The sequence below is a fragment of the Lysinibacillus sp. FSL K6-1151 genome (genome assembly GCF_038630755.1).
Classification (GTDB): Bacteria; Bacillota; Bacilli; order Bacillales_A; family Planococcaceae; genus Lysinibacillus; species Lysinibacillus fusiformis_D.
In genome coordinates, this window is the sequence record NZ_CP152040.1 from 57,672 (window position 1) to 115,000 (window position 57,329).

Below are 57,329 nucleotides of genomic sequence, written 5' to 3' on the forward strand. Positions count from 1 at the left end.
CCATTACTTGTTCCAGGAGAAAGAATAACCGTAGCAAAATTAAGTCAACTGGAAGAGCTATTAGCAGCAGGAGCGACATTCCAAGGAAATCATCGATTAGCAGAAAAAATGATTCAGGTCATTAGATAGTTGGAGGCAATAACAGCATGAAAAGCAATATATTTATTACATTCGAAGGCCCAGAGGGAGCAGGGAAAACAACAATCATTCAAATGATAGCTGAGCGACTAGCAGAAAAAAATATTGACGTTCTAGCAACAAGAGAACCAGGCGGCATCGAAATTGCAGAAAAGATAAGAACCATTATTTTAAATCCTGCACATACAGCTATGGACGAGCGAACAGAAGCATTGTTATATGCTGCAGCAAGAAGTCAGCATTATTTTGAAAAAGTACAACCAGCTTTAGATGCTGGTCAGTTGGTAATATGTGATCGTTTTATCGACTCATCTTTAGCTTATCAAGGTTATGCAAGAGGAATAGGTGTTGATGAGGTACTTTCTATTAACGAATTTGCTATCGGTAAGAAATTACCTGACGTAACTATATTATTTGATCTTCCACCAGAGGTTGGATTAGCACGTATTCATGCAACTGACAAGAGAGAAGTAAATCGTTTAGATGTTGAAAGTTTGCCGTTTCATCAGAAGGTACGTGAAGGATATTTACAACTAGTCGATCGGTACCCAGAACGTATACGTGTAGTGAATGCAGACCAACATATTGAGCATGTTGTTGAAGATGTATGGTTATTATTATTGGAAGCAATGCACTAAAAGCATGAAGTTGTCCACAACATTGTGATATAATGATACTATCCATTATTTTATCTAATTCAGCAGATACCTACTGAATTACGAGCAAGCTTGATAAAATATGGACGTAATTATGCCGAGGTGTAATTAATTTCACATGGATAATAGTCGAAGTATTAATGTTTATAAATGCTTAGGAATAGTATGAAAACCTATTTAGGTGAATTTTATAAAAGGGGTGAGTGCGAATGAAGTTAGTCGTAGCTGTAGTGCAAGATCAGGATAGCAGTCGCTTATCAAATGCTTTAACGAAAAATCAGTTTCGCGCAACTAAATTAGCGAGCACAGGAGGATTTTTACGTTCAGGAAATACGACATTTCTTATAGGAACTGAAGACTCTCTCATACCCAAACTTTTAGATATTATTCGGGATAATTGTCGAGCACGGGAGCAAATGGTTGCGCCAGTTTCTCCATTAGGAGGAAATGCCGATTCCTATATACCTTACCCTGTGGAGGTAGAGGTAGGAGGAGCTACTGTATTTGTTTTACCAATTGAACAATTCCATCATTTTTAATAAGTAGCCTCCATTCGTAAGAGGTCACTGATATTAGGCTTATCATATGAGCCTGATATTTATCCCAATGCAGGGAGAAATTGATAAAGATAGTGGGGCGAAACCAGCTTGAAGATTAATCAAGATATACGTGTCGGGTTAAATACAAATCGCAATGAGCCACTACAAAATAATAATCAAAATAACCGATTTGGAGATATGGTCGTTAAGCAAGGTAACAAGCTGCAAACAGAGCAACTAACACGTTTATTAGGAGATATTTCGAGTGCTGGTGATCGTGTTGCAAGATCACGTAATTTACGGGAACTTGCTAAGTTTAAAATGCTTGTAAAACGATTTCTACAAGAGACAGTAGAACATGGAATGGATTTAAAACAATCACATACATGGAATCGTTTTGGCGAAGGCAGACGATTAAAAATCATTGAAACTATTGATACACGTCTTGTCGAACTTGCCCAAGATCTCTTAGATGAGGAAAAAGAAGCGATAGACCTCCTTGATAAAATCGGTGAGATTAAAGGCTTACTAATTAATTTATATATGTAAAACCCGTGTCTCATTCTCATTTAGGCGCGGGCTTTTTTCAAATTTTGATTTGGCAGCTTGCCATTAAACTAGGAAGCACTGTAATGTTTCTTTTCAAAAAGTGAGAATTGGAGACAGTTACGCTTTTTGTTGTAGATACAGGAAGGAATTAAAATGTATGGCCAAGAATGTTGAAGAGCTATTCACGCTACAGCCAGTCGTAATGAAGCAACTTCAAACGATTTTTGACAAAAATAGATTAGCACATGCATATATTTTTGATGGCGAAAAAGGGACAGGCAAGGCAGATATTATGACCTTTTTTGTCAAATTAATGCTATGTGAGCAACCAAGTGGAAATGTTCCATGTGAAACATGTCGAAATTGCAGACGTGTGGATTCGGGAAATCACCCAAATATTCATCAAATTTATCCAGATGGTCAATTTATAAAAATTGATCAAATGCGAGAACTTATTGGCGAGATGAAAATGATGGGTGTAGAAGAAGGGCGTAAAATCTATGTGCTTCATCATGCAGACCGTCTGAATACAGCATCAGCCAATATGATACTTAAATTTTTAGAGGAGCCGGATGGAGAAGTAACTGCCATATTATTAACAGAGCAAATGCAGTCAATACTTCCAACAATCCGTTCTCGTTGCCAACATATCAAATTTCAAAAAATGCCACGTCATGTTTTGTTGAAGCACTTACAGGACAATAATATTTCGGATTCGATGGCTTCAACAGTAAGCATGATGACAAACGAGCTCGAAATGGCTATATTTTTGGCAAATGATGAGCAGTTTGCACTCGCTCGAAAAACAGTGTTAAAATTAGTGGAGGCCATTCGGCAAAATGTACACGAGGCAATGCTTATTGCACATGAAGAGTGGTTACCACATTTTAAAGAAAAAGGCGAGATGGAGCAAGCATTGGATTTACTACTATTTGCTTACCGTGATATAGTGTCAATAAAAGCTAATCCCGAGGCAGCTTGTACTTATCCAGACATGTTACCACTATTTAAAGAAGTTGCGTTACATTCCACTTATGAGCGACTATCAAGTCAAATGGAATCTATTTTACAAGCGCGCGCCTCTTTACAACGTAACATGAATAGGACGTTATTGATTGAGCAGTTAATGCTAAATCTGCAGGAGGGATATACATTTGTATAATGTAGTAGGAGTCCGCTTTAAAAAGGCGGGTAAAATATATTATTTTGATCCGGCATCATTTCTACTAGAAGATAGTCAATATGTTATTGTAGAGACAGCTCGCGGGGTAGAGTATGGAAAAGTAGTTGTCCCTCAAAAAGTAGTAGGTGATAATGATGTTGTATTACCACTAAAACAAGTACTTAGACCAGCAGATGATCGTGATCGTATACAAGTAGAGGAAAATGCAGCTGAGTCGAAACGTGCATTTGAACTCGCTAGTACTAAAATTATAGAGCATAATTTAGAAATGAAACTTGTAGATGTTGAATATACATTTGATCGTAATAAAATTATTTTTTATTTTACAGCTGAAGGACGTGTTGACTTCAGGGATCTTGTAAAAGATTTAGCTTCGGTTTTTAGAACACGTATCGAACTTCGCCAAATTGGTGTGCGTGATGAAGCAAAATTATTAGGTGGTATCGGCCCATGTGGAAGAATGCTTTGTTGCTCCACATTTTTAGGTGATTTTGAGCCAGTTTCTATTAAAATGGCTAAAGATCAAAACTTATCTTTAAATCCTTCAAAAATATCAGGTCTTTGCGGACGTTTAATGTGCTGCTTAAAGTATGAAAATGATGAATATGAAGAGGCAAAAGAGGGCATGCCAGATATAGGTGAGGTAGCGATGACACCAGATGGTCGCGGGAAAGTTGTAGGGTTAAATGTGCTGGAAAGACTTATTCAAGTATATTTACATGAGCAGGAACGCACAGTTGAGTATACACTAGAAGAACTGCTAGCATGCGAAAAAAATCTTATTTAAGATAGAGAATTTAACGAGGTGGCTTGGGTGAAGGACCGTAATTTCTTGGATACCGTTATGGAGTTCGAACAACAGCTCGAAGCAATGCAGGAGCAATTTGGTGCATTGAAACAATTTGTAGCGTTAATGATGGAAGAGCATAAGGCGCTTGAAACAGAAAATCATCATCTTCGTACACGTCTGGAAGAACTACTTTCTAATACAAACTCCGTACAAGCTGCTGAAGTAAAGAAAGAGAGTCCTCTAGATATAGGTGAAGGTTATGATAACCTAGCTCGCTTATACCAGGAAGGCTTCCACGTTTGTCATGTTCATTTTGGAAGTTCACGTAAAGGTGAAGATTGTCTGTTTTGTCTATCATTTTTAAATAAACAAAATGTGTAATAGAAGGCTGATTCCCACTACGGTGGTATCAGTCTTTTGTTTTGTAGCGTAGGAGGAATAAGCATGGAAAAATGGTTAAAGGATGATGAGCGATTAGACTATTTATTGGCGGAGAATTTGCGTATTATTCAAAGTCCCTCCGTCTTTTCGTTTTCGTTAGACGCAGTGTTGCTTTCAAAGTTTGTCAATATTCCCTATCATAAGGGAAAAATTGTTGATTTATGCTCAGGAAATGGCGTAATTCCTCTCTTTTTAAGTGCACGTACAAAAGGGGAAATTACGGGAGTTGAGATTCAGCCCCGTTTATTTGATATGGCAGAGAGAAGCATCCATTACAATCAACTGGAAAACCAAATTCAAATGATTCTTGGTGATGTAAAAGAAATACCAAAACACTTAGGCATAGAACAGTATGATGTTGTTACCTGCAATCCTCCCTATTTTTTAGCACATGAAGCAAGTGATAAAAATCTCAGTGAACATCATGCCATTGCACGACATGAATTATATTTAACATTAGAAGAAGCCATCCAATCTGCAAGTAAATTATTAAAGCAAGGTGGCAAGGCGGCATTTGTCCATCGTCCAGGTCGATTATTAGATATTGTTACAGCTATGCGAGCAAATCGCTTAGAGCCCAAACGGATGCAACTCATTTATCCGAAAGAAGGCAAAGAAGCCAATACATTATTAATAGAGGGAATAAAAGATGGAAAACCAGATTTAAAAATCTTGCCACCCTTGTATGTCTATGATGGCAATAACGAATATACAGCAGAAGTGAGAGACATTCTTTATGGAAAAGAGCAGTAATCACTACTTTTATGTGCTAGAGTGTGCGGATCAAACCCTTTATGCAGGGTATACAAATAATATAGAAAAGCGTGTTGCTGTACATAACGCTGGTAAAGGGGCAAAATATACAAGAGCTAGAGGCCCAGTGAAATGTATTTATAAAGAAATGTTTGAGACAAAGCAAGAAGCAATGCGTGCTGAATATGCTTTTAAGCAATTAACAAGAATGCAGAAAATAAACTATATAAGGAGGGGTGAATCGTGAAATCACAAAAAAGTACAATACACGATCTGACAGGTTGTTTATATCTGGTAGGAACGCCTATTGGAAATCTAGAGGATATGAGTGTACGTGCACTTCGCATTTTAAAAGAAGCCGATATTATTGCGGCAGAAGATACTAGAAATACAAAGAAGCTATGTAATTACTTTGATATCGAAACACCATTAATCAGTTACCATGAACATAATTTAGCAGTAGGTGGCGAAAAATTATTATCTATGCTTCACGAAGGGAAAACAATTGCATTAGTAAGTGATGCAGGTTTACCTTGTATTTCTGATCCAGGTGCGGACATAGTTGAAAAAGCAATTGCTCAAAACTTTCCAGTTGTACCAGTGCCAGGTCCCAATGCTGCGATTTCAGCATTAATTGCCTCTGGATTAACACCACAGCCATTTTTCTTTTATGGGTTTTTGAATCGTGGAAAAAAAGATCGACGCCAGCAGTTAGAGCAATTAAAAAGACGTCAAGAAACTATCTTATTATATGAGGCACCTCATCGCTTAAAAGATACATTAAAGGATATGGAAGCAATACTCGGAAACCGTCGCGTTGTCCTCGCGCGTGAGCTGACAAAGAAATTTGAAGAATTTTTACGCGGCACATTGGCTGAAGCTGTAGAATGGTCGCAAACCCAGGAGATTCGTGGAGAGTTTTGTATTGTTCTTGAAGGCAATAGCTCTGCCGAAGAGGAAGATGAACATGCAAAAGCCTATTGGGAGACAATGTCCATTATTGAACATGTTGATTTCATCATGGATCAATCGAATATAACATCAAAAGAAGCCATTAAGGAAGTAGCCAAGTTGAGACAAGTAGCTAAAAGAGATGTTTATAATGAATATCATAGTCAATAATAGTAAAGAGTTACCTTACTAAGGTAGCTCTTTATTTGATTTTAAATTGATAATAACTGTAAATAATAGTACCCTTAAATAGAAAGGTCTGACATGGACATTATAAGGGGTTTAGAAATTGGGTATAGTAAATTATATAAATAGAAACACCTAAATCATTGTATTTGATTTAGGTGAGCAATCAATTATTTTTTTAAGTTAGATTGGATTTCTTTTACTAACATTTCAGCGCCTTCTGGACTTAAAATTAATTTGCCTCCAACTAGACGGAAGTTATCATCGGAAACTTCACCAGTAACAGCACATGTCATATTAGGCATATATTTTTTTAAGATGATTTTATCGTCATCCACATAGATTTCTAAAGCGTCCTTTTCAGCAATACCTAGCGTACGGCGTAACTCGATAGGAATTACTACACGACCTAACTCATCGACTTTACGAACAATCCCTGTTGATTTCATAATAGATTTCCTCCTAATTATTAAAAGTTATATTGGTATTTCGTCAAATTTCGACATAATTTCCTTGTCTGATAGTTATCATACCAAGTAATGCCATAAACGTCAATTAATTAATACACTAATATTATGCTTTCTAAAAAATTTTTTTGAGAAGAATGCAGTTATTTTATTCATTTTAAAAGGTTTTTAATAAATATTTTCAACAATAGTAAAAAAGATTCTTATTTAAGTCATTTAATGGATTCAATATATTATTCGACAATTTTCGCATATGATAAACTTTCATTGAAACGAATTTGGTACTTCGTTAGAATAGAAAGTATATTGTAAAACAATGGAGGCAGTTCTTGTGAGTGAAAAACAAAAAACATTCTATATAACAACACCCATTTACTATCCAAGTGGGAAATTTCATATTGGTACGGCATATACAACCGTTGCATCTGATACTATTGCACGTTATAAACGTTTACGTGGTTATGATGTTCGTTTTTTAACAGGAATGGACGAACATGGGCAAAAAATACAAGAAAAAGCAGCCGAAGCGGGGAAACACCCTCAAGATTATGTAAATGAAATTGCAGATGCTGCGAAAAAGCTTTGGTCTTTAATGGATATTTCTTATGATGATTTTATACAGACGACGCAAGAGCGACATACGAAAGCTGTCGAAAAGATTTTCCAAAAGTTTTTAGATAATGGTGATATTTATAAAGGCGAATATGAAGGCTGGTATTGTACACCATGTGAGTCATTCTTTACAGAAACTCAATTAGTTGATGGGAACTGTCCAGACTGTGGTCGACCAGTACACAAAGTAAAAGAAGAATCGTACTTCTTTAATATGAAGAAATACGCAGATCGTTTATTAACTTATTATGAAGAAAACCTAGAATTCATTGAGCCAGAATCACGAAAAAATGAAATGATTAATAACTTCATTAAACCAGGGCTAGAAGATTTATCAGTATCAAGAACGTCCTTCGATTGGGGGATTAAAGTACCTGGGGATCCAAAGCATGTCATTTATGTATGGGTGGATGCATTAACGAATTATATTACAGCTCTAGGGTACCTGTCTGACGATGAAACACTATTCAACAAGTACTGGCCAGCAGACGTACATGTAGTAGGGAAAGATATTGTGCGCTTCCATACAATTTATTGGCCAATTTTCTTAATGGCGTTAGATTTACCATTACCGAAAAAAGTATTTGCACATGGTTTTATTATGATGAAAGACGGTAAAATGTCTAAATCAAAAGGCAATGTCATTTATCCAGAAATGTTAATCGAACGTTATGGCCTAGATGCGACACGTTACTTCCTTTTACGTGAATTACCATTCGGCTCTGATGGTGTATTTTCGCCAGAATCATTTATTGAACGTACAAACTTTGATTTGGCGAACGATTTAGGAAATTTACTAAATCGAACTATTTCAATGATTAATAAATATTTTGATGGTATTATTCCTACAGAAAATCTTCAATCAACAGAATTTGATGCAGCATTAAAAGAGCAAGCTGAGTCGGTGCGTATTAAATATGAAGAAAGTATGGAAAAAATGCAATTTAGTGTTGTTCTTGCTGACTTATGGACACTGGTGTCGCGTACTAATAAATATATAGATGAGACACAGCCTTGGGTGTTAGCAAAAGAAGAGTCAGATAAGCCAAAATTAGGAGCCGTTATGCGAAATTTGGCAGAGAGCTTACACCAAATTGCTGTCATGTTACAACCATTTATGACAACAACACCGAAACGTATGATCGATCAGTTAGGTTTAGATGACAAATTCTTAGCATGGGATACAATTGAAACATTCGGCAATACTATTCCAACAAACATTAAAGTGGTAGAAAAAGGGATACCAATTTTCCCACGCTTGGAAAATGAAGTTGAAATTGCTTATATTCGTGAGGAAATGCGTGGCTCTGTGAAAACACCACAAGAAGAAGAGACTAAAAAGACTCCAGAGACTGACGAAAACCCAGAAATTCCTGAAATTACCATTGATGATTTTATGAAAATTGATTTGCGTGTGGCGACTGTTACGGCATGTGAAACTGTTCCAAAAGCAGATAAATTATTAAAGCTTCAAGTGGATCTTGGATATGAGCAACGCCAAGTAGTTTCAGGTATTGCAAAATTCTATACACCTGATGAATTAATCGGTCAAAAAGTGATTGTCGTAGCAAACTTGAAGCCAGTTAAACTACGTGGTGAATTATCACAAGGAATGATTCTAGCTGGTGAAAAAGATGGAATTTTAAAATTAGCATCAGTTGATCCAAAACTAGAAAATGGTGCAAAAGTAAAGTAACAATCTAAGAAAGGCCTGCTGAATACATATTATTCAGCAGGCTTTTCAAATCTGTTAGAGAAATTAGGTTATTGTTATTTTGAAATAATTTATATGGTGTGAAAAATGTGATTTTATGGGTATATAGAATCATTGCAAGTATTGTCGATTAAGTGGAATGTCACAATACCGAATGGTTTGTAACAAAATTGTAATGCTTACGAAAAATATGAAATAATAAATTTTAATAAAATCGATGTTAGGAGAATGAAGATGTTTATTGATACACATGTACATTTGAATGCAGATCAGTATGAGGAAGACCTTCAAGAGGTAATTGATAGAGCCCTTGAAGCTAGAGTAGAGAAAATGGTTGTTATTGGTTTTGACCGTAAAACCATTAATAGAACAATGCAATTAATAGAGCAATATGATTTTGTTTATGGTGTCATTGGCTGGCATCCAGTAGACGCTATTGATTGTACGCAACAAGATTTAGATTGGATTGAGGAATTAGCTGCACATCCAAAAATAGTTGGCATTGGTGAAACAGGTTTGGACTATTATTGGGATAAGTCACCAAAAGAAGTTCAACAAGCACTTTTCCGCAAGCAAATTCAATTAGCGCAAAAGTTAGGTTTGCCAATCATTATTCATAACAGGGATGCAACAGGGGATGTTGTACAAATTTTGCGTGAAGAAAACGCAGCATCCGTAGGGGGTGTTATGCACTGCTTTAGTGGGAGTGTAGAAACAGCACGTGAATGTATAGCTATGAATTTTATGATTAGTCTTGGTGGACCAGTGACATTCAAAAATGCACGTCTGCCAAAGGAAGTGGCTACGGAAATACCTCTAGAGCACTTGATGATTGAAACAGATGCACCATATTTGGCGCCACATCCACATCGAGGTAAGCGTAATGAACCAAGCTTTGTGCCCTTAGTTGCGGAGGAAATTGCGCGATTGAAGGGGTTAACAATTGAGGAAATTGCACAAGCAACTACCGCCAATGCGAAAATTTTTTTTGGGATTGACAATTAACTAGCTTAGATGCCTCCAATACAGGGTTTGTGGTTGGCAAAAACATAGAAGTCAATTTTCAGAGAAATACTTTCGGGTTGACAGTGCCAAAACTAGTCCGTATAATCCAACCTTGTATTAAGGAGGCGTTTTTTCATGTCAAATAATTCCATGAAAAACTTGTTCTTAGGATCATTGAGGAGTAAGCAAGCAGTGATAAGAATTATTTCACTTGTCCTGTTTGTATCTGTAATCTCTTTCGTACTTTATCAAGGTACGAAAAAAGCCGTAACGCTTGAAGCAAACGGAGAAACAATCGAAGTTTCAACACATGCCAAAACTGTAGAACAATTATTACAAGATCGAAATATAGATGTAGCAGCGCATGATAAAATATCACCCTCTCTGAACACCAAAATTGTTAATGGATTAGCAATTCAATGGGAACAGGCAAAAGAAGTAACTATTTCAGTTGATGGAAATCAGTCAAAAGTTTGGACAACTGAAACACTAGTGAAAGACATTTTGAAGGAAGCAAATATTGAAGTATCTGAACACGACTCTTTAGCACAAGGTCTAGATACTGAACTAGGAGCAGAGAACAAAATCGATATTCAAAAAGCGTTTCAAGTAGCGCTTGTCGATGGCGTAAACAAAAGACAAGTATGGTCCACTTCGACTACGGTCGCTAACTTTTTAAAACAACAAGGAATTCAGTTAAATGAATTCGATCGTGTCGAAAATAACCTGGAGGACGTTATTACTCCACAGAGTAAAATCGCAGTAGTTCGCGTAGAAAAGGTTATCGATGTAGTGGAAGACTCTTTAGATTTCGCAGTTGAAAAGAAGCAGGATGCTTCATTGCAAAAGGGGAAACAAAAGGTAGTGGCAACGGGCGAGAAGGGCTCAATTTCTCGTACGTATGAAGTTGTCAAAGAAAATGGCAAGGTTGTAGCTAAAAACCTACAAGCAGAGGCAGTTTTAAAAGAGCCAAAAAAACAAGTCGTTGCAGTTGGCACAAAAACAGTCGTTGCAAGTGCAGCAACTGTGTCACGTGGTTCAGCAGAGCCAGCTAGTGGTAAAGAATTCTATGTAACGGCAACAGCTTATACACCATATTGCAACGGTTGTACTGGTACATCAGCAACTGGTATAAACTTGCGTTCAAATTCTGGTATGAAGGTAATCGCAGTTGACCCTTCTGTTATTAAATTAGGCTCAAAAGTATGGGTTGAAGGCTATGGTACAGCTATCGCTGGAGATACTGGTGGCTCAATTAAGGGTAATAAGATCGATATACTTGTACAAACAGATGCTCAGGCACGTAACTGGGGACGTAAGAAAGTGCGTATTAAAGTATTAAATTAAAAAAATTGTAAAATTAATCAAAATGTTATTTCACTAATGGAGCTTTCCTGTTTTGACTGGCAGGGAGGCTTTTTTTTGTTTTAACAACTGTTTAAACAGTAAGTACAACAAACGCCCCTTGAAAGAAAGCGTTGGAATGCTAATTATTAGCAATGTTTGACGGTACGTTCGCTAGAAGGCTCGTTCAAACCCTGTATTTCTGTACAAACGGTATCTTGCAGTTGTAAAATGGTCAGAAGATAAGGTAGATAGAAAAGAGGAGTCTTTTTGCAAATAAAAGAAATCATTGTCGTTGAAGGAAAAGATGATACGACAGCTATTAAGCGTGCCGTACAAGCAGATACTATAGAAACAAATGGATCTGCTATCTCTGAAGAAACATTGAAGCGAATCCAACATGCTCAAGAAAAGCGTGGTGTTATTGTATTTACGGATCCTGACTACCCAGGACGTCGAATACGTGCCATTATTGAAGAGCGTGTTCAAGGAGTGAAACATGCCTTTTTACCAAAAGCCAAAACAATTGCGAAGAATGGTAAAGGCTTGGGGATTGAGCATGCAGCTGACGATGATATACGGGAAGCATTACGACATGTCTATACCCCTAAACAAGATGTGCCAAATGAAGATGATATTACACTGGAAGATTTAATGACAGCGCGTTTGATTGGCTATCCACAATCAAAACAGCGACGTGATCGACTGGGAGAAATTTTAAATATTGGTGCTACAAACGGTAAACAGCTTCATAAAAGGTTAAAAATGTTTCAGATTACAGAACAGCAATTTGGTGCGGCGGTCGCACAGTTAGATCAGGAGGAAAATGATGCATAAGGATATTGCAACACCAATTCGTACACAGGAAATTTTAAAAAAGTATGGATTTTCATTTAAAAAAAGCTTAGGACAAAACTTTTTAATTGATCCTAATATTTTACGAAATATTGTAAGTCACGCAAATTTAACGGAAAATAGTGGCGCAATTGAAGTTGGTCCTGGTATTGGTGCCCTAACAGAGCATTTGGCGAGAAGTGCCAAAAAGGTTGTTTCCTTTGAAATTGATCAACGTTTATTACCTGTGCTAGAAGACACACTTAGTCCATATAATAATGTGTCTATTATCCACTCTGACATTCTTAAAGCAGATGTTGCAAAGATTATTGCGGAGGAAATGCCAGGTATTGAAGATATTATGGTCGTTGCCAATCTACCGTATTATGTTACTACCCCAATCTTAATGAAATTGCTAAATGACCGATTACCAATCCGAGGTTTTGTTGTCATGATGCAAAAAGAGGTGGCTGATCGTATAACGGCTAAGCCTGGAACGAAGGAATATGGTTCATTATCTATTGCGATTCAGTATTATGTTAAGGCTGATATTGCTATGACTGTACCAAAAACAGTGTTTATGCCACAACCAAATGTCGATTCAGCGGTTATTCGGCTCATCAAGCATGACGAGCCACCAGTAAAAGTAATAGATGAGGATTTTTTATTTGTTGTGACTCGAGCATCTTTTGTTCAAAGAAGAAAAACAATCTACAATAATCTGCAAGCTGGTTTACCAAATGGGAAGGCACAAAAGGAACAAATTTTACAGGCATTAGAGGCAGCTACAATTGAGCCAACTCGTCGAGGAGAAACACTTACTATTCAAGAGTTTGGAAAATTAGCCGATGCACTATATCCTGTGTTTGCAAAGTAAGAATTTTTGTTAACATTTTTTCATGGATGTAAAAAAATATATGCTTTTTATAAAAAATAAGTTGACAAGATTTATAATGGGCTGATAAAATATTATATTTTGTTGACATTTTTGGGCGATTCGCTTATACTAGTTAGTAGTGAGGTGTAAGCGAAAATGCCAAAAACTTTAGCGGACATTAAAAAGTCGTTGGATTGTCATTTGGGTAAACGTTTGCAATTAAAAGCAAATGGTGGTCGCAAGAAAACGGTTGAGTGTGCAGGGATATTACGTGAGACATATCGCGCTATCTTTGTAGTAGAGCTCGATCAAGAAGACAATACGTGCAAGCGCGTATCGTATAGCTACACAGATATTTTAACTGAAGCAGTAGAGATTACATTTTTAGACGAAGCAAAAGCTGCTGTCGCAAAATAGTTTCTAGTACTTATTTCTATATTTTAGAAACACTCATGTATGTTAAAAACTACATGAGTGTTTTGCGTTTTCACGGGCATACTAAATTCGTCAGTTGTTAAAGGAGGAGTTTATATGCCTAGAAAAGGTATCATGTCACCTCGATTAAAAGAAGAGATCGCAAAAGAGCTTGGATTTTATGATGTTGTGCAAAAGGAAGGCTGGGGCGGCATAAAAGCTCGAGATGCTGGTAATATGGTCAAACGTGCCATAGAAATGGCTGAACGGGCAAGTAATGAGCAAGAGCATAAGTAGGCTATTTTTATTAAAGTAGTCATCTTATAAAGTTTCATTCAGCAAGGATAAAAATCCTTACTGACACAACAAATACAACTGACGAGAGAGAGCCGTTACTCCGAACAGGGTAAACGGTTCTTTTTTTCCATTTTCGCATTCTCATTATGGTAAAATAAAATGAATAATCTTGCGCGAAAAAAAGAACTGTTTATACGTGTAGCTATAAGGGAGGAAGAAAGATGCTTTATGTAAAGGCGCCTGCAAAAATCAATTTAACATTAGATGTACTTTATAAAAGGCCAGATAATTTTCACGAAGTAGAGATGGTTATGACAACTGTCGATTTAGCTGATCGTATCAGTCTTGAATCTCGAGAAGACGGTGTTATTCAAATTATTTCAACAGATAATTTTGTACCAAATGATCATCGTAATTTTGCGTATCAGGCAGCGCGTCTCATTAAAGATACATACGGCATTAGGCAAGGTGTATCCATTACTATTGAAAAGGAAATACCCATTGCGGCTGGACTTGCAGGTGGCAGTAGTGATGCAGCAGCTACATTAAAGGGACTAAATGAGCTTTGGGATTTAGGGTTATCGATAGATGAATTAGCGGAGCTGGGTGCTAAAATTGGCTCGGATGTTTCGTTTTGTGTCTATGGTGGCACAGCACTCGCTACAGGCCGTGGAGAAAAAATAGCTGAATTACCAGCCCCTCCAAACTGTTGGGTTGTATTAGCAAAGCCTAAAATTGGCGTGTCAACGGCTGAGGTATATGGGGGTCTTAAGGTTGAAGGGTTGAAACATCCAAATACCAAGCAAATGATACAAGCGATAGAAACAAAAGATTATGAGCTATTATGTTCTTCATTAGGAAATGTTTTGGAAACTGTAACATTTAACTTACATCCAGAAGTTGTGATGTTAAAAGAACAAATGAAACGCTTTGGTGCAGATGCTACGTTAATGAGTGGAAGCGGCCCGACTGTGTTTGGACTAGTTGATAGTGAAGCTCGTGTTAGTCGCATTTATAATGGTTTACGTGGTTTTTGTGAGGAAGTTTATGCAGTGCGAATTTTAGGTGAGCGGAATACGCTTGCTTAGAAACGCAAATTTGTGTTAATTTTACCTATAAATATTCGTGTTTAGGAGAGGGTCGCATGAAATGGAAGCGTAGTGAACGACTAGTTGATATGACGTACTACTTACTAGAACATCCACATCAGCTGATCCCGCTAACTTATTTTTCAGAACTATATCAATCTGCGAAGTCATCCATTAGTGAGGATTTAACGATTGTAAAGGAAACATTCGAAGAAAAAGGAATCGGGTTATTGATGACAGTGCCAGGTGCTGCTGGAGGAGTAAAGTATATTCCGAAGATGTCCGAGGCAGAAGTACGTTTAGTCATTCAGGATTTAAAGGCAGAGCTTGAACATTCAGATCGATTGTTACCAGGCGGTTACTTATTTATGACAGATTTGCTAGGAAACCCAGATTTAATAAATCGTGTAGGAAAGGTCTTTGCTTCTGCCTTTGCAGATCAACAAATTGATGTCATAATGACTGTAGCAACTAAGGGGATATCCATTGCCCATGCCATTGCAAGACATTTAAATGTACCAGTAGTAGTTGTGAGAAGAGACAGTAAAGTAACTGAGGGCTCTACAGTTAGCATTAACTATGTGTCTGGTTCTTCCAGAAGAATTCAGACAATGGTATTATCAAAAAGAAGCATGAAGAGTGGACAACGTGTGTTAATTACTGACGACTTTATGAAGGTCGGTGGTACTATGAACGGCATGAAAAATCTATTAGAGGAATTTGACTGTCAGCTAGCAGGCATCGCGGTGCTTGTGGAGGCTGAGCATGCGGACGAAACTTTAGTAGATGATTATTATTCACTTGTAAAGCTTCATGAAGTAAACGAAAAAGATCGTACAATTGCATTAAGTGAAGGTAACTATTTTTCTAAAAGGGGACATGACAAATGAAAGTAGTAGCAACAACAAATGCGCCAGCAGCAATCGGACCATATTCACAGGGGATTATTGTTAACGGTATGTTTTATAGCTCTGGTCAAATTCCATTAACAGCTACAGGTGAATTAGTGGAAGGCGATATTACTGCTCAAACAAATCAAGTGTTCGCTAATTTAAAAGCAGTTTTAGCGGAAGCTGGAACTTCTTTAGATCATGTTGTGAAAACAACGGTTTTTATGAAGGATATGAACGACTTTATCGCAATGAATGAGGTTTATGCAGGCCATTTTGGTGACCATAAACCAGCACGTTCAGCTGTAGAGGTAGCTCGTCTTCCGAAAGATGTGAAAGTAGAAATCGAAGTTATCGCAATCGTAAAATAAAATAATTCGTTAAGTTCCCTAAAAAGAAAGGCTCTTCTTTTTAGGGAATTTTTTTAAGCTGACAAACAATTGTCAAAAATTCCGTATATAAGAAAAAATATTATTCTAATAAGTATTCAAATTTTTTAGAAAATTTGATAGACTATTAAAAGGAAAATATTCGGTAATTGAGGATATGATATTTTCATGAAGGCATCTAAGAAGAGAGGTGGTGAGAAAATGGAAGTTACTGATGTGAGATTACGTCGAGTACAGACGGATGGTCGCATGCGTGCGATTGCTTCCATTACACTTGACAATGAGTTTGTTGTTCATGATATTCGTGTAATTGATGGAAATACTGGTTTATTCGTAGCTATGCCAAGTAAACGAACACCGGATGGGGAGTTTAGAGATATTGCGCATCCAATTAATTCTGACACTCGAAATAAAATTCAAGAGATCATTTTAAACGCCTATCATAACTCTAGCGAAATAGAGGAAACGGGCAAAGAGGAAGAATTAGAGGGTATTGGTGTGTAATAAAAAGGGAATAAATACCTATTAAAGGATTTGCTACAAATTAATGTGTAGAAAATGAGGAAGAACTCTTCTAGTAGGAAGGGTTCTTTTTATTTTGATAAAAAGAGAATATGAGTAATTTTAGGATATACTTCATGACAATCGAGCATAAGGTGCAATGGATTTTGTAATTCATCTTTTTGTCAACTCTACATGCCTTGAAAATAGATGAATTTTGCTATATAGTCATAAGAGAAAATGAGCGTATTGGAGGACTTACAGATGAGCAATATTTTTGCTGTCATTTTGGCTGCAGGTCAAGGTACACGTATGAAGTCCAAATTATATAAAGTGCTCCATCCAGTATGTGGGAAACCAATGGTGCAACATGTGGTGGATCATATTCAAACGTTAGATGTAAATCGCATTGTAACGGTTGTTGGACATGGTGCAGAGAAAGTGCAACAACAGCTTGGAGATAAAAGCGAGTATGTTCTGCAGGCCGAACAGCTAGGTACAGCTCATGCTGTTCAACAAGCTGAGGCTATTTTAGGTAACGAAGAAGGAACTACATTAGTTGTATGTGGGGATACACCACTAATTCGTCCTGAAACAATGCAGGCTTTATTCGAACATCACCAAGCAAAGAATGCTAAAGCAACTATTTTAACAGCGATTGCGGAAAATCCAACTGGCTATGGTCGTATTTTACGTGGCGATAACGGACAGGTTGAGCAAATTGTTGAGCAAAAGGACGCTTCAGCAGAACAGCAATTAGTAAAAGAAATAAACACGGGCACATACTGCTTTGATAACAAATTGTTATTTGAAACATTGAAGCTTGTGAAAAATGACAATGCACAAGGTGAATATTATTTACCGGATGTCATTGAAATTTTACAAAAGCAAGGTGATATTGTTGAAGCTTATGTCACTGATGATTTTGAAGAAACATTAGGTGTCAATGATCGTGTAGCTTTGTCACAAGCTGAGACATTAATGCGTACGAGAATCAATGAAAAACATATGCGTAATGGTGTCACAATTATACATCCTGAAACAACGCATATTAGCGCAGACGCAGTTATTGGGCGCGATACGGTTATTCAACCAGGCTCAATGATTGAAGGTGCCACTGTTATCGGTGAAGATTGCATAATTGGACCAAATACTCAAATTGTAGATAGTCGTATTGGTGACCGCACAACTGTACATTCTTCTGTTGTACGTGAAAGCGCTATTGCGGATGATACAGCTATTGGGCCATTTGCTCATATTCGACCACTTTCAGACATCGGTAGCCATGTGAAAATTGGTAACTTTGTAGAAGTGAAGAAAAGCAAGCTAGATAATGACACGAAAGTATCACATTTAAGCTATATTGGTGATGCAGAAATAGGCAGTAACGTCAATATTGGCTGTGGTTCCATTACAGTAAATTATGATGGAAAAAACAAGTTCAAAACAATTATTGAAGATGATGTATTTGTAGGATGTAATACTAACTTAGTAGCACCAGTGAAAGTTGGAAAAGGTTCATTTATTGCAGCAGGTTCTACAATTACTAAAGAAGTTCCTGAAGACGCACTAGCAATAGCTCGTGCACGACAAGAAAACAAACCGAATTATGTAAGCAAATTAAATTCAAAATAATTATCAACTAAACAGGAGGCCATCATGCCGTATCATTATGCAAACTCACAATTAAAAATATTTTCACTTAATTCCAATAATCCATTAGCTCAAGAAATTGCGCAGGAAATGGGCGTTGAATTAGGTAAATCTTCTGTTAAGCACTTCAGCGATGGAGAAGTTCAAATTAGCATTGAAGAAAGTATTCGTGGTTGTGATGTGTTTATCGTGCAGTCTACTTCTGCACCAGTAAACGAACATTTAATGGAGCTTTTAATTATGGTAGATGCAGTTAAACGTGCGTCTGCTCGTACAGTAAACGTTGTAATGCCTTATTATGGTTATGCACGCCAAGACCGTAAAGCAAAGGCGCGTGAGCCAATTACAGCTAAATTAGTGGCTAACCTACTTGAGACTGCTGGTGCAACACGTGTTATCGTATTAGATTTACACGCACCTCAAATCCAAGGTTTCTTCGATATCTTAATTGACCACTTAATGGCGGTACCATTACTATCTGATTACTTCAAATCTAAAGGTATTCCAGATGATGAAATCGTGATTGTTTCACCAGACCATGGTGGGGTAACACGTGCTCGTAAAATGGCTGAACGATTAAAAGCACCGATTGCAATTATTGACAAACGTCGTCCGAAACCAAATGTTGCGGAAGTTATGAACATTGTTGGTAATGTTGATGGTAAAGTGGCAATCTTGATTGATGATATTATTGATACAGCAGGTACAATTACAATTGGTGCCGATGCTTTACGTGCTGCTGGCGCTAAAGAAGTTTATGCTTGCTGCTCACACCCTGTATTATCTGGCCCAGCGATTGAACGTATTGAAAACTCTTCTATTAAAGAATTAGTTGTGACAAATACAATTCAGTTGCCAGCAGAGAAAAAATCGCCTAAAATTACGGAGCTTTCTGTAGCTAAATTAATGGCTGATGCTATTTCTCGTGTTTATGAAAACAAATCTGTAAGTACTCTATTTGATTAATAAATATGGCGAGTTAAAGACAAATCTACCTTTTTGGGTGGATTTGTCTTTTTTATATTCATTTTTGTGAAGGTGACGTAATAGATGAGTGCTTTTGGTGTGAATCATCTCACAAAGGGGTATAATAGATAATGTGTCTTAATAATATTTACTCTAAGTTAAAAAATAGAGCTAAATATTATCATAGCCTTCAACAAATACATTGTTGATAAGGCGTAAATAATTTTCTTGGAAGGGGAATAAAGAGGTATGAGTACAGTATTAAGTGTTACAAGGCGCGAAACTGGGCATCGTTCGACATTAACCCAACTTAGAAAAGGGGGAGCCATTCCTGCAGTTATTTACGGCTATAAGTTAGATTCAACCCCAATTTCTATTGCTGCAAAAGATTTTAAAAAATCCATTCAAAAAAATGGGCAAAATAGTGTGTTTTCACTAGAGTTAGAGGGGAAAAAAGTGAATGCTGTTGTGTCAGAGGTACAGCAATGTTCATTGAAAGATGAAGTAAATCATGTCGACTTTTTAGCTATTAATATGGCTGAAGAGTTAGAAGCTGATGTTCCGATTAAATTACTTGGTCAGTCAGTTGGAGTAAGTGAGGGCGGTATTTTAATGCAGCCTAACTTAGAATTGAAAGTGAAAGTAAAACCTGCGGCGTTACCTGAATCAATTGATGTTGATATTTCAGCATTGAAAATCGGGGAAACCCTAACGGTAGCAGATATTCGTGAAAAAATACCTGTTGAAATCATCAGTGAAGATGACTATATATTAGTAACCGTTGTGGCGCCTCCTTCTGTAGGGGAAGAGACTACAGAAAGTGTGGAAGAGCAAGTATAAAAGTAAATAATAGGTAAGGCTAATAAGGAGGCTACGGCTTTCTTATTAGCCTTTTTTTATGTCAGTAGGATTGTACAAAATGCTTTCTAGGTGTGCTATATGGTAAAATAATGACTATTAGATTGGAAAGAAGAGAGAGGTACTTATGAAAATTATCGTTGGATTAGGAAATCCAGGTAAACCTTATGAACATACAAGACATAATATTGGCTTTGATGTTATTGATGCATTAGCAGAAAAATGGGGGACACCTTTAACAAACTCGAAATTTAATGGGATGTATACAACTGTACATCGACCTGAGGGAAAGGTTCTACTTGTTAAACCTTTAACATATATGAATTTATCAGGGGAATGTGTCGGTCCCCTTATGGATTATTTTGATATTGATGTAGAAGATTTGATTGTTATTTATGATGACTTAGATTTAGAAACAGGTAAATTACGTCTGCGACAAAAAGGAAGTGCAGGTGGTCATAACGGCATTAAATCCTTAATTCAGCATCTTGGTACTCAGGAATTTAATCGTATCCGAGTAGGGATTAGCCGCCCACCAGCTGGTATGAAGGTAGCAGACTATGTATTAGCAAGATTTTCAAAGGACGATCAAGGTCTTATTGAAGAAGCCATTGAAAATTCTGTAAATGCTGTTGAAGCATCTCTTTCAAAGCCATTTCTTGATGTGATGAATCACTTTAACGCTAGCAAATAGATGGAATGCCACTAATAAATTTCCGTTAAAGTCTTTGGATAATTGGACTGGTTTAAGGTGAATGACTACAGACCTTTTACTATCATGACAGCTGATGTTTGTAGTGATTAGTCTTTACTACAAGCAAAAATCAATTCTCTAATTTTCAAGTTATTGCAATGCGGATGCCATTGGAAAGTGCATAATCCGTTTTATAAATGTCTATACTTTAAGTAGAAAGCTGCTTAAAGGAGGATGATTTGGAGATGTCAGTTCGCTACCGATGTCGGCATTGTGAAGTAGAAATAGGGACACTACCATTTGATGCAGATGATACAATTCGAAAATTGCATATTTTTGAATTGGGAGAAGCAGATGATTATGTTGAGAAAGATCAACATGGACAAACGACTGTGCACTGCATTTGTGAGCAATGTGAGGATTCGCTGAAACAATATCCAGATTATCACGCACTCAATAAATGGATTCAATAATTGGAAGGATGCTTTGACGCACTTCATGTGTGTTCAAGGCTTTTTCCATTTTATAAAATAGCTGATAAGAAAGATAAATAAAATAGTACTAGAATAATAGCATTGAAAATTTAGAATTTTATGCTGAAAGGAGCTTTTGACTGTGGAGGTTTTACGACAGCTTGTGTCGCAGGATAAACATATTACATCATTTTTACAGGAGATTCAGAGCGGTCAAACTGCATCACAGCTTATTACTGGTTTAACAGGAAGCGCACGCCCCGTAATGGTCGATGCGTTATTTGAGCATGTGAAGAAGCCAATCTACATTGTTTCTCCTAATCTACTGCAGGCACAAAAGATGGTTGATGAGCTTGCTGGAATATTAGGTGAAGAGCATGTTCATTATTATCCAGCGGATGAATTCATTGCAGCAGACCTTTCTGTTGCTTCACCAGAACTACGTGCGGAGCGAATTGCAACACTCGATTGCTTAGCTAGAGGTGAGAAGGCTGTCTACGTCATACCAGTGGCAGGTTTACGGAAAATAATGCAGCCTAAGGAACATTGGCTACAATATTTTTTACAAACAGCTGTAGGCGATGAGATTGAAATAGATACTTGGTTACAAACATTAGTTGAAATGGGCTATGTGCGTAATTCAATGGTAACGACACCTGGAGAATTTGCGTTGCGTGGAGGCATACTAGATATTTATCCACCTTATTTGGAAGCACCTATTCGAATTGAATTATTTGATACTGAGGTTGATTCCATACGAACATTTTCAGCAGATGATCAACGTTCGATTGATAAATTACAAAAGATTCGTATTCTTCCTGCTTCAGAGGTCATTCTAACTAAGTTAGAAAGGCAGGCATTAGCAGGCCGTTTAGAAGCGGCATTGGCTGCAAGCCTAAAGAAGGTTAAAAAGCAGGAGACAAAGGAACTTCTGTATCAATATATTCAATATGATATTGAATTGTTACAGCAAGGGAATTTACCCGACTACGTAAATAAATACGGCTCATTATTATACGATAAAACAGCTTATTTAGGAGATTATTTTGCACAAGATGGTATTGTGCTCTTTGACGAGCTTGGACGCATTCAGGAAGTGATGGATGCATGGGAACGTGAAGAGGATGAATGGTTTTTATCTTTAATTGAAGAAGGAAAAATGGTTCATGATGTCAAACCTGCCTTTACATTAAAAGAAATACAAGCAATGTTGTCACAACAGAAGCTATCATTTTCATTATTTTCAAGAACATTTGCTGGAATAACGTTTAATAAGACAACTAATTTCTCTTGTAAGCCAATGCAGCAATTTCACGGACAAATGTCATTGCTTCAAACTGAAGTCGAACGTTGGTTACTTGGTAAATTTACCGTACTGATTGTTGCAAGAGATAAAGAACGTGTTAAACGAGTTCAGCACATGCTTGGAGAATACGATATTCATACGGCTATTGGTGAACCAACAGAACCTGGTATTTATATAGTAGATGGTGGCTTGTCGAGTGGCTTTGAATTGCCACTGCAACGTCTAGCAATTGTGACAGAAGACGAGCTTTTTAAACAGCAGGCAAAGAAAAAAGCACGTACACAAAAAATGACTAATGCTGAACGTATTAAAAGCTATACGGAAATTAAACCAGGTGATTATGTTGTACATGTTCATCATGGGATTGGTAAATATATTGGTGTAGAAACATTAGAGGTCAATGGTACACATAAGGATTATTTGCATATTCGCTATCGTGCAGACGATAAACTATACGTACCTGTAGAACAAATAGACTTAATCCAAAAATATGTGGCGTCAGAGGATCGTGAACCGAAGCTACATAAATTAGGTGGCGCTGAATGGAAAAAGGCTAAAGCGAAGGTATCTTCTGCTGTACAGGATATTGCCGACGATTTAATTAAGCTATATGCGAAGCGTGAAGCTGAGAAGGGGCATGCTTTTACACCTGATAATGATGACCAGCGTAATTTCGAGTCATTGTTCCCTTATGAGGAAACAGAGGATCAGCTACGTTCTATTGTAGAAGTGAAACGAGATATGGAGCGAGAACGCCCTATGGACCGTTTAGTGTGCGGTGATGTAGGCTATGGTAAAACCGAGGTAGCCATTCGTGCAGCATTTAAAGCTATTCAAGATGGTAAACAGGTTGCATTCCTCGTTCCTACAACGATTTTAGCCCAGCAGCATTATGAAACCATCCGTGAGCGCTTTCAGGATTTTGCCATTAATGTTGGCCTGTTATCTCGTTTCCGAACGAAAAAGGAGCAGTCTGCCACATTAAAAGGCTTAAAAGAGGGGCGCGTTGATATAGTTATAGGAACACATCGAATTTTATCTAAAGATTTAATTTTCCAAGATCTTGGTTTGTTAATTGTTGACGAAGAACAACGCTTTGGTGTGACACATAAGGAAAAAATTAAACAGCTAAAGACAAATGTTGATGTTTTAACTTTAACGGCAACTCCAATCCCGAGGACACTTCACATGTCAATGGTAGGAGTCCGAGATTTATCTGTTATTGAAACGCCTCCTGCTAACCGATTCCCGGTTCAAACATATGTGATGGAGCACAGTGGTGCATTAGTGCGAGAAGCTATCGAGCGGGAAATGGCGCGTGGCGGACAAGTGTTTTATTTATATAACCGAGTAGAAGATATGGCTCGGAAGGTTGAGGAGATTCAAGTGCTTGTCCCTGAAGCACGTATAGGCTTTGCGCATGGAAAAATGACAGAGTCAGAGCTGGAATCTGTGATTTTAGCCTTTTTAGAGGGTGACTATGATGTGCTTGTTACAACAACCATTATTGAGACAGGCGTCGATATACCAAATGTGAATACATTAATTGTTCATGATGCTGATCGCATGGGCTTAGCGCAGCTCTATCAATTACGTGGACGTGTTGGTCGCTCTAACAGGGTAGCCTATGCGTACTTTATGTACCAGCGTGACAAAGTATTGACAGATGTAGCGGAACAACGATTGCAGGCAATTAAAGAATTTACTGAGCTAGGCTCCGGCTTTAAAATTGCTATGCGTGATTTATCTATTCGGGGAGCAGGTAACTTACTTGGTGCGCAGCAGCATGGCTTTATCGATTCAGTCGGCTTTGATTTATACTCACAAATGCTTCAGGATGCCATTGCTGAACGTCAAACAGGCGTGAAAAAAGAAGAAAAGCCAGATATAGAAATATTGCTAAGTGTTGATGCTTATATCCCCGATGCCTATATTCCAGATGGGTATCAAAAAATCCAAATGTATAAACGTATTAAGGCAATGGATCAGGTGGAGGAGTACGAAGAAATCATGGAGGAATTGGAGGATCGATTTGGCGATCTTCCAATAGAAACAGAGCGTTTACTACGAATAGCAAGAATGAAGGTTTGGGGCTTAGGTGCTGGAGTAGTATCTGTAAAGGAAAAGCAAAAAATTATTACTATCCTATTATCCGAACAGGGGACAGCCAATGTCGATGGCAGTAAGATTATTGAAGCGTCAATGAAGTTTGAGCGTGCTGTTGGCTTTGGTATGGATGGCATGCAGTTGAAATTAACAATCGATGAGCGTAAGAGCGGAAAATATCCACCCTTTGATATTTTGGAAGAGCTAATGCAAATTATCGATAAGGCAAAAAAATAGCAAAAGGCTAATCTTATCTTTTTATGGAAGAGATAAGATAGCCTTTTTATTTTTCCAGTTTTTTTTATGAATTGATTATAGAAATTTGTTCCTTGGGTAATCTAATAAGGAGTTGATTGATGTAAGTAATAAAGTTTTTTGAAAAAATTTGATGGTTGTGAAATCCTTTTTCTTCAGTTTTTGCATAGATTGTTTAAAAAAAAACCATACTATAGTTGAATAAAAATTTCATTGTAGCGAAAGCGAGGCATTAGAATGAAGGCAACAGGAATTGTTCGTCGTATTGATGATTTAGGGCGTGTGGTTATTCCGAAAGAAATTCGTAGGACGCTACGTATTCGTGAAGGCGACCCGCTTGAAATTTATACGGACCGTGAAGGTGAAGTCATATTAAAAAAATATTCGCCCATCAATGATTTGGGTGAATTTGCAAGAGAATATGTTGAAACACTTTATGAAACATTAGGAACACCAGCATTTGTCACTGACCGCGATGAGGTAATCGCAGTTGCAGGGATTGGTAAAAAGGAATATATTAACCGTCGCATTACATCCTTTGCGGAGAGCTTCATGGAAGAGCGCTCAACAAAAATAGAAAAAATGGAGACAACGATTGAAATTGTCCCTGGGCAATATGAGCAAGTGAAATCGTATTGTGCGACACCTATTATGGTGAACGGTGATCCGATAGGTTGCATTATTGCCTTATCTAAAGTACATTTTGTCGGTGAAGTAGAGGTAAAAGTAGTGGAAACAGCTGCAAACTTCTTAGCTAAACAAATGAATAGTTGATGCATGGAAAAGTTATTGCGATGACCTTTAAGGCTGAACAATAACTTTTTTTGCGTACATAAAGATTGGTCAATATAGGAACAGTATAGCTCCTTAGCGCGTCAAACTTTTGAGATATGCTATACTATTGGCATTGTTAAGAAGGAAAGAGGGCAATTTATGTCGCAACGTTTTGGCATGAAAAGCTACATGAAGGGTGCCGCCTTATTGACAATAGCGGCTCTTATTGTAAAGGTTCTTAGTGCAATTTATCGTGTACCTTTTCAAAATCTAGTTGGAGATGAAGGCTTTTATATCTATCAACAGGTATATCCAGTTATATCGATTTTCGTTGTTTGGACATCTAGTGGCTTTGCTATAGCCATTTCTAAAATGCTTGCAGATAATGATTGCATTGTTGATACAATAGAACGTAATCAAAGACGAAGCACTATTATGCGTGTGGTTTTCCGGTATTTGACGGTGTTATCGCTACTGTTTTTTGCTGTTTTATTTGGAGGAGCTGAAAAAATTGCCCAATTGATGGGAGATGCTCAATTAGCACCATTGATTCGCTCAGGCTCATTTGTAGTATTGGTTATGCCAGCATTGGCTATTTTAAAAGGTGGCTTCCAATCTAGAGGCATTATGGAGCCGATTGCTTATGCCCAAGTCCTCGAACAAGCGGTAAGAGTTACTGTTATTTTAGCAGGAACATTTATCATTATGACGACTACTAAATCCCTTTATGGTGCAGGTGAAATGGCTGTTATTGGTACTGTAATTGGTGAAATTACGGCCTTGTTATTACTTGCCTATATCTCATATAAACGTTTTGGGCTAAAGCTAACTAAACTACAACTACATCCTATTTCAAGTTTGCCCATTGTTAAAGAGGTGACATGGCTAAGCTTAAGTGTCAGTATGAGCGGTCTTCTACTACTTGGATATCAGCTTGTCGATTCGTTTACGATATATTCAGCATTAATTGATAATGGCATGAATCCTACAATGGCGAAGGAAACAAAAGGTATTTATGATCGTGGACAACCTTTAGTTCAACTAGGTGTTGTCATTGCATCCTCATTGTCGCTTGCTATTGTTCCGCTTGTTGCTCATTTATCTAAAAAACAAGAGGGGCGCAGTGCAGTTCCATTTATACAATTAACGTACAAAGCGTCCATACTATTCGGCTGGTCTGCAGCCTTGGGTTTAATGCTAGTTATGCCGTATTTAAATGAAATGCTTTTCAAAACGAATACTTTATCCGAAGTATTAATCGTCTATGTATTCCAAATTGTACCATTATCGATTATTCTTACATTTACAGCGATTTTACAAGGCTATGGAAAATTAAAAAAGCCAGCTCTATTTTTAATGCTAGGTTTTCTGCTAAAAATGATACTGAATGTACGATTAATCGGTTGGTTAGGTGTATTAGGAGCGGCTATCGTAAATGATATAGGATTATTATTAACAGCGATTTTACTAATTATTTATTTAAAAACATTGACTGGCATTCAGCTAGCATCTGTCGATTTTTATAAAAAAGTTGGGACAGCCTCTTTCAGTATGGCAGTCGTTGTACTTGTCTGGTTACAGTTTGTATCGGCAATCTTAAGCCATTCACTGTCTTCACGTATGGTAGCTATGGTGACGGGTTTAACAGCTGTATCCATAGGGGCATTTGTTATGCTGACTGTCATTGCGAAGAAACGAGTATTAATGGAGAAAGAGTGGTATTTATTGCCGTTTGGACGTAGAATGGCTGTTTACCAACTTTGGCTCAATTCAAAGAAGTAGGTGTGAATATTGAAAACTTTAACAATTATTGGCTTAGGTGCAGGGGATTTTAATCAGCTGCAAATGGGTGTTTATAGAAAATTAAAGGCTGCTAAAAAATTATATGTACGTACGATAGATCACCCAGTATTAGAGGAATTAGCAGCAGAGGGTGTTAAATTCGAAAGCTTTGATAAAGTATATGAAAAACATGATGCATTCCAGCCTGTCTATGCGGAAATAGCAAATGCACTTATTGAAGCTGCTGCTGTTGAGGATATTATGTATGCTGTGCCAGGCCATCCATTAGTTGCAGAACAGACAGTGCAACTGCTTATTGCAGCAGCGGATGAAGGCAAAATTAAGTTAGTTATTGAGGGTGGTCAGAGTTTCTTAGATCCTATTTTTGGTGCATTAAAAATTGATCCAATAGAAGGTTTTCAATTGCTTGATGGTACCAGTTTTTCAATGCATGACATCAACATGCGTCAACATATTTTGATCGCGCAAGTATACGATACATTTAGTGCCTCGGAAGTAAAGCTAACGTTGATGGAGAAATATGATGACGAGTACCCTGTGACGGTTGTGACGGCTGCAGGGTCTGCACAAGAACAGATTGTTACGGTACCTCTCTATGAACTCGATCAAAGTGTAGAAGTTAATAATTTAACAACAGTCTATGTACCACCTGTCAAATCGCAAGAAGAGGCATTAAAAGATTGGACAACATTCCGTCAGATTATTGCAACGCTAAGAGGTCCAAATGGCTGTCCTTGGGATCAAAAACAAACACATGAGTCGTTAAAAAAATACTTACTTGAAGAAGCACATGAATATTTGGCTGCTATAGATGCTGAGGACGATTTTGCAATGATCGAGGAACTTGGTGATGTGCTATTACAAGTATTTTTACATGCACAAATTGGAGAAGATGAAGGTTACTTTACGCTTGAAGATGTGTTAGCTTCCATTAGTGAAAAAATGATTCGCCGCCACCCACATGTTTTTGGTGATGTTGCAGTGGAAGATGCGGACGATGTTGTGGCCAATTGGGAGGCTATTAAGGCTGAAGAAAAGGGTACTAGCGATAAACCACTATTAGACGAGGAGTATAGAGCCTCTTCTGCATTACAAACAGCATATAATTACCAAAAAAGAGCTGCAAAAGTGGGCTTTGACTGGCCAGATGTGGATGGGGCATGGGATAAATTTGTTGAGGAGTGGCAGGAATTTCGCCAGGAAGTAACGAAAGGCTCTAATGCATCCCGTTTGGATGAATTTGGTGACGTGTTGTTTACACTAGTAAATTTAGCGCGTTTCTACAAACTGTCACCAGAAGAGGCTATGCTACATGCAAATGAAAAATTTGCACGACGTTTCGGTTATGTAGAGGAACAGGTAAAGATCAGTGGAAAGTCTTTTTCCGATTTTACATTAGAGCAATTAGATGCATTTTGGAATGAAGCAAAGCGACTAGAAAAGGAGTAAAAAGATGAGACTAGATAAATTTTTAAAAGTATCCCGTTTAATAAAACGCCGCACTTTAGCGAAAGAGGTGGCAGATCAAGGTCGTATCACAATCAATGATAAGGTAGCGAAAGCTAGTAGTACAGTAAAAGCAGGAGATGAGCTAGCTATTCGTTTTGGTCAAAAAATAGTGACTGCACGTGTAGAAGAATTACGTGATACGGTGAAAAAAGAAGATGCCGCAAAAATGTTTACCATTTTGAAGGAAGAAAGACTAGAAAAGGTTGAACCTGAATTTATTGATGATGAGGATTAAAGTTAAATTTATTTTTTAAACCTCCTAATGTTGTCCCACCTTTCTTTTGTGGATGAAAGTATTACACAACTTAAATAAAGTTGTCATGCTTTGAAGGTTGTCCGCATAAAGTGAACAGAAGCTAGGACGACTAAAGGAGGAAAAAAATGACGCTACATCAAGAAAGTAATCGTTACACAATTCCATCTGGAGAGCATATTTTAACGATTCGTAATCGTAAAAGAATGGACATGACTTCTGTAAAATCAATTGAACGCTTTGATCAGGAAGAGTTTTTCATTAAGACGTCCCAAGGGCACTTGTTAATTCGCGGAGAAGAACTGCATATCGTTCATTTAGATGTTGATAAAGGATTATTGACGCTTGAAGGAACTGTAAAAACCTTACAGTACGACGAGGAGGAAAGTGGCTTCTCGAAAGGTTTCCTTCATAAGTTATTTGGATGATTGTTAGTGAACAATTATATCAATTAATTGTCATGGTTTTGAGCGGTATAGCAGTTGGTTTCATTATTGATAGTGTAAGGCTCGTAGTTTTTTCAACTCCAAAAAGGTCAAGCCTTCGAAAGTGGATGATGATTGTTGAATTAATAACATGGATTCTACTTGGGGGAGCGACATACTATTTATTATTTTGGCTAAAAGACGGCGCTTGGCGGGCTTATGACCCGCTAGCGCAAATAGCCGGAATTTTTTTGTATCAATCGTTATTTCAAAATTTTTTACGTTTCATTGCTAGAATTGTGGTGAATATAACTTGGAGACCCTTCTGGTTCATTGTACGCTTCATAGTCGCTGTTATTCGACAAATTTTGCAGCTATTCATAAATATAGTAATGTTTGTTATAAGACCTTTTGTCAAAATTTATTCCTATTTGTCCTACACTTTTTTTAAAAAATTACGATATTTGAAGTATAATAGAAAGCAACAATAATTTTCGGAGGTGCGGGCATGACTAGACGTCATTCATCAGATGATGAACAACAAAATTTCACGAAGCTTGATAATGACTATGTCCGTAACACGGATAGAGCTATAAATCGCAAACAGCAGGCTCGTAAACGTAAATTGCGTCGTATTGTCTTTTTTGCGATTGTACCAGTCATTATTATCGCTCTTCTCTTAAATGTGCTATCACATCAAAATGAAACTTTAGCAGCAAAAGAGAAATTAAAGAAAGAAGCGAATCAGCATCTCACTGAATTGAAAGAAGAACAAGATACATTAAATCTTAAAATCAAACAATTACAGGATGATGAATATATCGCAAAGCTATTAAGAAAAGAGTATTACTTATCTGATGAAGGTGAGATTATTTTTATCATTCCAGATAAGGAAGATAAAAAAGACGACTGAAAAGCTGTGTATTGTTGACACTCTTTTATTGTTATATATAATGAAAAGAGAAGCTTAATGCAATAAAAGGTTTGATTAAATTGATTACATGGCTCAAATGAGTCGCTTAATTTTTAAGGAGGAGCATTTTTTTTATGTCAATTGAAGTAGGCAGCAAGGTACAAGGTAAAGTAACAGGAATCACAAATTTTGGAGCATTCGTTGAGCTGCCAGATGGCAAAACAGGCTTAGTTCACATTAGTGAAGTTGCTGACAATTATGTAAAAGATATCAATGAGCATCTAAAAGTTGGAGATGAAGTTGAAGTAAAAGTGATGAATGTTGAAGCGGACGGGAAGATCGGTCTTTCAATCCGTAAAGCAAAGCCTCAAGCTGAGAGACCAGAACGTCCAGCACGTCCACGTCGTGATAATCGTTCTAATGATCGTAACGAACGCCACCAGCCAAAAGAAAATTTTGAGCAAAAAATGGCACGCTTCTTAAAAGATAGTGATGAACGTCTAGCAACACTTAAACGTGCTACAGAATCAAAACGCGGAGGTCGCGGAGCTAGAAGAGGGTAGTTTGCTGACTGTTTTAATCGTAGAAAAAGTGTATGAAATAGAGTTGGGATTAGCTTTTTAATAAAGCTAATCCCTTTTTTTCATTTACCTACAAAGTAGAAGAAGGTCTCTTTTTCTTTTTTGTGGGGTTTATTGTTTTTTCATCGGCAGAAGCTATGGATGTTTTCTCCACTGGATGAGTAACCATTTTGACAAGTAAGAAAACACCATATACACTCACGGCAAGTCCACAAAGTAATAGGATTATTTGAACAAAAAAAGGTAAATTAATAAGAATTGAAATAAGAATAATCATCGAGCCACTTCCGCAAATTAACGCGGCTTTTGTTAATGCACTCAAGGGAATTTAACCTCCTAAAAAACACTCTTTTCTTTAGTATGCCATATTTTTATACGCAGTCACATAGCTATAAATGAACAGACGGATAGATGGGAATAGTGACAAAATAGATTACAATAAAAATAGGCGCCTCAGAATTTAGTTCTGAGGCGCCTATTTGAGATGACCCGTACGGGATTCGAACCCGTGTTACCGCCGTGAAAGGGCGGTGTCTTAACCACTTGACCAACGGGCCTACTATGGTGGCGGCCGAGGGGATCGAACCCCCGACCTTACGGGTATGAACCGTACGCTCTAGCCAGCTGAGCTAGGCCGCCAATTACTATATGGAGCGGAAGACGAGGTTCGAACTCGCGACCCCCACCTTGGCAAGGTGGTGTTCTACCACTGAACTACTTCCGCACAGTCGTTTAAGCAACAAGTTAAATAATACAAGCCAAACGTGCTAGTGTCAAGTAGGTTTTTTAAAAAAATATATTTCGTAAAAACTAGCATAGAAGAGTATTTTAGCGGATTTTTTGTTCTTACGTAGAAATGTATCGTGGTAACAGTTGAATAAAGTGATTGATAGCTCATAGAATGCCCTCGCACTAAGCTTTAAGATGAATAGCAAGTCATTACAATTTTGTTTTTATAAGTGGATTTTTCAACGTTTTTCATGAATGTTAGGCTGTTGCGAAAGAAATTGTTGCCAATTCTCGTATTTATGAATAGCTATTAGTCGAAATATTTATATTTTTTTCTGTCAACGTCAGACAATCTTTCCGCACATAATTTTTTATAATAACCAAAAGTGCGGAAAGGGGATAATTAAATGACAAGTATTGAATGGTATAATACAACGAATGTAGATGACCAAAAGATCGGTATGAAAAAGAAGCAGATCCTAATAGGTTCTCTCTTTTTTTTAACCGCCTTTTTCTTAGCTCAATCTGTTGTATTTGAAGCAGCTGTACCGTTCTCAGTTCCTTTTTGGGCCATTATTCGAACAAAGTATAGGGAGTATGCCAAATTCGTTTTATTCGGTAGTTTAGCAGGTTGTTTTTTCCTTGGTTTTGGACAAGTCTTCATTCTAGCGTTACAAATTGTTATGTATGAATGTATCATGCGTTTCCGTTACTGGCAGTTGCCCCAAAGTATTGCGGTGTCTTTAGCTGTATTACTGGTACAAATAATGTGGCAAGGGGTGATGTATCAAGGCTTACCACCAGTGCTTGTACAATTTTATGTAGGCTGTGAGGCAGCTCTAGCTCTTATTATGACGCTGTTTATGCAAGTGCTATTTGTTAACTCGTATGAATGGTTTACGAGTCATTGGACATATGAGAAGCTAGGCTCTGGATTAGTCGTGTTTGCTGCCATGCTTACTGGGATGCAAGCAGTTGTGATTAGCTATTTCTCACTCCCCATTTTTTTATTGCAGCTTTTTATCTGTTTTGGTGCATTGGTTGGCAGTGTCCCATTAGCAACAGTAATCGGAGCAGTGCTGGGAACTCTTATCGGTATTGCTAAGCTTTCATTTACCGGGATGCTTTCAGTTGCGACCTTAACGGGGCTGTGTGCAGGAATGGGAGCTAAAGGTGGTAGATTTGGTGTTGCGATCGGTAGTATTTTGCCAAGTGTCTTTTTTTTATTTTATGACGCCACACTGCCTTTAGATAGCGTGTATTTTACCTCCATTGCCATCGGGAGCATTCTTTTTCTAACGATCCCAAAGAAATATTCAGATAGGGTGAGGGACAAGCTTTTCCCACAACGTGAGGAGATTTTACTGGCACGACAGAATTGGTTAACCGAACATGTAACGTATAAATTAGAGCATTTTCAGCATTTTGTACAATTCATGAAGGAGCTTGTATTTGATCGCTTTATGACGGCTCCAGTTGAAGCTGCGAAGGAAGTATCTCCAATGAACACTTGTTTAAGCTGTTTCCGCTATGAACATTGCTGGGGTGCTAAAAATAACGGTATGGACAAGCTTGTGACAGACTGGTTTCATATGAAAGGAGTAGGCAAGGAATCAGCTATTCATCGTGTAGAAGAACAAATACGGTATAAATGCGTAAAATCGACGAAGATTTTCGAGGAATTAGATACAGAGCTTTATAGGGAACGCATTAATGGGCAGTACTTTCATGGTAAAAAAATGATTGCCCTGCAACTTCGTGATATGAGTAACCATTTAAACCAGTTAATCGCTGAGATGAAGGAGGATGCAATTTCATTTGTTAGTGTAGAAAAGGATATTGCTGAACGCTTAAAGGATGCCAATATTGAATGTTTTCAACTAGATGTGCTTAGCAATAAGCCAGGTGCAAGAAAGATTGTTTGTGCTTTAGCACCAGCACGTGTCAACTGGGAGGAAGATACAACATTAGCTGAACGCATGATTCTGCCAATTCTTTATGAGATTTTCGATGAACCTTTTGAAATAGAAAAAGTAATAGCCTGTGAAATACCGTTTCGTCATGTTCAAATATGCTTTAGATCAGCTATTAGCTTTGAAGTAGAGTATGATATATATAGCATGTCGAAAGATGCAACACTATATTCTGGAGACTCTCATGCCCTCTTCCAATTGCATCCAGGACTATTTGCCATTTTGCTGTCTGATGGTATGGGGCAAAATAAAGAAGCACAACATGAAAGTAGAAAATTGATCCACTTGATGCGAGAGTGTCTTAATTACAATATGAATCCGGAAACGGCGATGCATACATTGCATTATGTTATGTCATTAAAGCAACAGGATGATATGTATGCAACACTTGATTTTGCACTTGTTGATTTACAGCATGGTGATTTGTGGTCGTGGAAGGCTGGAGGTATGTCGACCTATATTTTACGTGGAAAAGAGGTGCTGAAAGTTGAAAGTAATGCAGCACCTGTAGGATTTTTATCTATTTCAACAGTAGAAGCTGAAAAAAGAAAACTGAAGGCAGGAGACGTTATTTTAATGCACTCAGATGGCCTGTTTTCAAGTGTAGATGATTGGGATGAGCAAGAGGAAACATTTTTAGCTTTTGCACAGCAGGTTGCCAGTACAAATAAAACCATTCAAGAAAAGCTAACAACGATCATGCAATCATTCCAAGGGTATTTCGAAATAGAAGATGACTGTACAGTATTAATGTTAGAGGTGACGCATGTTGTACCGACATGGGCTGTCTTTAGACCAGCTCAGTATTCTATGAGTAATTCATCTTAAAATAACAACGAAAAGGGGAGGAGAAGCGTTTGTCATTTGAATTAAAGGTCAAAACATTTATTGAAGAAGAGCAATTATTACAGCAAGGCGATCATCTTCTCATCGCCGTTTCGGGTGGGGTAGACTCTATGGCGTTACTCCATTACTTTATCCAAACACAGGCGCAGTGGAACATTCAGGTGGAAGCAGTACATGTCGATCATATGTTGAGAGGGCAAAACTCTGCTGCAGATAGAGCATTTGTCCAAAAGTATTGTGACGACAATGGTGTTTACTTACATGCTACAGATATTCCAATACCTGCAATTATGGCACAGGAAAATGGTAATACACAGTTAATTTGTCGTAGGGAGAGGTATCGATATTTCAAAGAAATCTTGAGAAAAACAAATGCCAATAAGCTTGTAACTGCACATCATGCGGATGACCAACTGGAGTCAGTATTAATGGCCCTTACAAAAAATGCAACAATGAACAGTATGCAAGGCATACGTCCTCAACGATGTTTTGAAGGCAAATCATTAATTCGTCCGTTTTTAACGGTTACAAAGTCTGAAATAAGGGAATATTTACTTAGAAAAGGTTTGGATTATCGAGAAGATGCTAGCAATTCCAAAGACACCTATGTACGCAATCGCTTTAGACATCATGTGGTGCCTTTACTGGAGGCAGAAAATCCGAGAGTGACTGAGCAGGTGGCCCATTTCACAAAGCAATTGCAAGAAGACGATACCTTTTTAATGACATTAGCCCAAGATGTATTTTCTCAAACCATCATAAGAAGTAACGAAAATACATATAGCATGGAAATTGAGGCTTTTCAATTGGTACCACTTGCTTTACAAAGGAGGCTCATTTTAATACTATTAAACTATCTTTACAAAGATTCAAATACGATACAAAGTTATGCTTTATTGACTTCAATTTTAAAGCTTTGTGATACAACAGCAGGGTATGCTGAAATTCACTTGCCTGAAGATTTTCTAGCAGTTCGCCTTTACGGGAAATTAACGATTCAGAAGAATAAGCCATTAGAAGGCCAAACATCTCCTGAGAAACAAATGATTACGGCTGCTGATGGATGGACAACACTGACAAATGGTGAACGCTTATGCGTAGTCAATTTGCATGATTTATCGTCTGAATTGCTGACGGATACTGCACAGCTTTTTTATTTTAACGCTAGCAAACTCCAACTACCGCTCTATATTCGAGCACGCAAGGACGGAGACAGAATGCTGTTAAAAGGAATGGATCAGCCAAAACGCTTATCTCGCCTTTTTATAGATGAAAAGATTCCTTTAAATGAGCGAAATAGCTGGCCGTTACTGATTTCTCAATCTGATGAGGTGGTAGCGGTAATTGGTGTGCGTATGGGAATATTTTTTTCAACCACTCCGCAACCAAACGATGATACAGTGCTCATCGTAGACTAAGGTCTTTGTAAAATATTTCACCATAATTGGTTGAAAATTTTTTGATACATCACGAGGAGGAATCGATATGTTACAAAACGACATCGAAAAAATTATGATTACAGAAGAACAACTGCAAGAAAGAATTGCACATTTAGGTGCACAATTAACAGAGGAATACAAAGATGCATTCCCATTAGCTGTTGGTGTGCTTAAAGGAGCAATGCCATTTATGACAGACCTAATGAAACGCTTCGATTCTTTCATCGAATTGGATTTTATGGATGTTTCTAGTTATGGTAATGCTACTGTGTCATCGGGTGAAGTGAAAATTTTAAAAGATTTAAACACAAGCGTTGAGGGACGTGACGTATTAATTATCGAGGATATTATCGATAGTGGTTTAACGTTAAGCTATTTAGTAGATTTATTTAAATACCGCAAAGCAAAGTCCATCAAAATTGTTACATTATTAGATAAACCATCAGGCCGTAAAGTGGACTTATCTGCTGACTATGTTGGTTTTGAAGTGCCGGATGGCTTTGTTGTAGGGTATGGCTTAGATTACGCAGAAAAATATCGTAATTTACCTTATATTGGTATACTGAAGCCTGAAGTTTATTCTTTCTAAGTTACAAAAACCAGCTATAAATGCAAAGGCCTCCAGCGCAAGTCATGTATTTTTCGTTATGTTTAACATAATTCAAAATCTTGACACAATGTTCAGCTATATCGAGTCCAAGGAACAGGTACAATTACGCTGGGACATATAAAGATGGCCTAAAACTGTTTTGATAACGGCAAAAGTGAACGAAACATTTTTTAAGTAGGGCTTTTCGTTGTATGATGAAATCATGATATGTTAAGATTTTACTTATAATTTTTCTGTTTGTAATGAGGAGGCTGGAGATGAATCGAATATTTCGATATACCATATTTTATTTACTGATTTTCCTAGTGATTATCGGTATTTTTGGTACTTTCAATAGTGGAAATTCACCAACGAAAGAGTTATCTTATCATGAGTTTCAACAAGCTCTAGATAAGAAAGAAATAACAAGTGCTACAATTCAACCTGATAAATCAGTTTACATCGTTGAAGGTACACTGAAAGGTTATGAGAAGGGTCAAAGCTTTACAGTGAATATCCCTCGTGAAAACCAATCTTTAATGGACCGTATCGATGAGGCTGCTAAGGATAAAGATAGTAATATTAGTTTTTTAGCAGCACCAGAAACAAGTGGATGGATTCAATTCTTTACAGGAATTATTCCTTTCATCATCATCATTTTCTTATTCTTCTTCCTAATGAGCCAATCTCAGGGTGGCGGTAATAAAGTGATGAGCTTTGGTAAAAGTAAAGCTAAACTTTATGATGACCAAAAGAAAAAAGTTCGTTTTACAGATGTAGCAGGTGCTGATGAAGAGAAAGCAGAGCTTGTAGAGGTTGTAGATTTTTTAAAAGACCATCGCAAGTTCACTGAAATCGGTGCACGCATTCCAAAAGGTATCTTACTTGTCGGTCCTCCAGGTACAGGTAAAACATTACTTGCACGTGCAGTGGCAGGCGAAGCAGGCGTTCCTTTCTTCTCAATTTCAGGTTCTGACTTCGTAGAAATGTTTGTCGGCGTCGGTGCATCACGTGTTCGAGATTTATTTGAAAACGCGAAGAAAAACGCACCATGTATCATCTTTATCGATGAGATTGATGCGGTTGGTCGTCAACGTGGCGCTGGTCTTGGCGGTGGTCATGACGAACGTGAACAAACACTGAACCAATTATTGGTTGAAATGGATGGTTTCGGAGCAAATGAAGGTATTATTATCATTGCTGCAACAAACCGCCCAGATATTTTAGATAAAGCGTTATTACGTCCAGGTCGATTTGACCGCCAAATTACTGTAGGTCATCCTGATGTAAAAGGGCGCGAAGCAATTCTTAAAGTACATGCACGTAATAAACCTTTAGCAGATACAGTTGATTTAGCTGCAGTTGCTCAACGTACTCCAGGTTTCTCCGGTGCAGATTTAGAAAACTTACTAAACGAAGCAGCACTTGTAGCAGCTCGTAAAAGTAAACGTACGATTAGTATGGCGGATATCGATGAAGCCTCTGACCGAGTAATTGCGGGTCCAGCTAAAGCAAGTCGAGTATACTCAGCCAAAGAGAAAAAACTGGTATCCTTCCATGAGGCTGGTCACGTAGTAGTAGGTCTTGAGCTTGATGAAGCGGATACAGTGCACAAAGTAACAATTGTTCCTCGTGGTCAAGCGGGTGGATATGCGATTATGTTACCGAAGGAAGAACGTTTCTTTACAACAAAGCAAGAGCTCTTAGATCGTATTGCAGGCCTTCTTGGTGGTCGTGTAGCTGAAGAAATTGTTCTTGGTGAAGTTTCTACTGGGGCACATAACGATTTCCAAAAAGTTACAAGCATTGCTCGTGCTATGGTTACCGAATACGGAATGAGTGAAAACCTTGGTGCTATGCAATTTGGTTCAAGTCAGGGTGGCAATGTATTCCTTGGTCGCGACTTTAATTCAGATCAAAATTATTCTGACTCAGTAGCCTATGAAATTGATAAAGAAATGCAAAAAATTATTGATACACAATATGAGCGTACAAAACGCATCCTAACGGAGAAACGTGATTTGCTTGATTTAATTGCCAATACTTTAATGGAGAAAGAAACATTAAATGCACAGGAAATCGAACATTTACGTGATCATGGTATTTTACCAGAGCCAGAGGTCGTAGAAAGTATTGAGGAGAGCACTCCGAAAATTGAAGCGAAGCCAACATTAGATACTATTGGTGAACCAACTGTTGAAAAAGAGCTACTTAGCAAAGAGCCTAACCCAACAACTTTAAATCTGGCAAAAGAAAGTAAAGAACCAAATGATGCTCCTAAAGGTATCGATGAGAAACGTGATTAAAGTAGAAAAGACTGTTTACTAAAATTAGGTAAACAGTCTTTTTCTTTGCCTTTTCTTGCTAATAAGCATTAGGATATATTTATGTAAGACAGTTACATATAACTCTGCTCTTAGGGTGGAGAGAAGATGTAAAGTTAGTGAAAACAGATTGGAGTGTTTAACGTGGGAAATGTAACATTGAATAATGGACTTAAGATGCCTTTGGTTGGTTATGGTGTTTTTCGAGTACCTGAAGGAGATGACCTAGCAGAAGCCGTAAAAACAGCTATTGCTAAAGGTTATCGTAGCATTGATACAGCACAAGTATATCGCAATGAAGAAAGTGTTGGTCGTGGAATACAAGCCGCAATTGAAGAAGGTTTAGTAACTCGTGAAGAACTATTTATCACATCCAAAGTTTGGAACGATGGTCTTTCCTATGAAAAAACACTTGCCGCATATGATAGCAGTTTAGAGAAAATGGGATTAGACTATTTAGATTTGTATTTAGTGCACTGGCCAGGAATTGATCAAAATTATATTGAGGTTTACAAAGCACTAGAAAAAATTTATCAAGATGGTCGAGTACGCTCAATTGGTGTTAGTAATTTCCATGTGCATCATTTAGAAAGCCTTTTGAAGGAAACGACTGTTATTCCTGTTATTAATCAAATTGAATTTCACCCACATTTAACACAAGAGGAAGTACGTGCCTATTGTGAGGATAAGGGTATACAGGTGGAGGCGTGGTCTCCATTGATGAATGGCTCTCTACTTGAAGAAGCGTTGATTCAAGAATTAGCCTCTAAATACAGCAAGACACCTGCACAGATTGTGTTACGCTATGATGTACAGCATCATGTTGTCACAATTCCAAAGACGATGACACCGGCACGTATGTCTGAAAACCTTGATGTTTTTGACTTTGCGTTATCTGAGCAAGAAATGACACAGTTGGATGCATTGAATGATGGTCTACGTTGTGGTCCAGATCCAGAAAAATTTAATTTTAAATGATTTTCAAAGGGGCTGCCTAGTTTAGGGAGCTCCTTTTTAAAGAAGCTTTCATCGTTATAGATGAACATCCACTGAAAAAATAAAGTAAGCATTCCGCTCACGCCTTTAGAGGAAGGAGATGAATGCTGAATCAAGGTAAAAAGTATGGTATCATTTTCTAAAGTATTTTATCTTCATTTCAATTAGATTGTAGCTGTCATGTTAGGTTTATGAAAGGTGCAATGATGATAGGGGAGGTGTCAGCCTTGATTTTAGTTTTAGATGCAGGGAATTCTAATATTGTATTAGGTGTCTATGATGACAACGAACAATTAGCTTTCCATTGGCGTATGGTGACGGACCTTCATAAAACAGAGGATGAATATGCTATGCAAGTTCTTTCATTTTTTAATCATGCAGGCATTTCATTTGAACAAATTACAGGTATTATTATATCCTCAGTTGTGCCACCAATTATGTTTTCATTAGACGCGATGTGTCAGAAATATTTTCGAAGAAAGCCTTTGGTAGTTGGCCCGGGTGTGAAAACGGGTTTAAATATTAAATACGAAAATCCGCGTGAGGTTGGGTCAGATCGCATTGTGAATGCCATAGCAGCTCTAGATTTATATAAAGCCCCTTGTATCATAGTTGATTTTGGTACAGCGACAACCTATTGTTATTTGAATGAGAAGGGCGATTACATGGGTGGTGCTATCGCGCCGGGTATAACGATTTCTACAGAGGCTCTTTATACACAGGCTGCAAGATTGCCGCGTATTGAAATAGTACGGCCTTCACATATTGTCGGGAAAACGACCGTTTCTGCCATGCAGGCAGGTATTTTTTATGGCTTTGTAGGACAAGTAGAGGGCATTGTTAACCGGATGAAAGCACAAAGTAAAGAGGAGCCATTAGTTATTGCTACAGGTGGGCTAGCAAATTTAATCGCAGGGGAGACACAAATCATTGATGTTGTGGATCCGTTTTTAACTTTGAAGGGTTTATATAAGCTATATAAACGTAACCAATAGGAAATGAGGGACATTCCATTTATGAATGATTATTTAGTAAGAGGGTTAGGATTTAATGGGCAAGTTCGTGTGTTTGCAGCTCGTACAACTGCTACAGTAGGTGAAGCGCAACGTCGTCATGATACTTGGCCAGTTGTGTCAGCAGCTTTAGGTCGTTCAATGACAGCAGCTGTCATGATGGGAGCTATGTTAAAAGGTGAAGAGAAAATCACGATTAAAATTGAGGGTGACGGTCCAATTGGCCCTATGGTAATTGATAGTAATGCACATGGGGAAGTACGCGGATTTGTTACAAACCCCCATGTTCACTTTGATTTAAATGAGCAAGGGAAGTTAGATGTTCGAGCAGGCGTTGGTACAGAAGGATTTCTTACAATTGTTAAAGATCTTGGATTGAGAGATATGTTCTCTGGACAAACACCAATTGTTTCGGGTGAAATCGCTGAAGACTTTACTTATTATTTCGCAACATCTGAGCAAGTACCATCATCAGTTGGATTAGGTGTATTAGTCAATCCAGACAACACTATTCTTGCAGCAGGCGGATTTATTCTTCAATTAATGCCGGGCTGTGAGGAAGAAACAATCAATGAAATTGAACAACATCTTGCTACAATAGAGCCTGTTTCAAAAATGATTGAAAAAGGCTTTACACCAGAGCAAATTTTAGAAGCTGTTTTAGGAAATGGACATCTACAAATTTTAGATTCCATGCCAGTTGAATTTAAATGTCAATGTACAAAAGAGCGGTTTGGTGCAGCAATTTTAGGTTTAGGAGCAGCGGAAATTAGAGAAATGATTGAAGAGGATGGCGGAGCGGAAGCAGAGTGTCACTTCTGCCTAGAGACATACAGTTTTTCTAAGGATGAGCTAGAAGGGTTTATTGATGAGCTCAACGCGTAATCGACGACCTTCAACCACTGTAACACCAAACCAAACGCCTTTACTGCAACGTCGTTTAAAGACAAAGCCTGCTTTAGCTGTCATAGCGATTCTGTTATTAGGAAATATTTTATGGTTCATCAGCTGGTTAATCCCAAACAAAGGTCAGGAAATTGGTAGCGACGAACAAGTCGCTGCCATTGATGGGGATGTGATCACGCGCCAAGAGTGGATGATTGCCATGGAAGAACGATATGGTAAAGAAACACTACAAAATTTAGTAAATGAATCGGTAATGGAAAAGGCAGCAAAAACATATAAAATTAAAGTTACCGATAAAGAAATAGATCTTGAACTTGCGTTAATGCGTTCTGCTCAAGATAAGTTTGATACAGCCATGCAAAATCTATCAGTAGAGCAACTACGCCAAAAAATTCGTTCACAGCTTATATTGGATAAAGTACTCACGAAGGACGTAGTGATAGAGGAAGAAAGTGTTGAAAAGTATTATGAGGAAAATCAGGGGTTATATAATACAAAAACAAGCTATCGTACGAATTTTATTGAAGTCGATTCAAAAAAAGCTGCTGATGAGGCACTAGGTGAATTGAAAAATGGTTCTGATTTTACAGTGCTGGCACGAGAAATATCTGTTGATAGTGCTTCAGCCAGTCTAGGAGGAGATATTGGTTTCCTCACAGAGAATCAGGAGAATGTGGACCCTACCATTATTAATACTGTGAAATCTCTTAAGGCAAATGAGGTAAGTAAAGCCTTTAAGTTAGATAATGGTCATTATGGAATTGTTCAAGTGCAAGAGGTATTAGAAGGACAATCCTTTACATATGACGATGTGAAAGAACATATTGAGCGTGAATTGGCTTTAGAGCAATTGACGCAATCTGTTACACCGGAAGCATTTTGGTCTGAATTTAATGCTACTTGGTATTATGGAGAGTCTAAAAAAGAAAAATAATACATGAAAAGAGTCTGCAGGTTTTGCGGGGTAAAATGAGTCTGATCAAACTTGCAGGCATTCGTAGTGACATACCCAATGGATGCAGATTCTTTTTTTGTAGACAGATGATAAGGCTTTTCCGTTTTAAGTAATGATAAATATTCTGAAAATATAAGTTTTATTTATTGACAATCGAATGGAAAAATTGATAAAATACAAAATAAGTAAAACCTATAAAAATAGTAGGGATTGGGAGTGGATTAGTAAATGAGTAGATTAGCGAATTCAGTGGCTGAATTAGTTGGTAAAACACCAATTGTAAAATTAAATCATGCAACAAATGAAAATGAAGGCACTGTGTATGTAAAATTAGAATATTTTAATCCAGGAAGCTCAGTAAAAGACCGTCTAGCTCTAGCAATGATTGAAGCTGCAGAAAAAGACGGGACATTAAAGCCGGGTGGTACAATCATTGAGCCGACTTCTGGTAATACAGGTATCGGTCTTGCGATGATTGCTGCTGCTAAAGGATACAAAGCGATTTTAGTTATGCCAGAAACAATGAGTTTAGAGCGTCGTAACTTATTACGAGCTTATGGTGCAGAGCTTGTGTTAACACCTGGTCCAGCAGGCATGAAGGGTGCAATTGCTAAAGCAGAAGAACTATCTGCTGAGCATGGCTACTTCCTCCCACAACAATTTACAAATCCAGCGAACGCTGTTATTCACCGTCTGACAACAGGTCCTGAAATTGTAGAAGCATTTGATGGCCTAACACTTGATGCATTTGTAGCTGGCGTTGGTACAGGTGGTACCATTACAGGTGCAGGTGCTGTATTAAAAGAAAAGTATCCAAACATTGAAATCATTGCTGTTGAACCAAAAGATTCACCGGTTCTTTCTGGTGGTCAACCAGGGCCACATAAAATTCAAGGTATTGGAGCTGGATTTGTACCAGAAGTACTAGATACAGATGTTTATTCTGCTGTATTCCCTGTTGAAAATGAGGTTGCTTTTGAAGTAGCACGTAAAGTAGCACGTGAAGAAGGTATCCTATGTGGTATTTCATCTGGTGCGGCCATCTATGCTGCGATTGAAGCGGCAAAACGTTTAGGTAAAGGTTCGAATGTTCTTGCCATTGTACCTTCTAACGGAGAGCGTTACCTTTCAACACCTTTATACCAATTTGAAGACTAAATAAAGATTTTTATGTAAGGGCTCCTTTTTAAAAGGAGTCCTTTTTAGTGCATAAAAACGGACACTATTAAAATTATAAAAATATTCGCTTCTATGTAATATTCAAGTTAAGATGGAATCACACCACATGTTTAAAGGGGAAAATAACTTGAAAACAATACTTACAAAAACATTAACAATGGATGCAGATTCATTTTTTTATAGCTATAAGAAGCAAACAGAGACACAGCAAGCGCATGTGTTTTTAGAGAGTGGACGCGGAGGGCATTTTACGATAGCTGCTTGGAATCCGTTAGCTACTGCACAATCAGTAGAGGAGGGGCTTTTAGTAAACTGGAGAAATGATAGACAAGAAATTTTACAAGGTGAATCTCTAGCTTTACTGGAAGAGCTTGTAGCGGAATATCGAATTTCTTATAATGTGGACCTTCCTGTTTTTCAAGGAGGGGCTATTGGATTTGTTGCATATGATTATGCACGTAAAATTGAAGTACTTCCTAATATGGCAAAGGATGACTTGCAAATACCAGATATCTATTTTTATATTTTTGATAGTTGGGCAGTACATGATGTGAAAACGAATACAGTTACTCTTATGAAGCTAGAAGATAGTGACGTTAACTTGGAAGAATGGGCTAACAACTGGCAGGTTGCAGCACAGTCTGGTTTAGAGGCGCGTAAATTTGAAAAAACAAATGCTGTAGAAGTTGCTAATGATGAGCATGAATTGCTTGTCTCATTTGCAGGAACTGATTTTGAAGCAGCTGTAAAGAAAATTCAAACCTATATAGCACAGGGTGATGTGTTTCAGGTAAACTTATCTGTTCGTCAGTCCAAGAACTTAAATGCGACTGCGATGGATGTCTACGAGGCTTTACGAGCGTTTAATCCGTCGCCATACATGGCTTATATTGAAGCACCTGATTTTGCTGTAGTTTCTGGGTCACCCGAGTTATTAGTAAAACGTCATGGCAATGAATTATCGACAAGACCCATTGCAGGTACTCGACCAAGAGGGAAATCCGAAGCGGAAGATTTAGCATTGGCACAAGAGTTGATTGATAATGAGAAAGAACGTGCTGAGCATGTGATGTTAGTGGATTTAGAGCGCAATGATTTAGGACGAGTATCAGCCTATGGAACAGTGGAAGTGGACGAATTTATGGTCATTGAGCGCTATTCACATGTCATGCACATTGTTTCAAATGTACGAGGAGAAATAGCGGAAGATAAAACGAATGCAGATGTTATCCGTGCAATGTTCCCAGGTGGGACGATTACAGGTGCGCCAAAGATCCGCACCATGGAAATTATTGAAGAACTGGAGCCTGTACGACGAGGTTTATACACTGGTTCTATCGGTTGGCTCGGCTATACAGGTGATATGGAGTTTAATATTGTGATCCGTACAGCATTTATAAAAGATGGGGTTGCACATATTCAAGCTGGAGCAGGTATTGTCATTGACTCTGTGCCAGAAAGGGAGTATCAGGAATCCTTAAATAAGGCGAAGGCAATGTGGCAGGCAAAGGCAATGGCAGAGGAGCGAGCAAAATGATTTTAATGATTGATAATTATGATTCATTTATCTACAACATCGTACAATATTTAGGTGAATTTGGTCATGAGATAGTAGTGAAACGAAATGATGATATAACAGTAAAGGAGATTGAGCAACTTGCACCTGATATGATTGTTATTTCTCCAGGACCATGTAGTCCAAATGAGGCAGGTGAAAGCCTGAACATTATTAAATATTTCGCGGGAAATATTCCGATTTTAGGGGTCTGCCTGGGTCATCAGGCACTTGCACAGGTGTTTGGCGGCAATGTCATACGAGCTGAGCATCTTATGCATGGTAAGACATCACCTGTGCTACATGCTGAAGTGGGTTTGCATAAAGGTATGCCAAATCCCTTCCAGGCCACACGTTACCACTCTCTTATTGTAGAAAAAGAGACGTTACCAGCATGTCTAGAAGTAACCGCTTGGACAGAAGAGGGGGAAATTATGGGGCTTCGTCACACGGAATATTCGATAGAGGGTGTACAATATCATCCAGAATCTATTATGACAGAGCAAGGCAAAAAACTATTGCGTCAATTTATAGAGAAGTATGTAGAAGGAGTGGAATAGATGCAGTGCTGGATGAATGGAAACTATATGGCCGCACAGGATTTGCGGATTTCTCCATTTGATCATGGCTTTTTATATGGATTGGGCTTTTTTGAAACATTCCGCACATATAGAGGTCAGGTATTTCGCTGGGAAGAGCATATGGATAGATTACAGCTTGCTTTATCTCAGTATCACATTCATTTAACCTATCCTGAAAAATTTTTACTTGAAGTTGTGCAACAGTTAAACAAGCTGGCTGGCGGTCAGGATGGCTACTTCCGTTTAAATGTATCAGCTGGAGAACATCATATTGGATTACAGCCAACAGAATATAAACAACCCAATGTCATTATCTTTCGAAAAGAACTTCAGAATACAAAACGTGGTACGGAGAAAATTGCGCAATGGCTTTCAACGCCACGCAATACACCTGAACAAGGATTGCGAGTTAAATCACATCATTATGGTAACAACGTGCTTGGCCGCTTTGAAATGCTATCACTGGCACAACAAGAAGGGTTCTTTTTAACAGAACAGGGCTATGTGGCTGAAGGTGTGACATCAAATGTTTTTTGGGTAAAAAATGATATACTATATACGCCTTCCTTAGAGACAGGTATTTTACCGGGTATTATTCGAGCGTGGGTTATAGAGAAGGCCTCTGAACTCGATTTAGAAGTTAAAGAAGGTTTTTATACAAAAGAAGACTTACTACAAAGTACGGAATGCTTCATTACCAATTCAGTACAAGAGCTTGTGCCGATTAGTAGCTTAGAGAATGTGCAATTTTTAGGTAATAATGGGCCGATTTATTTGTGTTTACATGAGGCATTTGTTCAAGAAGTGGAGCAAGGATAGAGGGAGCGTTTACATGCTAGAAAAATATAAGAAACCATTAACGCTTAATGGTATTACATTAGACTATACAAAAGAAACATTTGTTATGGGGATTCTCAATGTTACACCAGATTCCTTCTCAGATGGTGGAAAATACAACAATGTAGAAGCTGCTGTTGCTCAAGCGAAAAAAATGGTGGCTGAAGGGGCTAAAATAATTGATGTAGGTGGGGAATCTACACGCCCTGGGTATGAACGAATTTCAGATGAAGATGAAATTGCACGCATTGTGCCCGTTATTCAAGCATTAGCGAAAGAAGTAAGGGCCGTTATTTCCGTTGATACGTATAAAGCAAATGTAGCCCGTGCTGCTATTGAAGCAGGGGCACATATGATTAATGATATTTGGGGTGCGAAGGCTGAGCCAGAAATTGCTCAGGTTGCTGCGGATTTACATGTGCCTATTATTTTAATGCATAATCGCGAAAATATGGATTATGGTGTTGATTTTTGGGCGACAGCAAAAATGGACTTAGAGAAAAGTATTGCCATCGCTCAGCAAGCGGGGGTTCCTGAACATCATATCATCTTAGATCCAGGTATCGGCTTTGCTAAAAATACTGGCCAAAATATAGTTATGATGCAACACTTAAAGGATTTAGTAGCTATGGGTTACCCTGTATTATTAGCAACGTCACGTAAATCAATGATTGGCAATGTCTTAAAACTACCTGTTGAAGAGCGTCTTGAAGGGACAAGTGCGACAGTGGTTTATGGAATTGAAAAGGGCTGTCATATGATACGTGTTCATGATGTAAAGGAAATGACGCGTGCTACGTATATGGCTGATGTCTTAGTGGGAAAACGTTTGTTTAAGGAGGAAGCGTGATGGATTACATTCATTTAAAGGACATGCAGTTTTATGGCTACCATGGTGTATTAGCAGCAGAAACAACTCTAGGTCAACGCTTTCGAGCAAATGTTTCCCTTGCTGTAGATATGACAAAGGCTGGAGAAACAGATGATCTCTCTTATACAGTGAACTATGCAGAGGTCTATGCATTATGCCGTGATATTGTGGAGGGGGAACCGTTTAAGCTAATTGAGGCTCTGGTCGTGAGAGTAGCGGATGCAATATTAACAACCTACCCTGATAAAGTAAAAGGAGTTCGTGTAGAACTAATTAAACCAGACCCACCAATTCATGGCTATTACAAAGAGGTGTCTGTTGAGGTAACGAGAGGTGATTTCTGATGAAGGATGTCTATTTATCTATCGGAACGAATATGGGAGAGAGATATGAAAATCTTCAGCATGCAGTTGCCCTTTTAAAGGAAACGGAAGGTATTAAACTTGTTCGTGTATCGTCCGTTTATGAAACTGCTGCAGTGGGTTATACAGATCAGGCAGATTTTTTAAATATTGCTGTTCATCTAAAAACAGATGTTTCTTCTGCTGATATGTTGAAGATCTGCCAATCAATAGAACAGGAATTAGGGCGTGTTCGAGAATTTCGCTGGGGCCCACGAATCATTGACCTTGACATTTTACTTTACAATCAAGAGAATATTGAAACGGAGAGTTTAACAGTTCCCCATCCAAGAATGTACGAAAGAGCATTCGTCTTAGTACCATTAGTAGAGATTGCAGCATCACCCTTTGATGTACAGCTACAACAAGCGCACGATCTGTTGCAGCAAATGGATTGCGAAAATGAAGGTATCACCCTATGGAGTCCGTTTGAAGAGTTTTCAACGGTGTATTAAGAATAGTATGTGGATGAAAGATTAATGCATAGCATTAACAATAGATAGCAAATAATAGGTAAAAGCTTTTAGAGGAGGAAGACAACGTTGAGTCTTACAACAGAGAAGCCGTTTCAAATTGGCGATATCGTCATGGACAATCGAGTGGTTTTAGCGCCAATGGCTGGGATCTGTAACTCTGCTTTCCGATTAACGGTTAAAGAGTTCGGAGCAGGTCTCGTGTATGCTGAAATGATTAGTGATAAGGGTATTGTCCAAAAAAACGAAAAAACATTAGGGATGCTTTATATCGATGAACGTGAAAATCCGCTGTCATTGCAAATTTTTGGTGGAGATAAAGCAACTTTAGTGGAAGCGGCGAAATATGTGGATGAAAATACAACTGCTGATATTATTGATATCAACATGGGGTGCCCTGTTAATAAAATCATTAAATGTGAAGCAGGAGCCCGCTTGTTACTTGATCCAAATAAAGTATATGAAATGGTAGCGGCTGTTGTGGATGCTGTCAAAAAACCAGTCAGCGTAAAAATGCGTATTGGCTGGGATGACGAGCATATTTTTGCAGTGGAAAATGCACAAGCTGTTGAGCGTGCAGGTGCAGCAGCGGTGGCGGTTCATGGTCGTACACGTGTACAAATGTATGAAGGTAAAGCGAATTGGGATTTCATTCGTCAAGTGAAGGAGAATGTAAACATTCCTGTGCTTGGTAATGGTGACGTGGAAACACCACAAGATGCTAAACGTATGCTTGAAACTACAGGAGTAGATGCAGTCATGATTGGGCGTGCTGCATTAGGTAATCCATGGATGATTTACCGCACGGTTCAATACCTAGAAACAGGTGAGTTAAAGGAAGAACCAAGTGTTCGAGAAAAAATGGATGTATGTCTCCTACACTTTGAACGTCTTCTCCAATTAAAAGGAGAAGGAATTGCGGTGCGTGAAATGCGTAAACATGCGTCATGGTATTTAAAAGGAATTCGTGGTAATGGGAAAGCACGTAATGCTATTAACCAAACAGAAACGGCGGCAGACCTTCGTGCGCTATTAAATGGCCTTGTGCAGGAATATGAAGAGAGCGAATTTAATTTAGTCGGTCCAGAAGCTAAGGAATTAATTGTATAGTGATATGTATAGGGCGTCTCGGTATTTTTAAAAGAGGCGCCTTTGTGTTGCTAACTTTAATTTTTAGAATTATTAATCATCTTTTGTTGGATTGAAAATAAATTGAAACAGATGATTACAGCACTAAAATTGTGTACAATAGAAATATTATGGACGTAAACGCGGACAATTTACTTAAGGAGTGAAACAAGTGTCAAATAATATAGAAGAATTAAATGATCAACTTTTGGTGAGACGCCAAAAAATGACGACAATACTAGAAAACGGACAAGACCCTTTCGGAAGTCGTTTTGAGCGTACACATTTATCAACAGAAGTGCGTGAGCAATTTGCAGACCAAACAAAAGAGCAGCTAGAAGAAAACCTTCAAGAGGTTGTTATTGCGGGTCGTATTATGACGAAACGTGGTAAAGGAAAAGCTGGCTTTGCCCATATTCAAGATTTAGGTGGCCAAATTCAAATTTATGTTCGTCAAGATCATGTAGGCGAGGAAGCATATGAATTATTTAAGCAAGCAGACTTAGGAGATATTGTTGGAGTGCGTGGAAACGTATTCCGTACACAAGTTGGAGAGCTTTCAGTAAAAGCGGAGGGCTTCACGTTCCTTACAAAAGCACTTCGTCCTATGCCAGAGAAATTCCACGGCCTACAGGATGTTGAGCAACGTTATCGCCAACGTTACTTAGATTTAATGACAAATGAAGATAGTAAAAAAACATTTATAACTCGTTCTAAAATCATCCGTGCAATCCGTAATTATCTAGATAACTCTGGATATTTAGAAGTAGAAACACCAATGCTTCATACGATTGCTGGTGGTGCAGCTGCTCGTCCATTTATTACGCACCACAATGCACTAGATATGGAACTATATATGCGAATCGCAATCGAATTGCATTTAAAACGTTTAATAGTTGGTGGTTTAGAGAAAGTTTATGAAATCGGTCGTGTATTCCGTAACGAAGGAATCTCTACACGTCATAACCCTGAATTTACAATGATTGAGCTATATGAAGCATATGCTGATTATCAAGATATCATGTCACTAACTGAAAACCTTATTGCACATGTTGCGCAAGAAGTTCTTGGTACAACGACAGTTCAATATGGAGAAGATGAAATCAACCTTGCAGTAGGTTGGAAACGAGTACACATGGTAGACGCTGTAAAAGAGGCAACAGGTGTAGACTTCTGGCAGCCAATGACAAAAGAACAAGCGCAAGCACTTGCAAAAAAGCACGGAGTAGAAGTGAAAGATGTTCATGAAGTAGGTCATATCATTAATGAATTCTTTGAACAAAAAGTAGAAGAGACTCTTGTGCAGCCAACATTTGTATATGGTCATCCAGTAGAAATTTCACCTCTTGCGAAGAAGAATCCAGAGGACGAGCGTTTCACAGATCGTTTTGAGCTATTTATTGTTCGTCGTGAGCATGCAAATGCCTTCACAGAATTAAATGATCCAATCGACCAACGCCAACGCTTTGAAGCGCAATTAGCAGAAAAAGCAGCTGGTAACGATGAAGCACATGAAATGGACAACGATTTCATTGAAGCGTTGGAATACGGTATGCCTCCAACAGGTGGACTAGGTATTGGTATTGACCGTTTAATCATGCTTCTTACAAATTCACCATCAATTCGTGATGTATTATTATTCCCAACAATGCGTCATATTACAAAATAGTTAAATTGTAATGAAGTCTTTTCGTGAAGCAATAAAAGAATAGTAATGAATGAAGAGGAGAATTCACAATATAGGTGAGTTCTCCTCTTTTTAAGCTATAAAAAAATTAAGTTGTTTAAACGAGGATTAAATTTAGGTTATACTTTTATAGTTCTATGTTTTTCAAATTCAAAAAGTATAAAAAGAAGTATTTTTATTGGGGGCTTATAATGAATTACAAAATTATTAACAAACAAGTATTTGAACAGGCACAACTACGTTCGGTTTCTGATGTGCCATTTACTGAAGAAGAACTTGAGAATGGTATGAAATTAGTGGTTGCTAAAAAAGATGAGAACCTTACTTTATATTTAGTAGAAATAGATGGCCACAAGAAATTCGACGTTCGTTGGGATGATTCTTCTGAAGTTTTCAGTGGCTGGTATTCTGCGTGGGACAATTTCTTATGGTGCTTAAATATTGTGGATCCTCAAGCGGATGACCTTAAATAGGGACATAAATAGCAGTAAGCAGGCGCTAAAGTGCAGTAGAAGCACTTTAGCGCCTGCTTATTTGTTAGGAAATGAAAAACTAAATAGAGCTTTATAGTGACTTATATAGGAAATGTTGTTATGGCGGTTATAAAAATAAAAGTAGGTTTGTGCGAAAGGTTGCTTAGATTCAAACTATCCAGAAGGCAACGGGATTTATTCATAGTAGCGTTATAGCATGAAATTATATTGCTATGTTGATTACAATTTACAAGACTTTGATTTATAAATCTGAAGGAGTAATGTTTACAAACAAATACCACTGAGATTTCCTTTCCTAAACAAATGGTATCTTGAGAATAAATAAGTATTTTTATTTTAAAACATTGAGATTTAAAAGAAAGAGATGTATAGTAAAACAAATAATTAAGTAAGCAAAGAGAATATCTCAATTTGGTATTCTCGTAAATGCACAAAAATGCTTATAAATTTGTGTTTTTTTAATTCAATAGATTTTATTAAAAAAACACTTGCCAAGTCTATCATAACGTGATAAATTATTACTTGTCGTTAAGACGACGTAAGAACTAACATCAAACTTCAAAAACAATTTGAATAAAAAGATGTTGACTTGGTAAAGTGGTTATGATAAGATTTAAAAGTTGTCTCTCCTGGGAATGAAAGTTTTCTTGAAAAAAGATGTTGACAACTAGAAATGATGTTGTTATAATATAAAAGTTGCTGTCGAAAGATGGTTGACGAAATGAACCTTGAAAACTGAACAAGCAAAACGTAATCAATAAAGTTTTCAGTAACTAACTTCGGTTAGTGAACAAAACAAAATTTTGGACATCAAAATTGATGCCAGCAAAACAATTTGAGCTATTCAAATTTCTTTTATGGAGAGTTTGATCCTGGCTCAGGACGAACGCTGGCGGCGTGCCTAATACATGCAAGTCGAGCGAACAGAGAAGGAGCTTGCTCCTTTGACGTTAGCGGCGGACGGGTGAGTAACACGTGGGCAACCTACCTTATAGTTTGGGATAACTCCGGGAAACCGGGGCTAATACCGAATAATCTGTTTCACCTCATGGTGAAATACTGAAAGACGGTTTCGGCTGTCGCTATAGGATGGGCCCGCGGCGCATTAGCTAGTTGGTGAGGTAACGGCTCACCAAGGCGACGATGCGTAGCCGACCTGAGAGGGTGATCGGCCACACTGGGACTGAGACACGGCCCAGACTCCTACGGGAGGCAGCAGTAGGGAATCTTCCACAATGGGCGAAAGCCTGATGGAGCAACGCCGCGTGAGTGAAGAAGGATTTCGGTTCGTAAAACTCTGTTGTAAGGGAAGAACAAGTACAGTAGTAACTGGCTGTACCTTGACGGTACCTTATTAGAAAGCCACGGCTAACTACGTGCCAGCAGCCGCGGTAATACGTAGGTGGCAAGCGTTGTCCGGAATTATTGGGCGTAAAGCGCGCGCAGGTGGTTTCTTAAGTCTGATGTGAAAGCCCACGGCTCAACCGTGGAGGGTCATTGGAAACTGGGAGACTTGAGTGCAGAAGAGGATAGTGGAATTCCAAGTGTAGCGGTGAAATGCGTAGAGATTTGGAGGAACACCAGTGGCGAAGGCGACTATCTGGTCTGTAACTGACACTGAGGCGCGAAAGCGTGGGGAGCAAACAGGATTAGATACCCTGGTAGTCCACGCCGTAAACGATGAGTGCTAAGTGTTAGGGGGTTTCCGCCCCTTAGTGCTGCAGCTAACGCATTAAGCACTCCGCCTGGGGAGTACGGTCGCAAGACTGAAACTCAAAGGAATTGACGGGGGCCCGCACAAGCGGTGGAGCATGTGGTTTAATTCGAAGCAACGCGAAGAACCTTACCAGGTCTTGACATCCCGTTGACCACTGTAGAGATATAGTTTCCCCTTCGGGGGCAACGGTGACAGGTGGTGCATGGTTGTCGTCAGCTCGTGTCGTGAGATGTTGGGTTAAGTCCCGCAACGAGCGCAACCCTTGATCTTAGTTGCCATCATTTAGTTGGGCACTCTAAGGTGACTGCCGGTGACAAACCGGAGGAAGGTGGGGATGACGTCAAATCATCATGCCCCTTATGACCTGGGCTACACACGTGCTACAATGGACGATACAAACGGTTGCCAACTCGCGAGAGGGAGCTAATCCGATAAAGTCGTTCTCAGTTCGGATTGTAGGCTGCAACTCGCCTACATGAAGCCGGAATCGCTAGTAATCGCGGATCAGCATGCCGCGGTGAATACGTTCCCGGGCCTTGTACACACCGCCCGTCACACCACGAGAGTTTGTAACACCCGAAGTCGGTGAGGTAACCTTTTGGAGCCAGCCGCCGAAGGTGGGATAGATGATTGGGGTGAAGTCGTAACAAGGTAGCCGTATCGGAAGGTGCGGCTGGATCACCTCCTTTCTAAGGATTATTTCGGAATACAAACCTAGGGTTTGTAAGATTACGTTTTGCGTTCAGTTTTGAAGGTTTATTCTTCTTGAATGAACAGCTTCAAAACTTGTTCTTTGAAAACTGGATAAAACGACATTGAAATTGTAACAAACACATTTATTTTTTAAGTTTTTTATAGGCTTAATAAAATTAAGAGGGTTTCAAGACACGAGCAGTTCTAGGAAGCAATCGAGTGAATGAAGGAACGTACTTGAGTACGTGACTGATTGAACGAGTGAAGCTGACAACGAAATGTGATGTGTATTGAAAGCCGTTAGGTTAAGTTATTAAGGGCGCACGGCGAATGCCTTGGCACTAGGAGCCGAAGAAGGACGGCACTAACACCGATATGCTTCGGGGAGCTGTAAGTGAGCTTTGATCCGGAGATTTCCGAATGGGGGAACCCACTACGTTTAATCGCGTAGTATCTTGACGTGAATACATAGCGTCTTGAAGGCAGACCCAGGGAACTGAAACATCTAAGTACCTGGAGGAAGAGAAAGAAAAATCGATTCCCTGAGTAGCGGCGAGCGAAACGGGAAGAGCCCAAACCAAGAGGCTTGCCTCTTGGGGTTGTAGGACACTCAATACGGAGTTACAAAAGAGCGAGTTAGATGAAGCGACTTGGAAAGGTCCGCCAGAGCAGGTAAAAGCCCTGTAGTCGAAAGTTCGTTCTCTCCTGAGTGGATCCTGAGTACGGCGGAACACGTGAAATTCCGTCGGAATCCGGGAGGACCATCTCCCAAGGCTAAATACTACCTAGTGACCGATAGTGAACCAGTACCGTGAGGGAAAGGTGAAAAGCACCCCGGAAGGGGAGTGAAAGAGATCCTGAAACCGTGTGCCTACAAGTAGTTAGAGCCCGTTAATGGGTGATAGCGTGCCTTTTGTAGAATGAACCGGCGAGTTACGATTACGTGCGAGGTTAAGCTTTAGAAGGCGGAGCCGCAGCGAAAGCGAGTCTGAATAGGGCGAAATAGTACGTGGTCGTAGACCCGAAACCAGGTGATCTACCCATGTCCAGGGTGAAGGTAAGGTAACACTTACTGGAGGCCCGAACCCACGCACGTTGAAAAGTGCGGGGATGAGGTGTGGGTAGCGGAGAAATTCCAATCGAACTTGGAGATAGCTGGTTCTCTCCGAAATAGCTTTAGGGCTAGCCTCGTGATGAGAATACTGGAGGTAGAGCACTGTTTGGACTAGGGGGCCATCCCGGTTTACCGAATTCAGACAAACTCCGAATGCCAGATATTTATACACGGGAGTCAGACTGCGAGTGATAAGATCCGTAGTCAAAAGGGAAACAGCCCAGACCACCAGCTAAGGTCCCAAAGTAATCGTTAAGTGGAAAAGGATGTGGCGTTGCACAGACAACCAGGATGTTGGCTTAGAAGCAGCCATCATTTAAAGAGTGCGTAATAGCTCACTGGTCGAGTGACGCTGCGCCGAAAATGTATCGGGGCTAAACGATTCACCGAAGCTGTGGATTGACATCTACGATGTCAGTGGTAGGAGAGCGTTCTAAGTGCGTTGAAGTCAGACCGGAAGGACTGGTGGAGCGCTTAGAAGTGAGAATGCCGGTATGAGTAGCGAAAGACGGGTGAGAATCCCGTCCACCGTATGACTAAGGTTTCCTGAGGAAGGCTCGTCCGCTCAGGGTTAGTCGGGACCTAAGCCGAGGCCGATAGGCGTAGGCGATGGACAACAGGTTGATATTCCTGTACCACCTCCTCACCGTTTGAGAAATGGGGGGACGCAGTAGGATAGGGTAAGCGCGCTGTTGGTTATGCGCGTCCAAGCAGTAAGGCGTGTGTGTAGGCAAATCCGCACACTGTAACGTTGAGCTGTGATGGCGAGTCCGTATGGACGAAGTTCCTGATTTCACACTGCCAAGAAAAGCCTCTATCGAGGTGAGAGGTGCCCGTACCGCAAACCGACACAGGTAGTCGAGGAGAGAATCCTAAGGTGTGCGAGAGAACTCTCGTTAAGGAACTCGGCAAAATGACCCCGTAACTTCGGGAGAAGGGGTGCTCTTGAGCGTGCAAGCGCATGAGAGCCGCAGTGAATAGGCCCAGGCGACTGTTTAGCAAAAACACAGGTCTCTGCAAAACCGTAAGGTGACGTATAGGGGCTGACGCCTGCCCGGTGCTGGAAGGTTAAGAGGAGTGGTTAGCGCAAGCGAAGCTGCGAATTGAAGCCCCAGTAAACGGCGGCCGTAACTATAACGGTCCTAAGGTAGCGAAATTCCTTGTCGGGTAAGTTCCGACCCGCACGAAAGGCGTAACGATCTGGGCACTGTCTCAACGAGAGACTCGGTGAAATTATAGTACCTGTGAAGATGCAGGTTACCCGCGACAGGACGGAAAGACCCCGTGGAGCTTTACTGTAGCCTGATATTGAATTTTGGTACAACTTGTACAGGATAGGTAGGAGCCAGAGATCTCGGAGCGCCAGCTTCGAAGGAGGCGTCGGTGGGATACTACCCTGGTTGTATTGAAATTCTAACCCATGCCCCTTAGCGGGGCAGGAGACAGTGTCAGGCGGACAGTTTGACTGGGGCGGTCGCCTCCTAAAAGGTAACGGAGGCGCCCAAAGGTTCCCTCAGAATGGTTGGAAATCATTCGTAGAGTGTAAAGGCACAAGGGAGCTTGACTGCGAGACCTACAAGTCGAGCAGGGTCGAAAGACGGGCTTAGTGATCCGGTGGTTCCGCATGGAAGGGCCATCGCTC

At 38.8% G+C, this 57,329-nt stretch carries 55 protein-coding genes, 3 tRNA genes and 2 rRNA genes (2 of these 60 cut by a window edge); 55 read left to right on the forward strand and 5 right to left on the reverse strand.

What is annotated here, in order from left to right:
- From MHI04_RS00255 to rsmI, 10 genes are all read left to right on the forward strand, one after another.
- Positions 1-129, forward strand: the 3' end of a protein-coding gene (locus MHI04_RS00255) for an aminotransferase class I/II-fold pyridoxal phosphate-dependent enzyme (protein ID WP_342535239.1). 1,305 nt of this gene lie to the left of the window's left edge; 129 of the gene's 1,434 nt are visible here — the last part of the coding sequence; the start codon falls outside the window, past its left edge; its stop codon occupies positions 127-129.
- A 17-nt stretch (positions 130-146) separates the two neighbouring features.
- Positions 147-776, forward strand: coding sequence for a dTMP kinase (gene tmk, locus MHI04_RS00260; RefSeq protein WP_058844483.1), 630 nt, complete (start codon positions 147-149; stop codon positions 774-776).
- Positions 777-1,003: 227 nt separating this feature from the next.
- Positions 1,004-1,333, forward strand: coding sequence for a cyclic-di-AMP receptor (locus MHI04_RS00265; protein WP_004229230.1), 330 nt, complete (start codon positions 1,004-1,006; stop codon positions 1,331-1,333).
- A gap of 108 nt (positions 1,334-1,441) precedes the next feature.
- Positions 1,442-1,882, forward strand: a complete 441-nt coding sequence (locus MHI04_RS00270; protein WP_036122373.1) for a YaaR family protein — start codon at positions 1,442-1,444, stop codon at positions 1,880-1,882.
- A gap of 157 nt (positions 1,883-2,039) precedes the next feature.
- Positions 2,040-3,044 carry a DNA polymerase III subunit delta' gene (holB, locus tag MHI04_RS00275; protein ID WP_330494073.1) on the forward strand — a complete coding sequence of 335 codons (1,005 nt, stop codon included), beginning with the start codon at positions 2,040-2,042 and terminating at the stop codon, positions 3,042-3,044.
- The gene (locus tag MHI04_RS00280) at positions 3,037-3,852 is read left to right on the forward strand and encodes a stage 0 sporulation family protein (protein WP_141905706.1); all 816 of its coding nucleotides are present in this window, start codon (positions 3,037-3,039) and stop codon (positions 3,850-3,852) included. Before holB ends, MHI04_RS00280 begins: the two co-directional genes overlap by 8 nt.
- 27 nt (positions 3,853-3,879) lie before the next feature.
- Positions 3,880-4,236, forward strand: a complete 357-nt coding sequence (gene yabA / locus MHI04_RS00285; RefSeq protein WP_004229222.1) for a DNA replication initiation control protein YabA — start codon at positions 3,880-3,882, stop codon at positions 4,234-4,236.
- Between the two features lie 63 nt (positions 4,237-4,299).
- The gene (locus tag MHI04_RS00290; protein WP_036122296.1) at positions 4,300-5,049 is read left to right on the forward strand and encodes a tRNA1(Val) (adenine(37)-N6)-methyltransferase; all 750 of its coding nucleotides are present in this window, start codon (positions 4,300-4,302) and stop codon (positions 5,047-5,049) included.
- Positions 5,033-5,296: a GIY-YIG nuclease family protein gene (locus tag MHI04_RS00295; protein ID WP_036122300.1), complete on the forward strand. Its 264-nt coding sequence runs from the start codon at positions 5,033-5,035 to the stop codon at positions 5,294-5,296. The genes MHI04_RS00290 and MHI04_RS00295 overlap by 17 nt, the downstream gene beginning before the upstream one ends.
- Positions 5,293-6,171 (forward strand): 16S rRNA (cytidine(1402)-2'-O)-methyltransferase, encoded by an 879-nt coding sequence (gene rsmI, locus MHI04_RS00300; RefSeq protein ID WP_058844484.1) that lies wholly within the window; start codon positions 5,293-5,295, stop codon positions 6,169-6,171. Before MHI04_RS00295 ends, rsmI begins: the two co-directional genes overlap by 4 nt.
- Positions 6,172-6,356: 185 nt before the next feature.
- On the opposite strand, the gene MHI04_RS00305 is transcribed toward rsmI, so the two are convergent.
- Positions 6,357-6,635 (reverse strand): AbrB/MazE/SpoVT family DNA-binding domain-containing protein, encoded by a 279-nt coding sequence (locus MHI04_RS00305; RefSeq protein ID WP_004229214.1) that lies wholly within the window; start codon positions 6,633-6,635, stop codon positions 6,357-6,359.
- A gap of 349 nt (positions 6,636-6,984) precedes the next feature.
- On the opposite strand from MHI04_RS00305, the gene metG reads away from it, so the two are divergent.
- From metG to MHI04_RS00430, 25 genes are all read left to right on the forward strand, one after another.
- Positions 6,985-8,961 carry a methionine--tRNA ligase gene (gene metG / locus MHI04_RS00310; protein ID WP_170829913.1) on the forward strand — a complete coding sequence of 659 codons (1,977 nt, stop codon included), beginning with the start codon at positions 6,985-6,987 and terminating at the stop codon, positions 8,959-8,961.
- Between the two features lie 252 nt (positions 8,962-9,213).
- Positions 9,214-9,984: a TatD family hydrolase gene (locus MHI04_RS00315; RefSeq protein ID WP_271912007.1), complete on the forward strand. Its 771-nt coding sequence runs from the start codon at positions 9,214-9,216 to the stop codon at positions 9,982-9,984.
- A gap of 135 nt (positions 9,985-10,119) precedes the next feature.
- Complete coding sequence (locus tag MHI04_RS00320) at positions 10,120-11,331, forward strand: G5 and 3D domain-containing protein (protein ID WP_036122310.1); 1,212 nt, start codon at positions 10,120-10,122, stop codon at positions 11,329-11,331.
- A gap of 267 nt (positions 11,332-11,598) precedes the next feature.
- The gene (gene rnmV / locus MHI04_RS00325) at positions 11,599-12,165 is read left to right on the forward strand and encodes a ribonuclease M5 (RefSeq protein ID WP_036122312.1); all 567 of its coding nucleotides are present in this window, start codon (positions 11,599-11,601) and stop codon (positions 12,163-12,165) included.
- Positions 12,158-13,039, forward strand: coding sequence for a 16S rRNA (adenine(1518)-N(6)/adenine(1519)-N(6))-dimethyltransferase RsmA (gene rsmA, locus MHI04_RS00330; protein ID WP_036122314.1), 882 nt, complete (start codon positions 12,158-12,160; stop codon positions 13,037-13,039). The genes rnmV and rsmA overlap by 8 nt, the downstream gene beginning before the upstream one ends.
- Positions 13,040-13,195: 156 nt before the next feature.
- On the forward strand, positions 13,196-13,456 hold the full coding sequence (locus MHI04_RS00335) for a Veg family protein (protein ID WP_004229199.1): 261 nt from the start codon (positions 13,196-13,198) through the stop codon (positions 13,454-13,456).
- Positions 13,457-13,570: 114 nt separating this feature from the next.
- Entirely contained in the window at positions 13,571-13,750 is a 180-nt protein-coding gene (locus tag MHI04_RS00340; protein ID WP_036122317.1) for a small, acid-soluble spore protein, alpha/beta type, read from the forward strand.
- 221 nt (positions 13,751-13,971) lie between these two features.
- Positions 13,972-14,838, forward strand: a complete 867-nt coding sequence (gene ispE / locus MHI04_RS00345) for a 4-(cytidine 5'-diphospho)-2-C-methyl-D-erythritol kinase (RefSeq protein WP_036122319.1) — start codon at positions 13,972-13,974, stop codon at positions 14,836-14,838.
- A 56-nt stretch (positions 14,839-14,894) separates the two neighbouring features.
- Positions 14,895-15,728, forward strand: coding sequence for a pur operon repressor (purR, locus tag MHI04_RS00350; RefSeq protein ID WP_004229190.1), 834 nt, complete (start codon positions 14,895-14,897; stop codon positions 15,726-15,728).
- A complete protein-coding gene (locus tag MHI04_RS00355; RefSeq protein WP_036122322.1) occupies positions 15,725-16,099 on the forward strand; it encodes a RidA family protein in 375 nt (124 codons plus the stop codon). Before purR ends, MHI04_RS00355 begins: the two co-directional genes overlap by 4 nt.
- A gap of 219 nt (positions 16,100-16,318) precedes the next feature.
- Positions 16,319-16,621: a septation regulator SpoVG gene (spoVG, locus tag MHI04_RS00360; protein ID WP_036122325.1), complete on the forward strand. Its 303-nt coding sequence runs from the start codon at positions 16,319-16,321 to the stop codon at positions 16,619-16,621.
- 261 nt (positions 16,622-16,882) lie between these two features.
- Positions 16,883-18,253, forward strand: a complete 1,371-nt coding sequence (gene glmU, locus MHI04_RS00365) for a bifunctional UDP-N-acetylglucosamine diphosphorylase/glucosamine-1-phosphate N-acetyltransferase GlmU (protein WP_141905714.1) — start codon at positions 16,883-16,885, stop codon at positions 18,251-18,253.
- A gap of 24 nt (positions 18,254-18,277) precedes the next feature.
- Positions 18,278-19,237, forward strand: a complete 960-nt coding sequence (locus MHI04_RS00370) for a ribose-phosphate diphosphokinase (protein ID WP_036122331.1) — start codon at positions 18,278-18,280, stop codon at positions 19,235-19,237.
- 249 nt (positions 19,238-19,486) lie between these two features.
- Positions 19,487-20,077, forward strand: a complete 591-nt coding sequence (locus MHI04_RS00375) for a 50S ribosomal protein L25/general stress protein Ctc (protein WP_036122334.1) — start codon at positions 19,487-19,489, stop codon at positions 20,075-20,077.
- Positions 20,078-20,222: 145 nt separating this feature from the next.
- On the forward strand, positions 20,223-20,789 hold the full coding sequence (gene pth / locus MHI04_RS00380; protein WP_036122336.1) for an aminoacyl-tRNA hydrolase: 567 nt from the start codon (positions 20,223-20,225) through the stop codon (positions 20,787-20,789).
- Between the two features lie 245 nt (positions 20,790-21,034).
- A complete protein-coding gene (locus MHI04_RS00385) occupies positions 21,035-21,262 on the forward strand; it encodes an anti-sigma-F factor Fin (protein WP_004229176.1) in 228 nt (75 codons plus the stop codon).
- Positions 21,263-21,404: 142 nt separating this feature from the next.
- Positions 21,405-24,911 (forward strand): transcription-repair coupling factor, encoded by a 3,507-nt coding sequence (gene mfd / locus MHI04_RS00390; protein ID WP_342535241.1) that lies wholly within the window; start codon positions 21,405-21,407, stop codon positions 24,909-24,911.
- A gap of 255 nt (positions 24,912-25,166) precedes the next feature.
- Positions 25,167-25,703 (forward strand): stage V sporulation protein T, encoded by a 537-nt coding sequence (gene spoVT, locus MHI04_RS00395; RefSeq protein WP_036122344.1) that lies wholly within the window; start codon positions 25,167-25,169, stop codon positions 25,701-25,703.
- A 159-nt stretch (positions 25,704-25,862) separates the two neighbouring features.
- Complete coding sequence (locus tag MHI04_RS00400; RefSeq protein ID WP_036122352.1) at positions 25,863-27,485, forward strand: oligosaccharide flippase family protein; 1,623 nt, start codon at positions 25,863-25,865, stop codon at positions 27,483-27,485.
- A 9-nt stretch (positions 27,486-27,494) separates the two neighbouring features.
- Complete coding sequence (mazG, locus tag MHI04_RS00405) at positions 27,495-28,955, forward strand: nucleoside triphosphate pyrophosphohydrolase (RefSeq protein ID WP_342535242.1); 1,461 nt, start codon at positions 27,495-27,497, stop codon at positions 28,953-28,955.
- A 4-nt stretch (positions 28,956-28,959) separates the two neighbouring features.
- The gene (locus MHI04_RS00410; RefSeq protein ID WP_036122359.1) at positions 28,960-29,250 is read left to right on the forward strand and encodes an RNA-binding S4 domain-containing protein; all 291 of its coding nucleotides are present in this window, start codon (positions 28,960-28,962) and stop codon (positions 29,248-29,250) included.
- Between the two features lie 146 nt (positions 29,251-29,396).
- The gene (gene yabP / locus MHI04_RS00415; RefSeq protein ID WP_004229167.1) at positions 29,397-29,696 is read left to right on the forward strand and encodes a sporulation protein YabP; all 300 of its coding nucleotides are present in this window, start codon (positions 29,397-29,399) and stop codon (positions 29,694-29,696) included.
- The gene (gene yabQ / locus MHI04_RS00420; RefSeq protein WP_036122364.1) at positions 29,693-30,184 is read left to right on the forward strand and encodes a spore cortex biosynthesis protein YabQ; all 492 of its coding nucleotides are present in this window, start codon (positions 29,693-29,695) and stop codon (positions 30,182-30,184) included. The genes yabP and yabQ overlap by 4 nt, the downstream gene beginning before the upstream one ends.
- A 17-nt stretch (positions 30,185-30,201) precedes the next feature.
- Entirely contained in the window at positions 30,202-30,606 is a 405-nt protein-coding gene (locus MHI04_RS00425) for a septum formation initiator family protein (protein WP_036122366.1), read from the forward strand.
- 134 nt (positions 30,607-30,740) lie between these two features.
- On the forward strand, positions 30,741-31,169 hold the full coding sequence (locus MHI04_RS00430) for a S1 domain-containing RNA-binding protein (RefSeq protein ID WP_004229154.1): 429 nt from the start codon (positions 30,741-30,743) through the stop codon (positions 31,167-31,169).
- A gap of 88 nt (positions 31,170-31,257) precedes the next feature.
- Here MHI04_RS00430 and MHI04_RS00435 read toward each other — a convergent pair whose 3' ends face one another.
- From MHI04_RS00435 to MHI04_RS00450, 4 genes are all read right to left on the reverse strand, one after another.
- Entirely contained in the window at positions 31,258-31,509 is a 252-nt protein-coding gene (locus MHI04_RS00435) for a hypothetical protein (protein WP_036122369.1), read from the reverse strand.
- 163 nt (positions 31,510-31,672) lie between these two features.
- Positions 31,673-31,744 (reverse strand) — tRNA-Glu (locus MHI04_RS00440).
- A gap of 5 nt (positions 31,745-31,749) precedes the next feature.
- Positions 31,750-31,826, reverse strand: a tRNA-Met gene (locus tag MHI04_RS00445).
- A gap of 10 nt (positions 31,827-31,836) precedes the next feature.
- Positions 31,837-31,911, reverse strand: a tRNA-Gly gene (locus MHI04_RS00450).
- A gap of 412 nt (positions 31,912-32,323) precedes the next feature.
- Here MHI04_RS00450 and MHI04_RS00455 point away from each other — a divergent pair.
- The 20 genes from MHI04_RS00455 to MHI04_RS00550 form a co-directional block, all read left to right on the forward strand.
- The gene (locus MHI04_RS00455) at positions 32,324-34,717 is read left to right on the forward strand and encodes a SpoIIE family protein phosphatase (protein ID WP_342535244.1); all 2,394 of its coding nucleotides are present in this window, start codon (positions 32,324-32,326) and stop codon (positions 34,715-34,717) included.
- 29 nt (positions 34,718-34,746) lie between these two features.
- Positions 34,747-36,153, forward strand: coding sequence for a tRNA lysidine(34) synthetase TilS (gene tilS / locus MHI04_RS00460; RefSeq protein ID WP_036120667.1), 1,407 nt, complete (start codon positions 34,747-34,749; stop codon positions 36,151-36,153).
- Between the two features lie 67 nt (positions 36,154-36,220).
- Entirely contained in the window at positions 36,221-36,763 is a 543-nt protein-coding gene (gene hpt, locus MHI04_RS00465; RefSeq protein WP_036120670.1) for a hypoxanthine phosphoribosyltransferase, read from the forward strand.
- Between the two features lie 278 nt (positions 36,764-37,041).
- On the forward strand, positions 37,042-39,069 hold the full coding sequence (gene ftsH / locus MHI04_RS00470) for an ATP-dependent zinc metalloprotease FtsH (protein WP_036120673.1): 2,028 nt from the start codon (positions 37,042-37,044) through the stop codon (positions 39,067-39,069).
- A 195-nt stretch (positions 39,070-39,264) separates the two neighbouring features.
- On the forward strand, positions 39,265-40,065 hold the full coding sequence (locus MHI04_RS00475) for an aldo/keto reductase (protein WP_271913508.1): 801 nt from the start codon (positions 39,265-39,267) through the stop codon (positions 40,063-40,065).
- Between the two features lie 245 nt (positions 40,066-40,310).
- Positions 40,311-41,078: a type III pantothenate kinase gene (locus tag MHI04_RS00480; protein WP_058844489.1), complete on the forward strand. Its 768-nt coding sequence runs from the start codon at positions 40,311-40,313 to the stop codon at positions 41,076-41,078.
- A 21-nt stretch (positions 41,079-41,099) separates the two neighbouring features.
- Entirely contained in the window at positions 41,100-41,981 is an 882-nt protein-coding gene (hslO, locus tag MHI04_RS00485) for an Hsp33 family molecular chaperone HslO (RefSeq protein ID WP_036120682.1), read from the forward strand.
- Positions 41,965-42,936, forward strand: coding sequence for a peptidyl-prolyl cis-trans isomerase (locus tag MHI04_RS00490; RefSeq protein WP_036120685.1), 972 nt, complete (start codon positions 41,965-41,967; stop codon positions 42,934-42,936). Before hslO ends, MHI04_RS00490 begins: the two co-directional genes overlap by 17 nt.
- Before the next feature lie 249 nt (positions 42,937-43,185).
- Positions 43,186-44,115, forward strand: coding sequence for a cysteine synthase A (gene cysK / locus MHI04_RS00495; RefSeq protein WP_036120688.1), 930 nt, complete (start codon positions 43,186-43,188; stop codon positions 44,113-44,115).
- A 127-nt stretch (positions 44,116-44,242) separates the two neighbouring features.
- The gene (locus tag MHI04_RS00500; RefSeq protein ID WP_271912030.1) at positions 44,243-45,673 is read left to right on the forward strand and encodes an anthranilate synthase component I family protein; all 1,431 of its coding nucleotides are present in this window, start codon (positions 44,243-44,245) and stop codon (positions 45,671-45,673) included.
- Entirely contained in the window at positions 45,670-46,251 is a 582-nt protein-coding gene (gene pabA / locus MHI04_RS00505) for an aminodeoxychorismate/anthranilate synthase component II (RefSeq protein ID WP_036120693.1), read from the forward strand. Before MHI04_RS00500 ends, pabA begins: the two co-directional genes overlap by 4 nt.
- Entirely contained in the window at positions 46,252-47,091 is an 840-nt protein-coding gene (gene pabC, locus MHI04_RS00510) for an aminodeoxychorismate lyase (protein ID WP_036120697.1), read from the forward strand.
- Positions 47,092-47,104: 13 nt separating this feature from the next.
- Complete coding sequence (gene folP / locus MHI04_RS00515; RefSeq protein WP_036120700.1) at positions 47,105-47,959, forward strand: dihydropteroate synthase; 855 nt, start codon at positions 47,105-47,107, stop codon at positions 47,957-47,959.
- The gene (folB, locus tag MHI04_RS00520; RefSeq protein ID WP_036120703.1) at positions 47,959-48,324 is read left to right on the forward strand and encodes a dihydroneopterin aldolase; all 366 of its coding nucleotides are present in this window, start codon (positions 47,959-47,961) and stop codon (positions 48,322-48,324) included. Before folP ends, folB begins: the two co-directional genes overlap by 1 nt.
- The gene (gene folK / locus MHI04_RS00525; protein ID WP_036120706.1) at positions 48,324-48,836 is read left to right on the forward strand and encodes a 2-amino-4-hydroxy-6-hydroxymethyldihydropteridine diphosphokinase; all 513 of its coding nucleotides are present in this window, start codon (positions 48,324-48,326) and stop codon (positions 48,834-48,836) included. Before folB ends, folK begins: the two co-directional genes overlap by 1 nt.
- Before the next feature lie 87 nt (positions 48,837-48,923).
- Positions 48,924-49,964: a tRNA dihydrouridine synthase DusB gene (dusB, locus tag MHI04_RS00530; RefSeq protein ID WP_036120709.1), complete on the forward strand. Its 1,041-nt coding sequence runs from the start codon at positions 48,924-48,926 to the stop codon at positions 49,962-49,964.
- Positions 49,965-50,145: 181 nt separating this feature from the next.
- On the forward strand, positions 50,146-51,651 hold the full coding sequence (gene lysS, locus MHI04_RS00535) for a lysine--tRNA ligase (protein ID WP_036123105.1): 1,506 nt from the start codon (positions 50,146-50,148) through the stop codon (positions 51,649-51,651).
- 209 nt (positions 51,652-51,860) lie between these two features.
- On the forward strand, positions 51,861-52,142 hold the full coding sequence (locus MHI04_RS00540; RefSeq protein WP_036123109.1) for a hypothetical protein: 282 nt from the start codon (positions 51,861-51,863) through the stop codon (positions 52,140-52,142).
- Positions 52,143-53,017: 875 nt separating this feature from the next.
- Positions 53,018-54,569, forward strand: a 16S ribosomal RNA gene (locus tag MHI04_RS00545).
- Between the two features lie 307 nt (positions 54,570-54,876).
- Positions 54,877-57,329: ribosomal RNA gene (locus tag MHI04_RS00550) — 23S ribosomal RNA — on the forward strand; it runs 475 nt beyond the window's last position.
- Together the 16S and 23S rRNA genes form the textbook arrangement of a ribosomal RNA operon.

What these genes read in the sequence shown, in the direction of transcription:
- tmk (WP_058844483.1), top strand. Translation starts at nt 147, where the DNA reads ATGAAAAGCAATATATTTATTACATTCGAAGGCCCAGAGGGAGCAGGG.
- MHI04_RS00265 (WP_004229230.1), top strand. Translation starts at nt 1,004, where the DNA reads ATGAAGTTAGTCGTAGCTGTAGTGCAAGATCAGGATAGCAGTCGCTTA.
- holB (WP_330494073.1), top strand. Translation starts at nt 2,040, where the DNA reads ATGGCCAAGAATGTTGAAGAGCTATTCACGCTACAGCCAGTCGTAATG.
- MHI04_RS00290 (WP_036122296.1), top strand. Translation starts at nt 4,300, where the DNA reads ATGGAAAAATGGTTAAAGGATGATGAGCGATTAGACTATTTATTGGCG.
- MHI04_RS00295 (WP_036122300.1), top strand. Translation starts at nt 5,033, where the DNA reads ATGGAAAAGAGCAGTAATCACTACTTTTATGTGCTAGAGTGTGCGGAT.
- MHI04_RS00305 (WP_004229214.1), bottom strand. Translation starts at nt 6,635, where the DNA reads ATGAAATCAACAGGGATTGTTCGTAAAGTCGATGAGTTAGGTCGTGTA.
- MHI04_RS00315 (WP_271912007.1), top strand. Translation starts at nt 9,214, where the DNA reads ATGTTTATTGATACACATGTACATTTGAATGCAGATCAGTATGAGGAA.
- MHI04_RS00320 (WP_036122310.1), top strand. Translation starts at nt 10,120, where the DNA reads ATGTCAAATAATTCCATGAAAAACTTGTTCTTAGGATCATTGAGGAGT.
- rsmA (WP_036122314.1), top strand. Translation starts at nt 12,158, where the DNA reads ATGCATAAGGATATTGCAACACCAATTCGTACACAGGAAATTTTAAAA.
- MHI04_RS00335 (WP_004229199.1), top strand. Translation starts at nt 13,196, where the DNA reads ATGCCAAAAACTTTAGCGGACATTAAAAAGTCGTTGGATTGTCATTTG.
- MHI04_RS00340 (WP_036122317.1), top strand. Translation starts at nt 13,571, where the DNA reads ATGCCTAGAAAAGGTATCATGTCACCTCGATTAAAAGAAGAGATCGCA.
- ispE (WP_036122319.1), top strand. Translation starts at nt 13,972, where the DNA reads ATGCTTTATGTAAAGGCGCCTGCAAAAATCAATTTAACATTAGATGTA.
- purR (WP_004229190.1), top strand. Translation starts at nt 14,895, where the DNA reads ATGAAATGGAAGCGTAGTGAACGACTAGTTGATATGACGTACTACTTA.
- MHI04_RS00355 (WP_036122322.1), top strand. Translation starts at nt 15,725, where the DNA reads ATGAAAGTAGTAGCAACAACAAATGCGCCAGCAGCAATCGGACCATAT.
- spoVG (WP_036122325.1), top strand. Translation starts at nt 16,319, where the DNA reads ATGGAAGTTACTGATGTGAGATTACGTCGAGTACAGACGGATGGTCGC.
- glmU (WP_141905714.1), top strand. Translation starts at nt 16,883, where the DNA reads ATGAGCAATATTTTTGCTGTCATTTTGGCTGCAGGTCAAGGTACACGT.
- MHI04_RS00370 (WP_036122331.1), top strand. Translation starts at nt 18,278, where the DNA reads ATGCCGTATCATTATGCAAACTCACAATTAAAAATATTTTCACTTAAT.
- MHI04_RS00375 (WP_036122334.1), top strand. Translation starts at nt 19,487, where the DNA reads ATGAGTACAGTATTAAGTGTTACAAGGCGCGAAACTGGGCATCGTTCG.
- pth (WP_036122336.1), top strand. Translation starts at nt 20,223, where the DNA reads ATGAAAATTATCGTTGGATTAGGAAATCCAGGTAAACCTTATGAACAT.
- MHI04_RS00385 (WP_004229176.1), top strand. Translation starts at nt 21,035, where the DNA reads ATGTCAGTTCGCTACCGATGTCGGCATTGTGAAGTAGAAATAGGGACA.
- spoVT (WP_036122344.1), top strand. Translation starts at nt 25,167, where the DNA reads ATGAAGGCAACAGGAATTGTTCGTCGTATTGATGATTTAGGGCGTGTG.
- MHI04_RS00400 (WP_036122352.1), top strand. Translation starts at nt 25,863, where the DNA reads ATGTCGCAACGTTTTGGCATGAAAAGCTACATGAAGGGTGCCGCCTTA.
- MHI04_RS00410 (WP_036122359.1), top strand. Translation starts at nt 28,960, where the DNA reads ATGAGACTAGATAAATTTTTAAAAGTATCCCGTTTAATAAAACGCCGC.
- yabP (WP_004229167.1), top strand. Translation starts at nt 29,397, where the DNA reads ATGACGCTACATCAAGAAAGTAATCGTTACACAATTCCATCTGGAGAG.
- yabQ (WP_036122364.1), top strand. Translation starts at nt 29,693, where the DNA reads ATGATTGTTAGTGAACAATTATATCAATTAATTGTCATGGTTTTGAGC.
- MHI04_RS00425 (WP_036122366.1), top strand. Translation starts at nt 30,202, where the DNA reads ATGACTAGACGTCATTCATCAGATGATGAACAACAAAATTTCACGAAG.
- MHI04_RS00430 (WP_004229154.1), top strand. Translation starts at nt 30,741, where the DNA reads ATGTCAATTGAAGTAGGCAGCAAGGTACAAGGTAAAGTAACAGGAATC.
- MHI04_RS00455 (WP_342535244.1), top strand. Translation starts at nt 32,324, where the DNA reads ATGACAAGTATTGAATGGTATAATACAACGAATGTAGATGACCAAAAG.
- hpt (WP_036120670.1), top strand. Translation starts at nt 36,221, where the DNA reads ATGTTACAAAACGACATCGAAAAAATTATGATTACAGAAGAACAACTG.
- ftsH (WP_036120673.1), top strand. Translation starts at nt 37,042, where the DNA reads ATGAATCGAATATTTCGATATACCATATTTTATTTACTGATTTTCCTA.
- MHI04_RS00475 (WP_271913508.1), top strand. Translation starts at nt 39,265, where the DNA reads ATGCCTTTGGTTGGTTATGGTGTTTTTCGAGTACCTGAAGGAGATGAC.
- hslO (WP_036120682.1), top strand. Translation starts at nt 41,100, where the DNA reads ATGAATGATTATTTAGTAAGAGGGTTAGGATTTAATGGGCAAGTTCGT.
- MHI04_RS00490 (WP_036120685.1), top strand. Translation starts at nt 41,965, where the DNA reads ATGAGCTCAACGCGTAATCGACGACCTTCAACCACTGTAACACCAAAC.
- cysK (WP_036120688.1), top strand. Translation starts at nt 43,186, where the DNA reads ATGAGTAGATTAGCGAATTCAGTGGCTGAATTAGTTGGTAAAACACCA.
- MHI04_RS00500 (WP_271912030.1), top strand. Translation starts at nt 44,243, where the DNA reads ATGTTTAAAGGGGAAAATAACTTGAAAACAATACTTACAAAAACATTA.
- pabA (WP_036120693.1), top strand. Translation starts at nt 45,670, where the DNA reads ATGATTTTAATGATTGATAATTATGATTCATTTATCTACAACATCGTA.
- pabC (WP_036120697.1), top strand. Translation starts at nt 46,252, where the DNA reads ATGCAGTGCTGGATGAATGGAAACTATATGGCCGCACAGGATTTGCGG.
- folP (WP_036120700.1), top strand. Translation starts at nt 47,105, where the DNA reads ATGCTAGAAAAATATAAGAAACCATTAACGCTTAATGGTATTACATTA.
- folB (WP_036120703.1), top strand. Translation starts at nt 47,959, where the DNA reads ATGGATTACATTCATTTAAAGGACATGCAGTTTTATGGCTACCATGGT.
- folK (WP_036120706.1), top strand. Translation starts at nt 48,324, where the DNA reads ATGAAGGATGTCTATTTATCTATCGGAACGAATATGGGAGAGAGATAT.
- MHI04_RS00540 (WP_036123109.1), top strand. Translation starts at nt 51,861, where the DNA reads ATGAATTACAAAATTATTAACAAACAAGTATTTGAACAGGCACAACTA.